The 55,712-nt window shown below is 68.8% G+C and carries 53 protein-coding genes (1 of these 53 running past the window's edge); 23 read left to right on the top strand and 30 right to left on the bottom strand.

Annotated elements, in window-relative coordinates:
* The 11 genes from ABEA67_RS19450 to ftsH all read right to left on the bottom strand — a co-directional run.
* On the bottom strand, nt 1-89 hold an 89-nt coding region (locus tag ABEA67_RS19450), incomplete at its 3' end, for an IS1/IS1595 family N-terminal zinc-binding domain-containing protein (RefSeq protein WP_425557179.1).
* Between the two features lie 115 nt (nt 90-204).
* Nucleotides 205-2,055, bottom strand: a complete 1,851-nt coding sequence (locus tag ABEA67_RS09335; RefSeq protein WP_345464295.1) for an ABC transporter ATP-binding protein — start codon at nt 2,053-2,055, stop codon at nt 205-207.
* A 137-nt stretch (nt 2,056-2,192) separates the two neighbouring features.
* On the bottom strand, nt 2,193-3,131 hold the full coding sequence (locus tag ABEA67_RS09340; protein ID WP_345464298.1) for a c-type cytochrome: 939 nt from the start codon (nt 3,129-3,131) through the stop codon (nt 2,193-2,195).
* Between the two features lie 128 nt (nt 3,132-3,259).
* The gene (locus ABEA67_RS09345) at nt 3,260-3,637 is read right to left on the bottom strand and encodes an MGMT family protein (RefSeq protein ID WP_345464301.1); all 378 of its coding nucleotides are present in this window, start codon (nt 3,635-3,637) and stop codon (nt 3,260-3,262) included.
* On the bottom strand, nt 3,627-4,112 hold the full coding sequence (locus ABEA67_RS09350; protein WP_345464304.1) for a DinB family protein: 486 nt from the start codon (nt 4,110-4,112) through the stop codon (nt 3,627-3,629). The genes ABEA67_RS09345 and ABEA67_RS09350 overlap by 11 nt, the downstream gene beginning before the upstream one ends.
* Entirely contained in the window at nt 4,109-4,987 is an 879-nt protein-coding gene (locus tag ABEA67_RS09355) for a menaquinone biosynthetic enzyme MqnA/MqnD family protein (RefSeq protein WP_345464307.1), read from the bottom strand. Before ABEA67_RS09355 ends, ABEA67_RS09350 begins: the two co-directional genes overlap by 4 nt.
* Before the next feature lie 118 nt (nt 4,988-5,105).
* Entirely contained in the window at nt 5,106-5,456 is a 351-nt protein-coding gene (locus ABEA67_RS09360; protein WP_345464310.1) for a nuclear transport factor 2 family protein, read from the bottom strand.
* A gap of 1 nt (nt 5,457) precedes the next feature.
* Nucleotides 5,458-6,588, bottom strand: coding sequence for an aminofutalosine synthase MqnE (gene mqnE / locus ABEA67_RS09365; protein ID WP_345464313.1), 1,131 nt, complete (start codon nt 6,586-6,588; stop codon nt 5,458-5,460).
* 55 nt (nt 6,589-6,643) lie between these two features.
* On the bottom strand, nt 6,644-6,949 hold the full coding sequence (locus tag ABEA67_RS09370; protein ID WP_345464316.1) for a hypothetical protein: 306 nt from the start codon (nt 6,947-6,949) through the stop codon (nt 6,644-6,646).
* A 3-nt stretch (nt 6,950-6,952) separates the two neighbouring features.
* Nucleotides 6,953-8,569: a carboxylesterase/lipase family protein gene (locus ABEA67_RS09375; RefSeq protein ID WP_345464319.1), complete on the bottom strand. Its 1,617-nt coding sequence runs from the start codon at nt 8,567-8,569 to the stop codon at nt 6,953-6,955.
* Nucleotides 8,570-8,836: 267 nt separating this feature from the next.
* The gene (gene ftsH / locus ABEA67_RS09380) at nt 8,837-10,702 is read right to left on the bottom strand and encodes an ATP-dependent zinc metalloprotease FtsH (RefSeq protein ID WP_345464322.1); all 1,866 of its coding nucleotides are present in this window, start codon (nt 10,700-10,702) and stop codon (nt 8,837-8,839) included.
* Between the two features lie 438 nt (nt 10,703-11,140).
* On the opposite strand from ftsH, the gene dnaK reads away from it, so the two are divergent.
* The 3 genes from dnaK to ABEA67_RS09395 all read left to right on the top strand — a co-directional run bounded on the left by dnaK (nt 11,141) and on the right by ABEA67_RS09395 (nt 14,784).
* Entirely contained in the window at nt 11,141-13,024 is a 1,884-nt protein-coding gene (dnaK, locus tag ABEA67_RS09385) for a molecular chaperone DnaK (RefSeq protein ID WP_345464325.1), read from the top strand.
* A 129-nt stretch (nt 13,025-13,153) separates the two neighbouring features.
* Nucleotides 13,154-13,789 (top strand): nucleotide exchange factor GrpE, encoded by a 636-nt coding sequence (locus tag ABEA67_RS09390; protein WP_345464327.1) that lies wholly within the window; start codon nt 13,154-13,156, stop codon nt 13,787-13,789.
* Nucleotides 13,790-13,860: 71 nt separating this feature from the next.
* Nucleotides 13,861-14,784, top strand: a complete 924-nt coding sequence (locus ABEA67_RS09395) for a DnaJ C-terminal domain-containing protein (protein ID WP_345464329.1) — start codon at nt 13,861-13,863, stop codon at nt 14,782-14,784.
* A gap of 177 nt (nt 14,785-14,961) precedes the next feature.
* Here the strand turns inward: ABEA67_RS09395 and ABEA67_RS09400 are convergent, their stop codons facing one another.
* The 4 genes from ABEA67_RS09400 to fba form a co-directional block, all read right to left on the bottom strand.
* Nucleotides 14,962-15,381 carry a CBS domain-containing protein gene (locus tag ABEA67_RS09400; protein ID WP_345464332.1) on the bottom strand — a complete coding sequence of 140 codons (420 nt, stop codon included), beginning with the start codon at nt 15,379-15,381 and terminating at the stop codon, nt 14,962-14,964.
* Nucleotides 15,382-15,635: 254 nt separating this feature from the next.
* A complete protein-coding gene (locus ABEA67_RS09405) occupies nt 15,636-18,191 on the bottom strand; it encodes a S8 family peptidase (RefSeq protein WP_345464335.1) in 2,556 nt (851 codons plus the stop codon).
* Nucleotides 18,192-18,309: 118 nt separating this feature from the next.
* The gene (locus ABEA67_RS09410; RefSeq protein WP_345464338.1) at nt 18,310-19,038 is read right to left on the bottom strand and encodes a hypothetical protein; all 729 of its coding nucleotides are present in this window, start codon (nt 19,036-19,038) and stop codon (nt 18,310-18,312) included.
* A gap of 146 nt (nt 19,039-19,184) precedes the next feature.
* A complete protein-coding gene (gene fba / locus ABEA67_RS09415; RefSeq protein ID WP_345464341.1) occupies nt 19,185-20,102 on the bottom strand; it encodes a class II fructose-1,6-bisphosphate aldolase in 918 nt (305 codons plus the stop codon).
* A gap of 294 nt (nt 20,103-20,396) precedes the next feature.
* Between fba and ABEA67_RS09420 the strand changes: the two genes are divergently transcribed.
* From ABEA67_RS09420 to ABEA67_RS09440, 5 genes are all read left to right on the top strand, one after another.
* The gene (locus tag ABEA67_RS09420) at nt 20,397-21,635 is read left to right on the top strand and encodes an aminotransferase-like domain-containing protein (RefSeq protein ID WP_345464344.1); all 1,239 of its coding nucleotides are present in this window, start codon (nt 20,397-20,399) and stop codon (nt 21,633-21,635) included.
* A gap of 97 nt (nt 21,636-21,732) precedes the next feature.
* Nucleotides 21,733-22,545 (top strand): glutamate racemase, encoded by an 813-nt coding sequence (murI, locus tag ABEA67_RS09425; protein ID WP_345464347.1) that lies wholly within the window; start codon nt 21,733-21,735, stop codon nt 22,543-22,545.
* On the top strand, nt 22,542-23,255 hold the full coding sequence (gene rph / locus ABEA67_RS09430) for a ribonuclease PH (RefSeq protein ID WP_345464349.1): 714 nt from the start codon (nt 22,542-22,544) through the stop codon (nt 23,253-23,255). Before murI ends, rph begins: the two co-directional genes overlap by 4 nt.
* A 56-nt stretch (nt 23,256-23,311) precedes the next feature.
* Nucleotides 23,312-23,671 carry a DoxX family protein gene (locus ABEA67_RS09435; protein ID WP_345464352.1) on the top strand — a complete coding sequence of 120 codons (360 nt, stop codon included), beginning with the start codon at nt 23,312-23,314 and terminating at the stop codon, nt 23,669-23,671.
* A gap of 128 nt (nt 23,672-23,799) precedes the next feature.
* Nucleotides 23,800-24,006: a hypothetical protein gene (locus tag ABEA67_RS09440; RefSeq protein ID WP_345464355.1), complete on the top strand. Its 207-nt coding sequence runs from the start codon at nt 23,800-23,802 to the stop codon at nt 24,004-24,006.
* Between the two features lie 76 nt (nt 24,007-24,082).
* Here ABEA67_RS09440 and ABEA67_RS09445 read toward each other — a convergent pair whose 3' ends face one another.
* From ABEA67_RS09445 to ABEA67_RS09470, 6 genes are all read right to left on the bottom strand, one after another.
* Complete coding sequence (locus ABEA67_RS09445) at nt 24,083-25,006, bottom strand: class I SAM-dependent methyltransferase (protein ID WP_345464358.1); 924 nt, start codon at nt 25,004-25,006, stop codon at nt 24,083-24,085.
* 43 nt (nt 25,007-25,049) lie between these two features.
* The gene (gene trmB, locus ABEA67_RS09450; protein ID WP_345464361.1) at nt 25,050-26,060 is read right to left on the bottom strand and encodes a tRNA (guanine(46)-N(7))-methyltransferase TrmB; all 1,011 of its coding nucleotides are present in this window, start codon (nt 26,058-26,060) and stop codon (nt 25,050-25,052) included.
* On the bottom strand, nt 26,057-26,794 hold the full coding sequence (locus ABEA67_RS09455) for an FAD-dependent oxidoreductase (RefSeq protein WP_345464364.1): 738 nt from the start codon (nt 26,792-26,794) through the stop codon (nt 26,057-26,059). Before ABEA67_RS09455 ends, trmB begins: the two co-directional genes overlap by 4 nt.
* A gap of 12 nt (nt 26,795-26,806) precedes the next feature.
* Nucleotides 26,807-28,777 (bottom strand): HD domain-containing phosphohydrolase, encoded by a 1,971-nt coding sequence (locus tag ABEA67_RS09460; RefSeq protein WP_345464367.1) that lies wholly within the window; start codon nt 28,775-28,777, stop codon nt 26,807-26,809.
* Between the two features lie 282 nt (nt 28,778-29,059).
* Nucleotides 29,060-30,049 carry a ComEC/Rec2 family competence protein gene (locus ABEA67_RS09465; RefSeq protein ID WP_345464370.1) on the bottom strand — a complete coding sequence of 330 codons (990 nt, stop codon included), beginning with the start codon at nt 30,047-30,049 and terminating at the stop codon, nt 29,060-29,062.
* Nucleotides 30,046-30,342, bottom strand: coding sequence for a DUF3006 domain-containing protein (locus ABEA67_RS09470; protein WP_345464373.1), 297 nt, complete (start codon nt 30,340-30,342; stop codon nt 30,046-30,048). The genes ABEA67_RS09465 and ABEA67_RS09470 overlap by 4 nt, the downstream gene beginning before the upstream one ends.
* Nucleotides 30,343-30,406: 64 nt before the next feature.
* Here ABEA67_RS09470 and ABEA67_RS09475 point away from each other — a divergent pair, with 64 nt between their 5' ends.
* Nucleotides 30,407-30,979: a GNAT family N-acetyltransferase gene (locus ABEA67_RS09475; protein ID WP_345464376.1), complete on the top strand. Its 573-nt coding sequence runs from the start codon at nt 30,407-30,409 to the stop codon at nt 30,977-30,979.
* Here ABEA67_RS09475 and ABEA67_RS09480 read toward each other — a convergent pair.
* The gene (locus tag ABEA67_RS09480) at nt 30,942-31,346 is read right to left on the bottom strand and encodes a response regulator (RefSeq protein WP_345464378.1); all 405 of its coding nucleotides are present in this window, start codon (nt 31,344-31,346) and stop codon (nt 30,942-30,944) included. The two genes, ABEA67_RS09475 and ABEA67_RS09480, sit on opposite strands and share 38 nt — an antisense overlap.
* Nucleotides 31,343-34,756, bottom strand: coding sequence for an ATP-binding response regulator (locus ABEA67_RS09485; protein ID WP_345464381.1), 3,414 nt, complete (start codon nt 34,754-34,756; stop codon nt 31,343-31,345). Before ABEA67_RS09485 ends, ABEA67_RS09480 begins: the two co-directional genes overlap by 4 nt.
* 249 nt (nt 34,757-35,005) lie before the next feature.
* On the opposite strand from ABEA67_RS09485, the gene ABEA67_RS09490 reads away from it, so the two are divergent.
* Nucleotides 35,006-36,400 carry a TldD/PmbA family protein gene (locus ABEA67_RS09490; RefSeq protein WP_345464384.1) on the top strand — a complete coding sequence of 465 codons (1,395 nt, stop codon included), beginning with the start codon at nt 35,006-35,008 and terminating at the stop codon, nt 36,398-36,400.
* A gap of 100 nt (nt 36,401-36,500) precedes the next feature.
* The gene (locus tag ABEA67_RS09495) at nt 36,501-37,859 is read left to right on the top strand and encodes a TldD/PmbA family protein (protein WP_345464387.1); all 1,359 of its coding nucleotides are present in this window, start codon (nt 36,501-36,503) and stop codon (nt 37,857-37,859) included.
* A 69-nt stretch (nt 37,860-37,928) separates the two neighbouring features.
* On the opposite strand, the gene ABEA67_RS09500 is transcribed toward ABEA67_RS09495, so the two are convergent.
* Together ABEA67_RS09500 and ABEA67_RS09505 are read right to left on the bottom strand one after the other, a co-directional pair.
* Nucleotides 37,929-38,699 carry a DsbA family oxidoreductase gene (locus ABEA67_RS09500; RefSeq protein ID WP_345464389.1) on the bottom strand — a complete coding sequence of 257 codons (771 nt, stop codon included), beginning with the start codon at nt 38,697-38,699 and terminating at the stop codon, nt 37,929-37,931.
* Nucleotides 38,700-38,758: 59 nt separating this feature from the next.
* Nucleotides 38,759-39,256, bottom strand: coding sequence for a hypothetical protein (locus ABEA67_RS09505; protein ID WP_345464392.1), 498 nt, complete (start codon nt 39,254-39,256; stop codon nt 38,759-38,761).
* A gap of 35 nt (nt 39,257-39,291) precedes the next feature.
* Here ABEA67_RS09505 and msrB point away from each other — a divergent pair, with 35 nt between their 5' ends.
* Nucleotides 39,292-39,765 (top strand): peptide-methionine (R)-S-oxide reductase MsrB, encoded by a 474-nt coding sequence (msrB, locus tag ABEA67_RS09510; RefSeq protein ID WP_345464395.1) that lies wholly within the window; start codon nt 39,292-39,294, stop codon nt 39,763-39,765.
* A gap of 49 nt (nt 39,766-39,814) precedes the next feature.
* Here msrB and ABEA67_RS09515 read toward each other — a convergent pair whose 3' ends face one another.
* A complete protein-coding gene (locus ABEA67_RS09515) occupies nt 39,815-40,045 on the bottom strand; it encodes a hypothetical protein (RefSeq protein ID WP_345464398.1) in 231 nt (76 codons plus the stop codon).
* Between the two features lie 121 nt (nt 40,046-40,166).
* Between ABEA67_RS09515 and ABEA67_RS09520 the strand changes: the two genes are divergently transcribed.
* The gene (locus ABEA67_RS09520; RefSeq protein WP_345464401.1) at nt 40,167-40,871 is read left to right on the top strand and encodes an alpha/beta hydrolase; all 705 of its coding nucleotides are present in this window, start codon (nt 40,167-40,169) and stop codon (nt 40,869-40,871) included.
* Nucleotides 40,872-41,117: 246 nt separating this feature from the next.
* Nucleotides 41,118-42,179, top strand: coding sequence for a hypothetical protein (locus ABEA67_RS09525; protein ID WP_345464404.1), 1,062 nt, complete (start codon nt 41,118-41,120; stop codon nt 42,177-42,179).
* Between the two features lie 272 nt (nt 42,180-42,451).
* On the opposite strand, the gene ABEA67_RS09530 is transcribed toward ABEA67_RS09525, so the two are convergent.
* The 4 genes from ABEA67_RS09530 to ABEA67_RS09545 form a co-directional block, all read right to left on the bottom strand.
* Nucleotides 42,452-43,225: a hypothetical protein gene (locus ABEA67_RS09530; protein WP_345464407.1), complete on the bottom strand. Its 774-nt coding sequence runs from the start codon at nt 43,223-43,225 to the stop codon at nt 42,452-42,454.
* Complete coding sequence (locus tag ABEA67_RS09535) at nt 43,226-44,413, bottom strand: zinc ribbon domain-containing protein (protein ID WP_345464410.1); 1,188 nt, start codon at nt 44,411-44,413, stop codon at nt 43,226-43,228. It lies immediately after the preceding gene.
* A 71-nt stretch (nt 44,414-44,484) separates the two neighbouring features.
* Entirely contained in the window at nt 44,485-47,556 is a 3,072-nt protein-coding gene (gene carB, locus ABEA67_RS09540) for a carbamoyl-phosphate synthase large subunit (protein WP_345464412.1), read from the bottom strand.
* Between the two features lie 143 nt (nt 47,557-47,699).
* A complete protein-coding gene (locus ABEA67_RS09545; RefSeq protein ID WP_345464415.1) occupies nt 47,700-48,311 on the bottom strand; it encodes a LysE/ArgO family amino acid transporter in 612 nt (203 codons plus the stop codon).
* 145 nt (nt 48,312-48,456) lie between these two features.
* Here ABEA67_RS09545 and ABEA67_RS09550 point away from each other — a divergent pair, with 145 nt between their 5' ends.
* From ABEA67_RS09550 to ABEA67_RS09590, 9 genes are all read left to right on the top strand, one after another.
* A complete protein-coding gene (locus tag ABEA67_RS09550; RefSeq protein ID WP_345464418.1) occupies nt 48,457-49,593 on the top strand; it encodes a pyridoxal phosphate-dependent aminotransferase in 1,137 nt (378 codons plus the stop codon).
* A gap of 75 nt (nt 49,594-49,668) precedes the next feature.
* Nucleotides 49,669-50,127 carry a hypothetical protein gene (locus ABEA67_RS09555; RefSeq protein ID WP_345464421.1) on the top strand — a complete coding sequence of 153 codons (459 nt, stop codon included), beginning with the start codon at nt 49,669-49,671 and terminating at the stop codon, nt 50,125-50,127.
* A gap of 256 nt (nt 50,128-50,383) precedes the next feature.
* Nucleotides 50,384-51,658, top strand: a complete 1,275-nt coding sequence (locus ABEA67_RS09560; RefSeq protein ID WP_345464424.1) for an argininosuccinate synthase — start codon at nt 50,384-50,386, stop codon at nt 51,656-51,658.
* A 2-nt stretch (nt 51,659-51,660) separates the two neighbouring features.
* Nucleotides 51,661-52,155 (top strand): GNAT family N-acetyltransferase, encoded by a 495-nt coding sequence (locus ABEA67_RS09565; protein ID WP_345464428.1) that lies wholly within the window; start codon nt 51,661-51,663, stop codon nt 52,153-52,155.
* Nucleotides 52,152-52,676, top strand: coding sequence for a GNAT family N-acetyltransferase (locus ABEA67_RS09570; RefSeq protein ID WP_345464431.1), 525 nt, complete (start codon nt 52,152-52,154; stop codon nt 52,674-52,676). The genes ABEA67_RS09565 and ABEA67_RS09570 overlap by 4 nt, the downstream gene beginning before the upstream one ends.
* Before the next feature lie 33 nt (nt 52,677-52,709).
* A complete protein-coding gene (gene argH / locus ABEA67_RS09575; RefSeq protein WP_345464434.1) occupies nt 52,710-54,119 on the top strand; it encodes an argininosuccinate lyase in 1,410 nt (469 codons plus the stop codon).
* Nucleotides 54,116-54,631, top strand: a complete 516-nt coding sequence (locus tag ABEA67_RS09580) for an HIT family protein (protein WP_345464437.1) — start codon at nt 54,116-54,118, stop codon at nt 54,629-54,631. Before argH ends, ABEA67_RS09580 begins: the two co-directional genes overlap by 4 nt.
* A 27-nt stretch (nt 54,632-54,658) precedes the next feature.
* Nucleotides 54,659-55,165, top strand: coding sequence for a GNAT family N-acetyltransferase (locus tag ABEA67_RS09585; protein WP_345464440.1), 507 nt, complete (start codon nt 54,659-54,661; stop codon nt 55,163-55,165).
* A gap of 113 nt (nt 55,166-55,278) precedes the next feature.
* Nucleotides 55,279-55,712, top strand: the 5' portion of a protein-coding gene (locus ABEA67_RS09590; RefSeq protein WP_345464443.1) for a GNAT family N-acetyltransferase. 37 nt of this gene lie beyond the right edge of the window; the window shows 434 of its 471 coding nt (coding positions 1-434); the start codon lies at nt 55,279-55,281; its stop codon lies beyond the right edge, outside the window.

Below are 55,712 nucleotides of genomic sequence, written 5' to 3' on the forward strand. Positions count from 1 at the left end.
CGGCACAAGTAGCGTTGCTTGCCGGTGTGGGCGTGACCGTTTTTGACGGTGTAGACGCCACCGCACGCTGGGCAGTCAGGACCGTTCATGCTTCATTGAACTCCCGTCATGCCCTGAACGCCACTACCACACGGCCGCATGATTTGACTTCGGCTGCATACCACGCTATAGTTTTTGACATCACCGCCCGGAGAGGCGGCTTTTTTATTGCCCAACCTCGACCGCCTCCCACGTCCCGCACGCCGCTTCCCCCTCCACGTACTGCCCGGCCTGCAAGCGCCACAGCTCGGCGTACTCGCCGCCCTGCGCCAGCAGTTCGAGGTGGGTGCCGTCCTCGATCAGGCGGCCCGACTTCATCACCAGGATGCGGTCGGCCATCAGGACGCTGCCCAGGCGGTGGGTGATCAGCAGGGTGGTGCGGCCCCGCGCGAGGGCGGCGAAGGCGGCAAAGACCTCTGTTTCGCTGCGGGGGTCCAGGGCGGCGGTGGGTTCGTCCAGAATCAGCACGCGGGCGTCACGGTACAGGGCGCGGGCGGTGGCGAGCTTCTGCCACTGGCCGCCCGAGAGGTCCACGCCGCCGAAGGCCTGCCCGATGCGGGTGTTCAGGCCATCCTCCAGGCGGGGAAGGATGCCCTCCAGACCGCTGGTGCGGACGGCCTGGGCCAACTTGGCGTCGTCCTCGGGGCGGCCCAGCAGGACGTTCTCGCGCAGGGTCCACTCGAAGCGGGCGAAGTCCTGAAAGACGGCGGCAATCTGCGCGCGCCAGGCCGTGAGGTCGAGGTCGCGCAGGTCGGTCGCCTCGCCCGGCCCGCCGACGAGGATGCGCCCGGCGGTGGGGTCGTAGAACCGCAGCAGCAGCTTGACCAGCGTGGTCTTGCCCGCGCCGTTCTCGCCCACGATGGCGACGACCTGGCCTTCGGGGATGTGGAGCGAAACGCCTTCCAGCACGGGCTTGCCCTCGGCGTAGCCGAAGCTCACGTCTTCCAGGGTCAGGTCCAGCCGCTTCGGCAGGGGCCGGGGCGCTTCGGGCAGGGCCACGTTCGGGCGGGCGTCCAGAAAGGCGAAGTACTTCTGGAACCAGCGCAGGTGCTGGGTGCCCATGCCCAGAAACTCGGTGATGCTGCCCAGGCCCTCGCGTACCTGGGCCAGCGCGCCCGTGACCAGCACCACCGTGCCCGCCGTCAGTTCGCCCTGTCCCGCCCGCGCCACCGCGTGGGCGAAAAGGCCCGCCGTGACGGCCAGCGCGAGAAGCTGCGCTGGCAGCACGCCCAGCACCTGCTTGTTGCGCAGGCCGCGCATGACCCGCTGGTAGTCCAGCGCCTTTTGCACGTAGCGGCCCGTCAGGTAGGGCATCAGGTCGTAGAGGCGCACCTCCTTGGCGTACTCGTGGCGCATGGACACACGCTGGTCGTAGGCGAGTTCGCGGGCCTCCTGGGTGCGCTGGATGGTCATGCTCCAGCCCAGTTCGTAGAGCTGCATCTGCTTGCGGGCCAGCGGCAACATGCCCAGCACCACCACCAGCGGCACCCACCAGCCCACCGACACCAGCGCCCCCGCCACCCCCAGCACACCCACCACCCCACGCAGCAGGCCCAGCAGCGTGGCCGTGAGGTTGAGGGGCCGGTTGCGGGCACCCATCTGGAGCGTCTCCACGTCGTCGTGAAAGCGGGGGTCCTCCACCACGTCCAGGCCCGGCAGCGCCTGCATCTTCCGCATCAGGCTGGTGACGGTCTGCACGGTGAAATGGTCGGTGGCGTAGCCCTGGAGGAGGGTACTGGCGACCGCGGTCAGTTGTGCCACCAGCGCCGTGCCTGCCCAGGCCAGCGCCAGCAGCGTGAGGTTCGCCTCGCCGCCCGCGGCCACCCGTGTGATGCCGTCCACCGTCCACTTGCCCAGCAGGATGGTCGCGGCGGGCGTGAGGCCCTGCACCACCACCATCAGCCCCATCAGGGAGACGATGCCGGGAGCGCTGCGGACCAGGGCGGGCAGCGCGCGCATCAGCACCGCGAGCAGTTCGCGGGTGGGCACCGGGTCAGTGTTGGGCGGTTTTCTCACCCGCCGAGTGTAGGCGGCGGCCTGGGGCAGCAACCGTGCCGCGGCCGGCTCGTTGCCGGGCGTGGGCTGTGGCACAATAGGGACACAAGGAAGAACGCCGCCCCGGTCTATTGGGGCGGCGTTCTCTGTGGGCGGGGTCAGTGCAGCGTTTCGAGGTAGGCGTGGATGTCCGCAATCTGCGCGTCGCTGACCTGCGTGGGGCTGAAGCGCGGCATCACGGCCGAGAGTTCGCGGCCCTGGGGCGTGTGGCCCTCGCGCAGGGTGGTGATGAACTGGGCGACCGTCCAGCCCTTGGGGCCGTCGGCCGTGACCAGGCTGGGGCCGATGCCGCCCTCCGCGTTCGCGCCGTGGCAGCCCGCGCAGTTGCTGGCAAAGACGGTCTGCCCGTTCTGGGCCTGGCCCCCCACCGCGCCCGCGCCTCCGGCTGCGCCACCTGTCGCGCTCCCGGCCGCCGCATTGTCTCCACCAGCCGCGTTGCCCCCCTCAGTGACGGAGGCCGCGCCGCCGCTCTGGTCCGCGCCGCCCGCCGTTCCCGCCGAGGCTGTTCCGCCAGCCGCGTTCCCGTTGTCCATTCCGGTCGCCGCAGTGCCCCCCTCGTTGCCGGAGGCCGCGCCGCCCGCCATTCCCGCAGAGGCCGTTCCGTCAGCCGCGTTCCCGTTGGCCGTTCCGTTCGTCGTGCCACCTTCACTGGTGGGCGTTGCCGTACCCGCAGGCGTTGTTCCCGGCTGTTGGGACGTGACCTCGGTGCCGGTCGTGCCGTTGCTGGTCATGGTTTCCGCGGTGCCCTGGACGGGGGCGGGGGCCTGGGTGTTCTCCACCGTGCCGCCGCCACCCTGGGTCTTGTTCCCGCCTTCTGCCGCGGCGGTGGTGTCTGTATTCCCGGCTGTATTGGCGGTGCCCGTGCTGGCCGGACCCGCCTTCGCCGCGGGGGCGCTCGCCTCTTTTGCCCCGCTCAGCACACGCGGCATGACGATCAGCAGCGCGAGGCCCAGAATCAGGCCGAGCGTCACCCCCAGCATCCACGACGCCACGTCGCATGCCACCCATCTGTTCTGTCTCGTTCGCTTCACCGACATGCCGCCAGCATACGCCGCCGCGCGGGGTTCCTCTGTCCCCGACTTCCTTTAGAACATCTGCCGGAAGGGTGAGCTGGGAGAAAGCCGCCAGCGGCCAGAAGGCTCCAGGCGCGTGCGGCGGGGCGGCCTCACAGCAGCGGTTCCGGTGGTGCGTCCTCCTCCTCCTCGGGCCACCATTGCAGCCGGGCGAGGTCGCAGCGGCCGGAAGCGTCGAAGGTCACGCCCTCGGCCTCCAGCAGCCGCTCCTGCATGTCCCCGAAGCCGAGCTTGTAGGTGCTGACGCGGCCCTGGGCGTTGATGACGCGCTGCCAGGGAAGCTGGGCGTCCCCCGACTGCGCGCCCCCCGCCAGGCTGCCCAGCACGAACCCGGCCAGCCGCGCGCCGCCCGGTCCGGGTCGCCCCGCCAGCAGCGCCAGTTGCCCGTAGGTCATCACCCGGCCCGGCGGAATGCGGGCGACCAGGGCCAGCACCCGCTCGCGGAAGGTCCCGTCCGCCTCATTCCCCACGCAGCGGCCCCCACAGGGCATCCTCGTCGGGAAGGGGGAAGCTGCCGCACTTCAGCGCCAGCAGCACCTGCCCGCGGTGGTGCGCGTCGTGCGTGAGCATGTGCAGCAGGAACTGGGCGGTGCTGGGGTGGGAGAGCTGGCCGGTGCCCTCCGCGTTCGTGGCTGTGTGCAGGGCAGCCGCCCACACCTCGCGCAGCACCGCTGCCGCCCGCGCGGGGTCTTCCTGGGCGGTGAAGGTGCTCCAGAGGTGGCCCTCGTACAGCACGGGCAGGGGAGAGGCGGCCCCCTCGTCCAGTTGCGAGAGCCATTCCTGCGTCACGCCCGCCATGTGCGCGAGGTGCTGCGCCACCGTCATCCCGCCGCCCGGCGTGACGGCTCGCATCATCTCCGGCGTCAGGTGGGCGCACAGGGCATCGTTGACGCGGCTGTTGGCCTCTATCGCGGTGCTGAGTGCCGCGCTCATCTCCGGGTTCATGGGTTCAGCGTACCCGCGGAAGCGGACAGGACGTGTCGCCTTTCGCCCCCCGGCCCAAAGCGCAGCGGCGCGTGGCCCGGCACCGCCAGCGCGGCGAACTCGTGCAGGCCCAGGCGGTCAGGGGCTTCGAGGTGATAGCGGAAGTTCCAGAGGTAATGCTGGACCACCCGCGCGGGCAGCCCCAGCTTCTGCGCGTGCCGGGCCGCCACCTGCGCCAGGTGCCCCAGCCCCCCCCGCCGCGCCTCGCGCATCGCCTGCACCAGTTCGGGGGGCGGCGGGTTGTCTTTGCGGTAGGCCCACACGGCAAAGGTGAAGGGGTGCCCGGTCAGCCGGAACCACTCCTCGGCCAGGTCGGTCACGGTGATGCCCCGGCCCTGGTGCGGCAGCATGGTCATGGTGGTCTCCGGGGTCAGCGGCCCCACCACGCCGTACCACTCACGCAGGGCGCTGTCCCCGATTCGCAGCACGCCGTCGTAGCCGCGGGCCAGCAGGTCCTCCGCCTCGCCCTCGGCCACTTCGAGGGTGGGCGCGAGGCCCCGCTCACGCAGCAGCACCTCCAGCAGCGCCACGCTCATCGCGCTCTGGCGGGTCAGGGCCACCCGCCGCAACTGCTCCAGCGGCACGGTGTGAAAGAGGTTCACCGAATACACCGGCCCCAGCACCGCCACGCTGAAATCCGGCAGCGCCTCCAGCCGGTCCGCGTGCCGGATGAACTCCACCGCGCTGATGTTGGCGATGTCCACCTCGCCCGCGAGAAGGGCGGCATTCATCTGCGTCGGCACCCCGGTGATGGCCGTCACACCGTCCGGCAGCGTCAGCGGGTCGAGGATGGGGGCGACGTTGGTGTAGTGAATCCAGCCGGCGCGGTAGGTCATGGGTGGCGCTCCGCGCGGTCAGTGGTCAGTGGGAAGTGGTGAGTGGGAAAAGCGTGGCAGAAGCGGAGAGCAGACGCCACGGCCTCCACTGACCACTGACCACTCCCCACTGACCCCCTCACGCCACCACCTGCACGCTCACCGCGCGCCACTCGCCCGCCCGCCTGGCGTACACGCGCAGGAAGCTCTGGACCCGCTCGCCGTCGGCGTACAGCGTGCCGCGTGTCACGGCCGTTTCGCCGTACACGCGGGCGGCGTGGCGCTCGAACATCAGGGCCGCGGGGGGGTTGTGGCGCATGCCTTCGAGCAGGTCGGCCTTGAAGACCACCTGTCCGCCCGGAAAAAAGGCCATCCAGTCGTCAGCCAGCACCCCGGCCATCAGCCCCGGGTCCCGGCGGTGATAGGCGGCGTTCCAGTGGTCGTCGAGGGCCAGCACGGCGTCGAGGTCGGTCGGGGAAGCGTCCGCCACACTAGTCCGCCGCCTCCACACCCGCGGCGGGGAAGACTTCCAGCTCGTGGTAGTAGGCGTCGCGCAGCACGGGCACGCGCCCGGCCTGCTGAATCATCCTCACCATGCCCGCCTGCGAGAGCGCCATCGGGGAGGTCGCCCCCGCCGCGTGCGCGATGTGTTCCTCCTGAATGGTGCCGTCGATGTCGGATACGCCCCAATCCAGGCTCACCTGCGTGACTTCGGAGCCGATCATCACCCAGTAGCCCTTGATGTGCGGGAAGTTGTCGAGGTAGATGCGCGCCACCGCGAGGTTGCGCAGGTCGTCCAGGCCGGTCGTGAAGTCGGTCTTGCCGAGGTTCTGCGCCAGGGTGTTGCCCAGCGGCTGGAAGGCGAGGGGGATGAAGGCGTGGAAGCCGCCCGTCTCGTCCTGCAATTCCCGGAGGCGGTGCATGTGGTCGAGCCGTTCTTCCAGCGTCTCGATGTGGCCATAGAGCATGGTCGCGTTCGTGTGCATCCCCAGCGAGTGCGCCTCGCGGTGAATCTGAAGCCACTTCTCGGCCTTCACCTTGTTTTTCGCCACCTGCCGCCGCACCCGGTCCGCGAAGATTTCCGCGCCGCCCCCTGGCATCGCCGCGAGGCCCGCCGCCTGAAGCTCGCGCAGCACCTCCAGCGTGGGGCGTTTGCCGATGCGCGCGAGGTGCTCGATTTCTGCCGCGGTAAAGGCCTTGACCTGGAGGTCGGGGAAGGTCGCCCGCAGCTCCCGCACCATCTCGGGGTAGTAGGCCCACGGGTGGTTGGGGTGGTGCCCGCTGCTCATGTGCAGTTCGGTAATGCCGGGCACGTAGCGCCGCCGCACCTCCCCCACCACCTCCTGCGGCGAGTAGTCCCAGGCGCGGTCCTCGCCCTTGTGGGCGGCAAAGGCGCAGAAGGTGCAGCCCACGTAGCAGATGTTGGTGAACTCCAGCCGCATCGAGTGGACGAAGTACACCCTGTCCCCGTGCAGCCGCTCCTTGGTCCGGTTCGCCAGGCGCATCAGGGCGTTCAGGTCGCGGGTGTGGTACAGCCGCATTCCCTCGTCGAAGGAGAGCCGCCCGCCCGCTTCCACCTTCTCCACGATAGGGGCGAGGCTCTGGTCACGCAGCCACTTCATACGGGGAGGATACGCCCCGAGGGGGGAGGGAGTGTGTCCCGAACGGGGGAGAGCTTCAGCGCCTGCCGAACAGCCGCCGCAGCAGCAGTTGCACGCCGGTCCAGATCAGCCCGAAAGCCAGCACCGTCAGCGGCTGGCCCACGCCGTACACTGCCACGCCGACCAGCAGGCCGGTCAGCAGCACAGCGGGGAGCCGTACCGCCCCGGCCCGCGTACCCGCATTCCGTAGCAGCAGCGCCAGGCCCACCAGTCCCGCGCCGATCACCCCGAGGTCGCGCGGGTCGTGGCGGGGGGTCCAGGCCAGCCCCAGCAGCACGGCCGCGCCCAGCAGAGCCACGGCGAGGGGCACCAGCCGCTGCACGGCTCAGCGGTCCCAGAGGTCGCAGCGATGTTCCTGGCGGAAAGCGGTGCTCTCGGTCACGCTGCCGGGCTGGAAGGTCAGGACGTTGCCGCGCGTGGGGTCCAGGGGCCGCCAGATGGGCAGGTCCGTGCCGTTGGGGCTGCCCGTGCGGGCGAAGTTGGTCCAGTAGGCGCGCATCGTGCGGGCGAGGTCGGCCTGCGCGGGCGTGAACTGTGCGGGGTCGGCCAGGCCCGTCAGGGGCGTGCCGAACACGCTGATAAGCTCGGAGGCGTGGTATGCGCCGTAGTTCGGAACGCTGGCGGTGGGTTTGAGCTTGGTCGGGGCGTTCCGGTCGCGGAACTCGTAGGCGTAGACGGGCGTCACGCGGGCCAGGGTGCGGGCCATGTCGTTGACCGGGCAGGCGAACAGGCCGTCGGTGACGATGGCGGCGGCCGTCAGGCCTACTGTCGGATAGTCGCGGGTGGCGTAGTTGGCGAGGATGCGCGGTGCGTTCCAGCGTTCCAGCAGGGCCACCAGCGCCCAGTACTGCCACGCCGGGATGTCCCGAGCGCCCCCGATAGAGGCGGTAAACAGTGTCCCCTCGTCCAGGTTGCTGCCGATCATGAGGGGCACGTGGTTGATCTGCCCGCTCCGGAAGGCCTCCTGCGGCGAGCGGGGCAGCACGTCATCCCCGTAGACGGGTGGCAGGGCGACCGAGCCGGGGGCACGGCGGCCGGGAACAGGCGTCCTGAGGAGCTGCTCGGCAGGCACGGCCCGCAGGCAGGCGGCGCTCCCGTCCGGGCAGCCCAGGTCACGGGCGTAGGCCGCCCCGGTCCTCAGCGCGTCCGCGAGGGCCCCCGTGTTGATATTCGGCGTGCAGGGACCGCTCTGGAGAATCGCCTTATCAAACAGGCCCGCCGCGCCCGGCGAGGCGAGCTGGTCGCAGATGCTCATGCCGCCCGCCGACTCCCCGAACACGGTGACGTTCTGGGGGTCCCCCCCGAAGGCCGCGGCATTGGCCCGGACCCAGCGCAGCGCCGCCTGCTGGTCGAGCAGGCCGTAGTTCCCGTCGGTGCGGCCCTCCAGCAGCCCCGGTGCGGCCAGGAAGCCCAGCGCCCCCAGGCGGTAGTTGAGGGTCACCACCACCACGCCGCGCTCGCGGGCCAGCAGCCGCCCGTCGTAGTCGCTGCCCGCCCCGCTGCGGAAGGAGCCGCCGTGGATCCAGACCATCACGGGGGCGCGGTTGGCGTTCGCGGGGGCGGACACGTTCAGAAAGAGGCAGTCCTCCGACCCGCGGAGTCCGCCTGCGCTGCCGTCCAGCGCGCCGCGCGGCTGCACACACACGCTCCCCGGCTGCGAGGCGTCGCGCTCGCCCACCCACAGCGGGGCCGGTTGCGGTGCCCGCCAGCGCCGCTCGCCCACCGGGGCCGCCGCGTAGGGAATCCCCTGCCACACCCGCACGCCGTTCGCCTCGCGCCCCACCAGCGTCCCCTGGGCCACCTGGGTGCGGACGGGGACGCCAGGAGCCGCGGCGGGCACCGCCTGGGTGGTGGGCGGCAGGGCGGGGGCCGGAGCGGTGGTGTCCTGGGCAGCAGCCACAGAGAGCAGGGCGGCAGTCAGCAGGCTGAGCGTGCGGGTCATGCCGCCAGCGTAGGCGATGGGCCAGCGTAGAAGATGGGGAGGGATTCAGCGGGAGTTAGGGCGGCGCTCCGTCGGCTCAAAAAAGCTCGGCAACCGGTGCTAGCACCGACCTGGAGCATTTGACGTCAAAAGAACCCCTCTCCCCTTGCTTCGCAAAGCCCTCTTTGCTCCGCAGCTCTACGAGTCCCGCAAGGGGAGAGGGTCAAAAAAGTGGCGGCCAGCCCCGGTCGCCCCGGCTGGCCGCTGGAAGCTGGTCACTGGCCGCTCTCAAGCCGGCGTCGGCGAGAGGCCCGGCTGCGGCGCGGGGCCGTCGTCGTCCGGCGAGGGCGCGGCGGGGCCTTCCAGCGTACCGCCCGCCAGCACGGTCTGCACGTCCTCGCCGCTGAGCGACTCGCGCACCATCAGCGCGTCGGTAAGGCGGTGCAGCACGTGGGCATGTTCGGTGAGCAGGGCCACCGCCCGCTCGTACTGTCCGTTGAGGATGCGGGCGAGTTCGGCGTCGATGCGCTCGGCGGTGTGGTCGCTGTAGGCCCCCTGCTGCGGGCCGTAGCCCAGGTAGCTGCTGCTTTCCTGCGCCAGCGCGAGCTGCCCCACGTCGCTCATGCCCCATTCCGTCACCATGCGGCGGGCCAGCCCGGTCGCCTGCTGGAAGTCGTTCGCGGCCCCGGTCGTGACTTGCCCGGTCGCCACCTCCTCGGCGGCGTGCCCGGCCAGCGCCACGCAGATGCGGTCGAGCAGGGCCGCGCGCGTGTGGTGCATCCGGTCTTCCGGCGTGTACAGCGCCGACCCCAGCGAGCGCCCCCGCGGCACGATGGTCAGCTTGTGCGCCTTGTCCGCATGGGGCAGAAGCTGAGCGGCGAGGGCATGGCCGACCTCGTGGTAGGCCGTCACCTTGCGGTCCGCTTCCCGCACCACCAGCGAGCGGCGTTCCGGTCCCATCAGCACCCGGTCGCGCGCCTCCTCCACATCCCGCATCACGATTCTGGACCGGCCCGCACGCGCTGCCCCCAGCGCCGCCTCGTTCAGCAGGTTCTCCAAGTCCGCCCCCACCATTCCCGCGGTCCTTCTGGCGATGATGCCCAGGTCCACCGAGGGGTCCAGGGGCTTCTTGCGGGCATGGATGCGCAGAATCATCTCACGCCCCCGCACGTCGGGGGCGTCCACCACCACCTGGCGGTCGAAGCGCCCGGGACGCAGCAATGCGGCGTCGAGGACATCGGGGCGGTTGGTGGCGGCGAGGATGATGACCTCCTGGCCGCTGGAGAAGCCGTCCATCTCGACGAGGAGCTGGTTGAGGGTCTGCTCGCGTTCGTCGTTGCCGCCCTGGAGGTTGACGCCGCGTTTGCGGCCGACGGCGTCGATTTCGTCGATGAAGACGATGCAGGGCGCGCTTTTGCGCGCCTGCTCGAACAGGTCGCGGACGCGGGCGGCCCCGACGCCGACGAACATCTCGACGAAGTCGGAGCCGGAGATGGAGAAGTAGGGGACGCGGGCCTCGCCCGCGACGGCCTTGGCGAGCAGGGTCTTGCCGGAGCCGGGGGGGCCGACCAGCAGGACACCGTGGGGGATGCGGGCACCGAGCTGGTGGTAGCGCTCGGGGTGGCGCAGGAAGTCGACGACTTCCTGCAAATCCTGCTTGGCCTCGTCGCAGCCGGCGACGTCCTGGAAGGTCAGCTTCACCTGCCCCTCGCTGATGACCGCCGCCTTCGACTTCCCGAAACTGCTCGCGGCGTCGGTGCCGCCCCCGCCCCGGTTGCGAAACAGCAGCAGCAGCAGGCCCACGATCAGCAGCGTGGTCAGCAGCCCGCTGAACAGCGCCAGGGGACTCAGGCGGTTGGCGGGGGCATAGGTCACGCTGACCCCGGCGGCCTGAAGACGGTTCAGGGCCACCACCGGGTCGCTCACCAGGGTGCGGGTGCGGTAGTGCCCGCCGCTTTTCAGCAGGCCGTCGAGCAGCACCGTGTTGCTCTGGTACTGCACGTTGGCGCTCTGTATCTGCCCGGTCCGCAGCGCCGAGACAAATTCGGTCACGGACAGGTCGCCCGTCTGCGACCGGGGGCTGACGGCATTGATCAGCAGCAGCACCACCACCGCGCCGGCGGCCAGGCCCCACCCCCAGGCGGCCCGTTTCATGCGTCGGCTCCCCGGTCCCGGCCTCTCCCCACCGCTTCCCGCACCACTGGCGTCATGCCCCAGTGTATGTCCGCCGCAGCGGGAAACTCTGGAACCCTGGTAGCCATGTCATCCGGATTCCGGATGAGCAGTTATTCCATAACTGTTCATCCCGACCGGACTCGTAGAGCTGCGCAGCAGAGGGAGAAGGAAAAGGGATGACGGATAGAAGTGGAGGCACTGGAGCGAAGCGGACTTGCAAAGCTCCGCAGGAGAGGGGCCGTAACGGATTATCCGGAATCCATGTCAGGGCCTTTGCGGCCACCTTGACCCAGTCTTAAACTTGAGTATAGGGCACTCAACTCTATTGACAGTTCCCAACTGTGGCCTTATGATGGGGTCAGTTTCAGAACTGTTCCCCATGTGGGCGCAGCATCCCCCCTACCCAAGGAGTCAAACATGCCGAAAGCCGTCGGAATCGACCTCGGAACCACCAACAGCGTGATCGCCGCCATGGAAGGTGGCCGTCCCGAAGTGATCGTCAACGCGGAGGGCGCGCGCACCACGCCCAGCGTCGTTGCCTACAAGGGCGACGAGCGTCTGGTGGGCCAGATTGCCCGCCGCCAGGCCGCGCTGAACCCGCAGGCCACCCTCTTCGAGGTCAAGCGCTTTATCGGCCGCCGCTGGGACGAGGTGAAGGAAGAAGCGAACCGCGCTCCCTTCAAGGTGAAGGAAGGCCCCGGCGGGTCCGTCCGCATCGAGGTGAACGGCAAGGACCTCGCCCCCGAGCAGGTCAGCGCCGAGGTGCTGCGCAAGCTGGTCAGCGACGCCAGCGCCAAGCTGGGCCAGAAGATCACCGACGCCGTGATCACCGTGCCCGCCTACTTCGACAACTCGCAGCGCGAGGCCACCAAGCTGGCCGGTGAAATCGCGGGCCTGAACGTGCTGCGCGTGATCAACGAACCCACCGCCGCCGCGCTGGCCTACGGCCTGGAGCGCAAGGGCAACGAGACGGTGCTGGTCTTCGACCTGGGTGGCGGCACCTTCGACGTGACCATCCTGGAGCTGGGTGAGGGCGTCTTCGAGGTGAAGTCCACCGCCGGCGACACCCACCTGGGCGGCGCGGACTTCGACCAGCGCATCGTGAACTGGCTGGCCGAGGAGTTCCAGAAGGAACACAACTTCGACCTGCGCAAGGACCCGCAGGCCCTCCAGCGTCTGATCGAGGCCGCCGAGAAGGCCAAGATCGAGCTGAGCAACGCCTCCGAGACCACCATCAGCCTGCCCTTCATCACCTTCGACCCCGAGACGCGCACCCCGCTGCACCTGGAGCGCACCCTGACCCGCGCCAAGTTCGAGGAACTGACCGCCGATCTGCTGCGCCGCGTGCGCCAGCCTGTCGAACGTGCGATGAGTGATGCCAAGGTGAGCGCCAGCGACATCAACGAGGTCATTCTGGTCGGCGGCTCCACCCGCATGCCCGCCGTCAAGCGCATCGTCAAGGAGATCACCGGCAAGGAGCCGAACGAGTCGGTCAACCCCGACGAGGCCGTGGCGCTGGGGGCTGCCGTGCAGGCGGGCATCATCCAGGGCGACGCCAACCTGGGCGATATCGTGCTGGTGGACGTGACGCCGCTGACGCTGGGCGTGGAGGTCAAGGGCGGCATGGTCGCGCCGATGATCACCCGCAACACCACTGTCCCCGCCAAGAAGACCGAGATCTACACCACCGCCGAGAACAACCAGCCCGGCGTGGAGATCGTGGTCCTGCAAGGCGAGCGCCCCATGGCCACCGACAACAAGTCCCTGGGCCGCTTCAAGCTCGAAGGCATCCCGCCGATGCCCGCCGGCCGCCCGCAGATCGAAGTTACCTTCGACATCGACGCCAACGGCATCCTGCACGTGACCGCCAAGGAAAAGACCAGCGGCAAGGAAGCCAGCATCAAGATCGAGAACACCACCACCCTCGACAAGAGCGACGTGGAGCGCATGGTCAAGGAAGCCGAGCAGAACGCCGAGGCCGACAAGCAGCGCCGCGAGCGGGTCGAGAAGCGCAACAACCTCGATAGCCTCCGCGTGCAGGCCCTGGGCCAGATCGAGGAAAGCGCGAATGCGCCCCAGGACGCCAAGGACCGCCTGAAAGCCGCCGCCGACGCCGCCGAGGAAGCCGTGCGCAGCGACAACGACACCCAGATCGCCGACGCCCAGAAGCGGCTGGAGGAAGAACTCCGCACCTTCATGACCGCCGCGCAACAGGGCGGCCAGGAGGGGCAGGGCGGACAGCCCCAGGCCAACAAGCAGGACGACGACGTGATTGACGCGGACTTCAAGCCCGCCGAGTAACGTCCACTCCGGCAACCAGACGTGACGAGGGGAGAGGACGGCTTTCAGGCCCCCTCTCCTCCTTTCTTTCAAGCCACTGTTCTTTTAAGCCACTATCCTCAACAGATGTTCCGAAGGCGAGGTCCCCCCATGACGCAAGACGATCAGAAGAAGAACCAGAACGAGCAGGCCACCCAGGACAGCCACGACGCCCGCGGCGAGCAGACGACCCCGGCCAGCGCCGATGGGCAGGACGCGGACGACGCCGACTTCCAGATGCCGGAGGGTTTCCCCGGCATGGACGAGAACATGTTCGGCCAGGTCCAGGAGATGATGGCGCGGCTGGAACGCGCGGGTGAGCTGGAGCAGGAAAATGCCGACCTGAAGGGCAAGCTGGGCCGCCTCGCCTCCGACTTCGAGAACTACCGCCGCCGCACCCAGGAGGACGTGGAAGCCGCCCAGAATCAGGGCGTCGCCAAGGCCGCCGAGCGTCTGATGCCCGTGTACGACGACCTCGACCGCGCGTTGGGCATGGGCAGCAGCGATCCGGCCAAGCTGCTTCCGGGCGTGCAGGCCGTGCAGAGCAAGGTGCTGGGGATTTTCTCGGGGCTGGGCCTGGAAGCCACCGGCCAGGAGGGCGAACACTTCGACCCCCGCTGGCACGAGGCGATCCAGGTGGTGCCCGGTGACCAGGACGACGTAATTGTGCAGGTCTACCAGCTCGGCTTTCGCATGGGCGACCGCCTGGTGCGGCCCGCACGCGTGGTGGTGAGCAGGAAGCAGTAAGAGCAGCCAGCCGCCAGCGACCAGCATTCCCTTTTCGCTGGCCGCTGGCGGCTGGAAGCTGGAGGCTATCTATGGCATACAAAGATTATTACGACGTCCTGGGCGTCTCCCGCAGCGCCTCCGACGCCGACATCAAGAGCGCGTACCGCAAGCTCGCCAAGCAGTACCACCCCGACAAGAACCAGGGCGACGAGAGCGCGGCCGACAGGTTCAAGGAAATCGGGGAGGCCTACGCGGTGCTCTCCGACCCCGAAAAGCGCCAACTGTACGACCAGTACGGCCATGCGGGGCAGGTGCCTCCCGGTGCCTATCCCGGTGGGGCGGGCGGCGGCTTTCAGGGCGGGGACTTCTCGGGCTTCGACCCCTCGCAGTTCAGTGACTTCTTCCAGGGCCTTTTCGGCATGGGCGGACGTCGGGGCGGGGCCAGCGGCTTCGCGGGGGCGGGCGGCGCGCAGGTCAGCCTGGAGGACCTGCTGGGCGGCGGCATCGGCGGCGCGCAGGGGCGGCGCTTCGTGCAGAACGTGGAGGGCGAACTCCAGGTGACCTTGCAGGAGGCCTTCAGCGGCTCCGACGAGGTGATCAACGTGGACGGCAAACGCCTGACCCTACGCGTTCCGGCGGGCACCCGCGACGGAGCACGCCTGCGTGTGGCCGGGCAGGGGCCGGGCGGCGGCGACGTGCTGCTCACCATCCGCGTGCTGGAGGACCCCCGCTTCGAACTGGACGGCGACGACCTGATCACGGCGGTGGACGTGCCCGCCCCGGTCGGGGCGCTGGGCGGCAGCGTGACCGTGCAGACCCTGGGTGGCAGCGGCAACCTGACCATTCCGCCCGGCAGCAGCGGGGGCCGCCGCATGCGCCTGCGCGGGCAGGGCTGGCCCAAAAAGGACGGCACCCGCGGCGACCTCTATGTGCGCCTGAACCTGACGGTCCCCAAGACCCTCAGCGATGAGGAAAAGGAACTGTACGGCAGGCTGCGCGACCTGCAGAAGTGACGCAGGACAGCAAGAAGCCCACCGGGGTAACTTCCGGTGGGCTTTTTTGCTGCCCCGCTTGAGAGCAGTTGTCGTCAAGTAGCTTCTGACCCTCTCCCCTTGCGGGACTCGTAGAGCTGCGGAGCAGAGAGGGCCTTGCGAAGCAAGGGGAGAGGGGTTCTTTTTACGTCAACCGCCCTAGATGTTGGTGGGCTGGCTGATCCCCTGAAGCGCCTTTTCGTCCGCCTCTCCACCGGTCCTCACCGCCAGGTCGCCCAGGCTGACCATGCCGACCACGCGGCCCTCCTCGGTGACGGGCAGGCGGCGCAACTGGCGCTGGGCCATCTCGCGGGCGGCGTCCTCCACGCTGGTGTCGGCGGCCATCGTGAACACGTCGCCGGTGGTGTAGTCGGTGACGGGCGTGCCGAAGTCGTGGCCGTAGGCAACCGCCCGGATCACGATGTCGCGGTCGGTGATGATGCCGGTGGGCCGGTCGTTTTCCATGACCAGCACGGAGCCGATGTCCTGCTCCAGCATCAGCGTGGCGACTTCCTTGAGGGTCGCCATCGGGTCCACGGTCACGGGGCCAGGGGTCATGATGTCTCGCAGGGTAGGCATGGCCGTACCCTAGCCCCACCGCTCCCCGGCCTCCATAGGAAGCAGCTAAAGACAGATAGAGACAGGGGAAGGTGCTAGATGCGCACCTTCCCCTGTCCCCTGAAAGCTGATGGCTGAAGGCCGATCGCTGATACGGGATTGCTCTGATTCCCGGACATCTGGGAAAGCGCCAGATGTCCGTCCATCGCCGCAACCCCGTCCTTTTTGCTGCTCGCTCCGCTCGGTTGATTCCAAGGAATCAACGCAATTTGGTATTACCTCATCAGCCAGTCGAAGCTCGTCTTCATCAGCAGGTTGCGGCTGCCCGGCGTCAGGCCCTCCATCCCGAAGCCCATGTTGACGGTGCGGTACTTGCCCGCGTCGTTGATCACGATGGCCCCGGCATTCTCGGCCGCGTTCTGGGCCGTCACGCGGGGGCGCTGCGTCTGCGTCTGCCCGCTGAACACCTGGTTCAGGATGGAGCCGATCACGCTGGCGGCCAGGCGCTCGACCAGACCGCGCGGGTCCTGCACCTTCTGCTGGGCGCGGCCCTTGTTGCGGTCCACCTTGATGCTCTGGGCGGTGATGGTGCCCGCGTTGGCGTTGGCGCTGCCCCAGGAGGCGACCACCTGCGAGCCGTTCAGGTCGGCGAGCACGTCGGGGTAGTACTGGTTCCCGGCGCTGCCCTGGGCGTTGAGGGTAAAGGCCGTGTTGCCGAAGGCCCCGCTCGTCACGAACTTGGGCGTGCCGCTGCTGTCGGCCACGAAGCGGGTCTTCAGGACGCTCTGGTAGAAGTCGCCCGTGCCGAGGTCGTAGCCGATGTCCTGCCCGGTCACCAGCAGGCGGCCCCCGCCCGAGAGGTACTGGCGCAGCGTGTTCTGGTCGGCCGCCGTGAGGGTGTTCTGGTACTGCTCACCGCTCGCCCAGACCACGATGTCGGCCTTCTGCATCTCGCCCAGCGGCACCGCGCCCATCGTCTGCGTGTTCCAGACAAAGGCCCCGCCGCTGGCCGCGTTGGCCTTGATGGCGTCCCGCAGCGCGCCCGTCACGTCCGCGCCCTGGCCCATGTCGTCGTCCACCAGCAAGACGGTGGGTTTCTTGCCGCTGGCGGGCGGTTGCGGGGCCGGGGTGGGTGCGGGCGTTGGGGCCGGGGCGGGTGTCCCCGCCGTGTTCTTGACGAAGCAGCCCTTCCGCACGCCGCTGGCCGGGTCGTTGCCTCCCCATTCCTGCACGGTGCAGGCCACGTTGGGCGAGGCGTCGTTGGTGCCGAAGACATACTTGCCCGCCGTCCCGAAGGCCATCTGCTTGTTGGCGACGTTGGTGCAGGTGCCGCCTTCCACCGCGCACAGCGTGTACCCGGCCGGGCCGGTGGGCTGGGCAGGCGCGGGCTGCGGGGTGGGCTGGGGCTGGGGCGTCGGCTGAGGCTGAGGGACCGGTGTCGGGGCAGGCGTGGGCGCGGGGGTAGGAGCTGGGGTCGGCGTGGGTGCTGGCGTCGGTGCGGGCTGGCCGCCCCCCGTCGTCACCCCCAGCTTGCCCAGCGCGCCGGGCACGCTGATCAGGCCGTAGCCCACGTTGTTGTTCTTGCTGCCGGCGTTGCTGGCGCTGGTAAAGAGGGCGTTCTTGATCGCGTCCACGCTCGTGCCCGGCTTGGCGCTGAGCAGCAGGGCCACCGCGCCCGCCGCGATGGGGCTGGCCTGACTGCTGCCGCTGAGCGCGCCGTACCCCCCATTCGGGAAGGTGCTGGTGATGGCGACACCCGGCGCGGCGATGTCCGGCTTGACGAACACGCCGTTGATCTTGCCCTGCCACGCGACCGGCCCGCGGCTGCTGAAGCTGGCGACCTGCCCGTTCTGATCCACCGCGCCCACGCCGATGGCGTCGGGAAGGTTGCCGGGGCTACCAGTGGTCGCGCTGCCGGGGCCGAAGTTGCCGATGGCGAAGACCGGCACCACGCCCGCCTTGATCATGTTCTGCACCGGCACGATGAACTCGTCGTAGGTGCCGGGGATGCCCAGGCTCATGTTCACCACGTCGGCCCCGTCGTCGGTGTCGGCGTTGTTGTCGGGGTCCAGCACGTACTGCATCCCGGCGATCACCTGCGCGAAGGTGCCCTCGTTGTTGGGCAGCACCAGCGCGCTGATGAGTTTGGCCTGGGGGGCCACGCCCACGTCGCTGCCCACCAGCAGGCCCGCCGTGTGGGTGCCGTGCTGCACGGTGTCGTGCGGCTGGCTCTGTACCCGGTCACCCTCGGCATTGAACTCGGCAAAGGCCGCCAGCTTCCCCGCGAGTTCGCGGTGGTTGGGGTCGATGCCGGTGTCCAGGTGCCCGATGCGGACATTCTGGCCCCGGAAGCCCGCGGCCCAGGCCTGCGGTGCCCCGACCTTCTGGAGGTGCCAGGGGGTGCCGGCGGGGGCGGAGGCGGCGCTCAGGGCCACGGCGCGGGGAACCTGCACCTTGAAGTTCTCGAAGATGGACTCCACGAAGGGCAGCGTTGCCAGCACGCGCGCCTGCACCGGGGTCATGGGCAGGTAGATGCTCTGGTCGAGCCACAGCTGGGTGGCCCGGCCCGAGTTGATCGCCTGGTTGATGAACCCGGCGGCGGGGCCGAGCTGCGCGATGCGCGCCGTGAGCTGCTGGCGGGCCGTCTTGAACAGGGCACGCCCGCGCGCGTCGTTGGCGAACTTGAAGCGTACGATTACGCCGACCGTGCTCTGGTCGCCGCGTTTGGCGCGCTCCAGCAGGGTCGGGGACAGCACCTGCGCGCCCGCCGTGGTAGCGCTCCCCAGCGTGAGGGCCGCACCCAGGAGCAAGATGGCCTTTGTTTTCTTCATGCCCCGCAGCCTAGCGGCCCGTCCGTGACGCCCTCTGAAGGGGACGTGAGGAAGCCTTGAGGTGAGATCAGGGCGTCGTCAGGCTGCCGGGGGCGGGCAGGGGGAGGAGCGGGGCCGCTCAGCGGGTGTAGCTGAAGATGAGGTTGCCCTCGCTGGTGGTGCCGCGCAACATGCTGAAGCGGTAGCAGGTCAGGATCACCTGATTGCCGGGGAGTTGCAGCAGTTGAAGCTGCACCTTGACCCCGTTTTGCGTCACCGGGCTGTTGCCCCTCACGTTCCACTCGAAGCCGCTGCGAATGTCGATGCTGCGGTCGAAGGCGGTGCTGGGCACGACCGCGTGCGGTTTGCCGCCGAAGCCCTCCGGCGTGCGCAGTTCGCCGCTGCCCAGGTCCAGCACCAGCCCGCGCAGGACGCCGTTCAGCCCCGGTCCGTCCCCGAACTTCAGCAGGTTGCCGTCGCGGACCACGTTCAGCCGCAGCGTCTTGCCGGTGGGCGCGAGCACCGGCTGGAACACCACGTAGCGCCGGAACTCCTCCTGGGTGATGTTCAGCCGCTCGTCGTACTCCAGCGGCTCGCCCCGCGCGGCGCTGAGCATGAGTTGCCGCAGGGCATCACGGCTGCCGCCCGCCTTGGTCACCAATTGCTGCAACTCCACGAAGGCGAGGCTGGAGCGCTTTTCCAGCACCTGCACCGTCTGGCCCGCCAGCGGCACCAGGGCCGAGAGTTTGCCCTGCCAGCCTGCCGGCAGGCTCCCGACCCCCGTGGTCGTGGTCGCGGTGGACGTGTCCAGCACCGCCGATCCGCCGAAGGCGAGCAGGGTCAGGAGGGGAGCGCGCAGGGCCTTCATGCCGAGCGTGAGCATACGTCCGGTGGGTGAGAATTCCCCGCCGGGCACCTGACGCTGCCTGAGAAAAGCATCAGGTGCCCGTCATCTGCTGGCGGGCACCTGTCTGTCGGGAGGGGGCGGGGGTCTGGGAAAGGCTCAGACCTGGCTCAAGCCTTGCCGACGCTGCCCAGCACACGCAGCTTGTGCTCGATCACCTGGCTCATCAGGTCACGGGCGGGGCCGAAGATCTTGCGGGGGTCGAATTCCTTGGGGGTCTTTTGCAGGACCTCGCGCACGGCGGTGGTCATGGCGAGGCGCAGATCGGTGTCCACGTTCACCTTGGCGATGCCGAACTGTGCGGCCTGCTGGAGATCCTCGTCGGCGATGCCCGCCGCGTCCCCGATCTCGCCGCCCGCGTCGCGGAAGCGCTGCACGATCTCGGCGGGCACGCCGCTGGAGCCGTGGGCGACCAGCGGGATGGGCAGCAGTTCGCTGATGCGCTTGATGCGGGCGTGGTCGATAAAGGGGCGGCCCTTGCCCTTGTACGCGCCGTGGCTGGTGCCGATGGCGATGGCGAGGTAATCGGTGCCGGTCTGCTCGACAAACTGCACCGCTTCTTCCGGGTCGGTCAGGAAGGCGTCCTTTTCATCAACCACGACGTGTTCCTCGATGCCGCCCAGGCGACCGAGTTCGGCCTCCACGCTGATGCCCATCGCGTGCGCGGCCTCGACCACCCGGCGCGTCTCGTGGACGTTTTCCTCGAAGGGGTGGTGCGAGGCGTCGATCATGACGGAGGTAAAGCCCATCTTGATGGCCCGCAGCGCCGACTCGTAGGAGGATCCGTGGTCGAGGTGCAGCGCGACCGGCACGCTGGCGCGCTGGGCCAGGTCGATCACGATGTCGGCCAGATCCTGCCCGCCGTACTTGATGGCCCCCTCGCTCATCTGCACCATCACGGGCGAGCGCAGCCGCTCGGCGGTGTGGATGATCGCCTGGGTGATCTCCATGTTGTTGGTGTTGAACGAGCCGACGGCGTACTTGCCCGCGCGGGCGGGAATCAGGATGTCGTTACCGGTGACGAGCATGGGTGAAGCCTCCTTGAGGTCTGGAACGGGAGTGGGTCTGAGAGGGTGCGGGTCGGATGTTGCCCCGGTCACTTTACCCGGCGCGGGCCGTCCCCGGCTATCCTGAAACGGCCTCCGATGGAATCGTTGACACAGTGATTCCATCAGAGCAGCGCGAGTAGGAGGGAAACGGGTTCCGGGCGTGGAGGTGGCAAACCGGCGCTTTTCCGATTTGTCAACGGAACAGACGGAATCCGTATAAGCTGCCCCCGACGCAGGGAACAGGACGCCGGGAAGCGGGGGTAGGATGGGGTCATGACCAGCCGCTCTGCCCCCCTCCCGCCGCCCGCGCACCTGCCCCCCGTGGACCTCACGGCGCGGCTGGCGGGCCGGGCACGGCGCATGACCGCCAGCGCCATCCGCGAGATTCTCAAGATCACCCAGCAGCCCGACGTGATCTCGTTTGCGGGGGGCCTGCCCGCCCCTGAACTGTTTCCCCTGGAGGACGTGCGCCGCGCGGCCGACGCCGTGCTGACGCGCTACGGCCCCGCCGCCCTGCAATACTCCACCACCGAGGGGCACCTGCCGCTGCGCGAGTGGATCGCGGCCCGTGACGGCATCCGCCCCGCCAATGTGCAGATCGTGACTGGCAGCCAGCAGGGGCTGGACCTGCTGGGCAAGATCCTGATCGACGAGGGCGACGTGGTGCTGGTGGAAGCCCCCACCTACCTGGGCGCGCTGCAATCCTTCCAGCCCTACGGCCCGCGCTACGTGGAACTGCCCACCGACGAGCACGGCATTGACACGGACGCGCTGGAGGAGGTGTTGCGGGCCACCCCCGCCAAGCTGCTCTACGCCATCCCCAACTTCCAGAACCCCACCGGGCGCACCCTGAGCCTGGAACGCCGCCGCCGCCTGCTGGAGCTGACCGCGCAGTACGGCGTGCTGGTGATCGAGGACGACCCCTACGGCCAGCTGCGCTTTACCGGGGAGGAACTGCCCAGCCTGTACCAGCTCGGCCTGGAGCTGGCGGGCGGCCCGGAGCAGAGCCACGTCATCTACTCCAGCTCCTTTTCCAAGACGCTGGTGCCGGGCCTGCGCGACGCCTGGGTGCAGGCCGCGCAGCCCATCATCGAGAAGCTGATCCAGGCCAAGCAGGGCGCGGACCTGCACACGCCTACCCTGAACCAGATGATCATCACCGAGCTGGTCGGGGACGTGCTGCCCCGCCAGATCGAGACGGTGAAAAAGGCCTACGGCGAGCGGGCGCAGGATATGGTCGCCCGCCTGCGCGAGCACTTCCCGGCTGGCGTGAGCTTCACCACCCCGGAAGGCGGCATGTTCCTGTGGGTGACGGTGCCGGAGAGCATCGACACCGTGCCCCTGCTCGCGCAGGCGGTGGCCCGCAAGGTGGCCTTCGTGCCCGGCAGCCCCTTCTACGCGCTGGGCGGCGGCCACAACACCATGCGCCTGAGCTACTCCAGCGCGACCCCGGAGCAGATCGACACCGGCATCCGGGCGCTGGGCGAGACGATCCGGGGGGCGCTGGGGTAGGGGAGACGAGGGGAGGCAGTACGCCGTGCGCGGTACGCGGTGAAAAGATTTTTCCTGCGTACCGCGCACCGCTTCCCGCGCACTATCATCGCCCCCGATGACCCCTGATGCTCCCCTGGGCGTGTTCGACTCCGGCGTGGGCGGCCTGAGCGTGCTGGCGGAGTTGCGCCGGGCGATGCCGCAGGAGAACTTCCTGTACCTGGCCGACACGGCGCATGTGCCCATCGGGGCGCGGCCCGACAGCGAAATCCGTGACCTGACCGCGCGGGCGGTGGCGGCGCTGCACGCGCGCGGGGCGGCGGGCGTGGTGGTGGCCTGCAACACGGCCAGCGCCTTCAGCCTGACCCACCTGCGCGAGCGGTATCCCGACATGCCCATCATCGGGCTGGTGCCCGCCGTCAAGCCCGCCGTGGTCGCCACCCGCTCGGGTGTGGTGGGCGTGCTGGCGACCCCCGGAACCCTGCGCGGCACGCTGCTGCGCGACGTGATCCGCCAGTGGGCCGACCCCGCCGGGGTGCGCGTGCTGACCGCCGTGAGTGCCGAACTGGTGCCGCTGGTGGAGGCCGGGCAGGCGGAGGGCGAGCGGGCGCGGGCGGTGCTGCGCGAGACGCTGACGCCGCTGGCCCAGGCCGGGGCCGATCAACTGGTGCTGGGCTGCACGCACTATCCCTTTCTGGCGGCGAGCATCCGTGCCGAGTTCGGGGACACCTTCACGCTGGTGGACAGCGGGGCGGCGGTCGCGCGGCACACCCGCAACGTGCTGGAGCGGGCGGGCCTGCTACGGGCAGAAGGTGGGGCAGGCGAGGTGACCTACCTGGTCACGGGGGACCCGGAGGCCTCCCGCCCCGTCATCGCCACGTTGACGGGCAAAGGCGGGCAGAATGTCACGGTGCAGCAGGTGACCACATGACCTTCCCCCCCCGAACGGGCCGCGACGCCCTGACCCCCCGGCCCCTCAGCGTGCGGCGCGGCGTGAACCCCCACGCGCCCGGCAGCGCCCACCTGAAACTGGGCCGCACCGAGATTCTGGCGACCGTGAGCGTGGAGGACAAACCCGCCCCCCACATGCGCGGCAAGAAGGAGGGCTGGCTGACCGCCGAGTACGCCATGCTGCCCCGCGCCACCACCGACCGGCAGGCGCGCGAACGCAACCTCCAGAACGGTCGCCGCCACGAGATTCAGCGCCTGCTGGGCCGGGCGCTGCGGGCCTGCATCGACCTGCGGCCCTTTCGCAACCAGACGCTCTACGTGGACTGCGACGTGCTGGTCGCGGACGGCGGCACCCGCGTCGCCAGCATCCTGGCCGGGTACGCGGCCCTGCACGACTTTGCCGACCGGCTGATTCACGCGGGCAAACTCAGCGAGTGGCCCCTCGTCCACGCGGTCGGGGCCGTCAGCGTCGGGCTGGTGGGGGGCGAGCTGCGCGTGGACCTCGACTACGCCGAGGACAAGGTAGCCCGCGCCGACCTGAACGTGGTCGCCACCGAGGCGGGCCTGCTGATCGAGGTCCAGGGCGGGGCCGAGGAAGGCCCCATCACCCCCGCCGAGTACGTCAACCTGCTGACAACGGGTGTGGCGGCGGTGGGCACGCTGCTGGGCGACTTGCAGCGGCAGTTGTGAGGACGGCAGGGGTGAGGAGCGGTGCGGTACACTTCCCCCACCCCAAGGAGGCAGGCATGAGCGTGACGGGATTTATCGGACGGGTACTCCTCTCCAGCATCTTTATCAAAAGCGGCCTCGACCACCTCGAAAACCCCGATCCCATCGTGCGGGCGGCCAAGGGCGCGGAGATTCCCGAACCCGAGCTGGCTGTCAAGGCCAACAGCGCCGTCATGGTCGGTGCGGGCGCGCTGCTGGCCCTGGGCATCGCGCCGCGCCTGGCGAGCACCGCCCTGGCTGTCAGCCTGGTGCCCACCACGGTGATCGGCCACCCGTTCTGGGACAAGCAGGGGCAGGAGCGCCAACACCAGCAGATTCACTTCATGAAGAACCTCGCGCTGTTCGGGGCGCTGCTGGCGATTGGCAGCCGGAAATAGCGCTGCGTCATGGGCGGTGAACACAGGTCCCCCGGTGGGGCCTTTTTGCTGACCTGCCGTCCCGGGAGGTTAACGGCAGATGGGGAAGGTCCACTCCCCCGCCTCACGCGCGGCCGGGAAGATGAGGCATGACCGATTCCAAGCGCGAGGACAACACCGAACACATGGAGCAGCCCGACCTCGACCAGAACACGGTGATAGAGGAAGGCATGCAGGGCGCGACCGGCGACGTGGACGCCAACGGCCTGGAAAAGAACTTCGATCGGCAGGAGAAGCTGGACGAACTGCGCGAGAACCTTCAGGACGTGGGCGGCACCGGCCAGAGCAACGGCTAAACCCCTGTGGGGCCGCGCTGCCGGGGAGGCCGGGCAGCGCGGCCCTTGTCGTGTGTCACGCCACGCGCTCGGCTGTTTAGAGTTCCAGGCCGACCGGGGTGGGCGACCCCGCCGGAATCGCCGTCACCAGCACCTCGTATTTGCCGGTCACGAACACCTTGAAGCCGTGCTTCTGGAGGCCGCGCCGGGCCGCCGCCACATCGGCGGTCAGCAGGCTGAGGTCCGGGCGGGCGAAGTTGAGCAGCCGCGCGCCGTAGCTCAGGAAGCCGTCGCGGTAGCGGGCGTTCGGAAAGCCCAGAATCAGGCCCCCCGTGGCGGTCAGGTGTTCGCGCCGCAGGGCCGCGAGCAGCACGTCCTGCCGGATGCGGGGGCTTTGCAGCAGGCTGAGCGCCAGCACGAGGTCGAAGCGGCCCAGTTCGGGGGCGGGCAGGGTGGTCACGTCCAGCGCGAGAAAGGTCGCCTGCGGGTGACGGGCGCGGGCCGCCGCCAGGGCTGCCGCGTCCACATCCAGCCCCACCACCTCGAAGGCCCGGCCCGGAAAGGCCAGCGCGAGGGCCTCCAGCTCCCGGCCCGCGTTCACGCCCAGCGCCAGCACGCGCCCGCCCGGTGCGGGGTTCACCCGCCGCAGCGCCTCCACCAGCGTGAACAGGAACACCGGGTCCTCCAGCTTGTCCACCCGCGCCCAGTCGCCTTCCGGGCCATACCCGTTCGCGTCGGGCGCGGGTACCCCCCCATAGGCGCGCAGCCGCACAGTCACGCGCCCCCCCTCCGCCGGCTGCGGCGTCAGCAGGTGCGCCCCCAGCAGGTCCGCGAGGTCCGCCCAGGTCTGCCAGGGGCGGTGCCGACCCTGCGCGGTGGCTTCCCCGGCATAGAGGCCCAGACCCAGGTCTGGGTCCGGCACGGTCAAAGCCACCTCACCCGCCTCCGCGAGCGCGGCCCGCACGGCAGGAAGAATGACGCTGAGGGGTTCGTGGCTGAAGTGCAGCGAGGCCGGTGGCATATGGCGTTTGAAGGCAGGCTGACGGCTGAAAGCTGACCGCTCCTCAGTACCCCCGGTGACGCACCGCCGCCCCCTGCGCCTCCAGCCACCCCGTCACCACGCCGACCGCCGCCTTCACGCCCGGCGTGATGATGGGGCCGCCGAAGCGGGCAAGGCGGACGAGGTGCGAGCCGTCCTCCCGCCCGGTGATGCCGATCAGCACCTCCTGCGTGAGTTCGCCCTCCACGACGTGCGCCAGCACCACCCAGGCGTCCCGCCCCAGGGTGCGGTACAGGTCCAGCAGGACCACCGTCCACCCCGCCGGGTCCTCGCGGGTCTGTCCGCCGCGCCCGGTGTGCTTCTGAAAGGTGCTGGGGTCGAAGGTCGCGGGCAGGGTCAGGATGGCGTGCGGCACGGCGGGGGAGTCCTCCAGATCAGGGTAACGGGTGTCAGGGTACCGGGTGATGGGGCCGTGGGGCACGGGGGGCCGGGTGGTGGGCACGAAGCGGGCGTGGTTGGCCCCCAGGCCCAGGTCGCGCCACTTCCGGGCGTATTTGGTTTCCAGGGCGGCGGGCGGGGCGTCCGTGAGTTCTGCGGCCATCACGCCGCTGGCCGCCGCCTCCTGGCAGGCGAACTCGAAATACTCGTCGTGGTCGGTGGTGAGCAGCACGGCCCCGCCCGGCTTGAGGCGGCTGGCGGCCAGGCGGAAAAAGGGCGCGCGCAGCAGGCGGTGTTCGGTGTGCCCCGCCTTGGGCCAGGGGTCGGGAAAGTTCACCACGATGGCGTCGAGCGCGCCCTCCGGCACCACCTCGCGGATCAGGGGCGTGGCGGGCAGCTTGGTGAGCACGGCATTGGTCAGGCCCGCCGCCCGCAGCCTTCGAGCGGCCTTGAGCAGCGAGACGCCGCTGATCTCCACGCCCAGGTAATTGGGAGGCTCGGGAAAGGTCGCCGCGAAGTGCGGCCAGAAGCGCCCGTCCCCGAAGCCCACCTCCAGCACCCAGGGCCGCTCCGGGGTGTCCGGGTACAGGCGCGCGGCGCGGTCGGGGAAATGGAAGTCCGAGAGACGGTAAATCACGCGCCCACCAGTTCGTCCGCCAGGCGTGCGGCGTCCGTCAGCACCGAGGCGTAGGTGTGCTCGCCCGGGGTGCAGCGGCCCAGCGCGTACACCCGCCCGAAGCGTGTGAGGCGAAAGCCGTCCAGCTCGGCGGGCGCGGGCGTCAGGAAGCGCACGTCGTAGGGAGGGGCACCCTCCACCCCGGCGGCGGTCTGCTCGCCGCCGATCAGCCACACGCCCGAGCGGGCCAGGTCGTCGGCCAGGAAGTCGTAGGCGACCTCCGAAAGCCGCCCGGCCTCCTCCAGCGTGTCGCCTATCAGCAGGCGGCCCTTCAGGAAGGCCCCGACCGCCAGCACGGCGGCGCGGGCGTGGAGCGGCGGTCCCTCCCAGGTGGCGAGCGTCACCTGCTCCTCCGTCTCGCCCAGTTCGGTCACGGTGCTTTGCAGCAGGTGGATGCCCGCCGTCGCCTCGATCTCGGCCTTGAGATGGCGGTGAAAGGTCCAGCCGTCGGTGTCGGGCGCGAGGCGGGCGGCGACCTGCCCGAAGATGCTGCCGGGCGGAAAGCCCGCCCCCGCCACGCCGGGCTGGTACAGGTTCCCGAGGTGGTCGAGGGCCTGGGACACCAGCAGCACGTCGCGCCCGGCCCGCGCGAGCCGCCAGGCCAGCTCGGTGCCCGCGAGGCCCGCGCCGACCACGGCCACGTCATAGAGGTGCCCCGGCTGCGGCTGGCTGCGGGGTCGAGTGGGTCCGAACATCAGAGGCGAAGTTTAGCAGGAGGGCGGGGAGCCGCAGGGTGGCCGACCAGGTTCCCCGTCCCCCTCCTCCTCCTCTTCCTGGAGCAGGGCTTCCAGGGCGGCCACGACCGCCGGGTCGAACTGCGCGTCCGCCTGTGCCCGGATTTCCTGGAGCGCCTCCGCCCGCGTCCAGGCCGGTTTGTAGGGCCGCTCGCTGGTGAGGGCGTCCAGCACGTCCGCGACGGCCACGATGCGCCCGCTCAGGGGAATGGCCTCCCCGGCCAGCCCCAGCGGATACCCCCGGCCGTCCCAGCGCTCGTGGTGGGTCAGCGCGATCTCGCAGGCCGCCGAGACCAGCCGGGACGAGTCGCCCGCCAGCAGGCTGGCTCCCAGCTCCGTGTGGGCCTGGACCAGCCGGAACTCCTCGGGGGTCAGGCGGCCAGGCTTCAGGAGAACGGCGTCGGGCACGCCGATCTTGCCCACGTCGTGCAGGGGCGCGGCCCGCTCGATCAGCCGGACCTCGTCCTCGGCCAGGCCCAGCCGCCGGGCCAGGCCCGCGGCCGTCCGGGCCACCCGCCGCACATGCTCCCCGGTGTTGTCGTCGCGCAGTTCCGCCGCGCGGGCCAGACGCTCGAGCACTTCCAGTTGCGCCTGCTCGACCTCCTGGGTGCGCTGCCGGACCAGGGCGGCCAGCACCTCGTTCTGCTGGTGGATGGTGGCCTCCGCCAGCTTGCGCTCGGTGATGTCCAGCACGGTCCCGATCAGGCCCTGAATCTGCCCCTGGCTGTCGCGGTACACGCTCTTGTTCGACAGGAACGTGCGGTAGCTGCCGTCGGGCAGCAGGTCGGTGACCTCGTAGCTGGCCGTCTCGCCGGTGGTGAGCACGTGCGTGTCGCGCCGGTGCGCCGCCTCGGCCGTCACGGCCGGAAAGAGCGCCCGGTCGTCCCGGCCCAGGATGTCCCCGACCGGGCGGCCGATGCGCGCGGCCCCGGCGGCGTTGATCATCACGTAGCGGCCCTGGGGGTCCTTGACGAAGATGGATTCCGGCACGCCGTCCACCACCGCCTGGAGGAGGTTGCGGCCGGTGATCAGGGCCTCGCGGGCCGCCCTCTGTTCCGTCACGTCACGCAGCGAGGCCGTGAACAGCTCCTCGCCCTCCAGCAGGAGCGGGGTGAGCGACAGCTCGCAGGGAAACTCCTGCCCGCTGCGCCGCCGCAGCCGCACCTCCAACCGCCGTCCCGGCACGGGTCCCTCCCCGCCGAGGAAGTGCCGCGCGATGCCTCCCGCGTAGGTGGTGCCGTGCAGGCGCTCCGGAAGAAGCAGCCTGATGATGTCGCGGCCCAGCACCTCCTCCCGCGCATAGCCGAAAAGCTGCTCGGCGGCCAGGTTCCACTCCTCGGCCAGCCCGTGCCGGTTCAGGATGACGGCGGCGTCGAGGGACCCGGTCAGGAAGGCACTCCGGAGGCTCTCGCTGCGGCGGCGCTCGTTCAGGGCAAGCCGCAGTTCCAGTTCCGCGACCACCCCGGCGGCCAGATCGCGCAGCGTGTCGCACTCCTCCGGCGAGAGCGGCGCGCGGGGCACCGTGTCCATCACGCACAGGGTGCCGAGCACCTCCCCCTCGGGCGACAGGAGGGGCGCACCCGCATAGAAGCGCAGGTGGGAGGTGCCCGTCACCAGCACGCTGTGGGCAAAGCGGGGGTCGCGGGTGGCATCGGGCACCACCAGTACGTCAGGCCCGGCCACGGTGTACGAGCAGAACGACATGTCACGGCCCACCTCGCGCAGGTCGAGGCCCACACACGCCTTGAACCAGTGCCGGTGGGCATCGGTGAGGGAAATCAGCGCGATGGGCACGTGAAACAGACGGGCGGCCAACCGGGCGACGCGGTCGAAGGCGGCCTCGGGCGGTGTGTCCAGGACCGCGTACCGCCGCAGCGCCCGCAACCGTCTGACCTCTCGGGCGTCGGCCCCGGCAACCGGTGAGGAGGCGTGAAGAGCAGCCATACGTGCGGCAGGCTACCCCCGCCCCTCTTGCCGCCGCCTGACAGACGAGGCGCAACAGACGGGGCACAGTGGCGCTGCTGCCACCGAGAGCATTTGACGTAAAAAGAACCCCTCTCCCCTTGCTTCGCAAGGCCCTCTCCCGCAAGGGGAGAGGGTCAAAAAATGACGCCATCTTGACGACAACTGCTTTAGTACATGGTCAACCGAAAAAACTGGGGGCGAACGTACAGGCTGTGGCCCTCATTATTCAGAAATCACCCCATTTGACCGCTTGTCGGTGTACTAGCGGTCGGTCGTCACCGTGTATGTCCCGTCCGCGTTGCCGGTAAAGGTCACGGTGCCCTGCCGGTCGGTGCGGTAGATGCGGACGCCGTTTTGCTTGTAGAGGTCCAGCGCCTTCCGGGTGGGGTGGCCGTAGTTGTTCTCGCCCACGCTGATCACCACGTTTTCCGGGCGCACGGCGGCCAGCCAGGCCTGGTGGTCGCCGTTGGCCGCGCCGTGGTGGATGCTCTTGTAGGCCTGGAAGGGGCCGCGAATCTCGGGGCGGTTCCCGGCCAGCCAGCCGTCCGTCTCGGGCGTCTCGCTGTCGCCGGTCAGCAGGGCGCGGAAATCGCCGAACTCGATGCGCAGGCCCACGCTGTTGTCGTTCTGGTCGTCCCCCATGCCGGGGGGCGGGGCAATGACCCGGACCTTCACGCTGCCCAGGTTGAGCACCTGGTTGTTCGCCTTCTGGAAGGTGGTTCCGGCGTCCTTCAGTGCCGTGACCAGCCGGTCCCAGGTCTGGGTGGTTCCCGCCAGGCCATTGTTGATGAAGAGCCTGGGCTTGGCCTGCTGCGCGGCGGGCACCAGACCGGCGATATGGTCGGCGTCGGCGTGGCTGGCGACCATCAGGTCGAGCCGGTCCACCCCGTAGGTCTGGAGGTAGTCCTGCATCTTCGAGGTGCTGCGGCCCCCGTCGTACAGCAGCGTCTTGCCCTCCGGGCTGCGGACCAGCACGGCGTCGCCCTGCCCCACGTCCAGAAAGCGCAGGGTGATCTGCCCGGCGGGCTGCTCGGTCTTCTCGCCGCCCTTCTTGTCCCCCCCCCCGAACAGCCCGCCCCCCGCACAGGCCGCCAGGCCGGTGGTCAGCGCCAGCACCAGCAGCCCCAGCAGGTCGGAGGGGGTGGGGCCGCGTCCCGGCTTGCCGTGCGGCCTGGCGTTGCCGCGCGCCGCGGCGCGTGCCGGAGTCTTGCGGGGGGAGGCCTGGCGGTTGGAAGGCTTCTTCTGGCTCACAGTTCGATCTCCTCGCCGTCATGCGGGGCCGCGTTCAGGGCGTCCAGGCGGCGCTGGGCCTGCTCGCGGCGGGCCAGCGTCTCGGCGGGCAGCCGCCAGACCCGCACCCCGTCGGGGCCTTCCTGCACCGCCAGCACGTCGCCCTCGCGCACACCCTCGGGCAGGGCGTGCAGCGGCAGGTCGAAGGTGCGGCCGTCTTCCCGTTCCACCCGCGCCACGCGGCCCCGCGGGCCGTCCTCGATCCCGTCCACCGTCCAGCGTTCCCGCCGTGCCTGCTGCTCGCCTTCCTTCACGTCCCCAGCGTAGCGCGTTCCGGTGATTCTGTTCTCATGCCACACCGCCATGCCACACTGCGCCATGCGGCACAACCTCACCCTGACAGACGGCGACCTGACCCTGCGGCCCCTGACCGCCGCCGATATTCCCGCCCTGTGCGCGCTGGCCCAGACCTGCGCGGACGAGCTGCGGCTGATGGGCACGGCCCCCGACCAGGCGGCGTACTACCAGGCCGCGCTGGACGCCCCCGACCAGCTGCCCTTCGTGGTGGAGGTGGGCGGCGAGGTGGCAGGCAGCACGCGCTACGGCGACATTCGCGCCCCGCACAGCGGCCTGGAAATCGGGTGGACCTGGCTGCACCCGCGCTGGCACGGCTCGGGCGTCAACCGCCGCATGAAACGGCTGCTGCTGGCGCACGCCTTCGGGCCGCTGGGGATGGAGCGCGTGCAGCTCAAGACCGACCTTCTCAATGCGCGCAGTCAGCGGGCCATCGAGGGGCTGGGCGCGGTGCGCGAGGGCGTGCTGCGGCGGCACATGCGCCGGCCCGACGGCACCCTGCGCGATACGGTCATGTACTCGGTGACGCGGGAGGACTGGCCGGAGGTGGAGCGCCGCCTCAGCCGGGCGGCAGATGCTCCTCCAGCAGCCCGGTGACGGCCCGGCAGAACTCGCTGAACTTCACGGGCTTGAGCAGGTAGGCGGCGGCCCCCAGATCGAGCGCGCGCTGGCGGTCGCCCGCGTCGCCGGAGCTGGTAAAGATCACGGTGGGCACCGTGAGGCCCTCCGCCCGCAGCGCCGCCAGCACCTCCAGCCCGCCCAGGCGCGGCATGTTGAGGTCGAGGATCAGCAGCCGGGGCGGCCCGCCGCGCAGGAAGGCCAGGGCCTCCACGCCGTCGCGCACGAAGTGCAGGCGGTGCGGCAGCCCGCAGTCCTCCACCGCGGCCAGCACCAGCTCGATGTCGGCCGGGTTGTCCTCGGCAATCAGGACTTCGGCCCGCAGGCCCCCGGCCTCCCCGTTCAAGCGGGCACCGCGCGCAGGGTGAAGTGAAAGGTGCTGCCCTCGCCCGGCGTGCTCTGCACCCACATCTGCCCGCCGTGCTGGACCACGATCTTCTGGCAGATGGCGAGACCCAGACCGCTGCCCTCGTAGCGGTCGCGGCCATACAGGCGCTGGAACATCTCGAAGATGCGCCCGAAGTACGCTTCCTCGATGCCGATGCCGTTGTCGCTGACGGTGAAGTGCTGCATCTCGCCCTCGCGGACGGCCGCGATGGTCACGCGGGGGGGCACGTCCTCGCGGCGGAACTTCACGGCGTTGGCGATCAGGTTCTGGAAAAGCTGCACCAGCCGCGAGGGGTCGCCCTGCACCGCGGGCAGGTCCGCGGCGAGCACCTGCGCGCCCGTCTCCCGCAGGGTCACGTCCAGCCGCTCCAGCGCCTCCTGCACGGGCACATTCACGTCCAGCGGCTGGAGGGGCGGATGGGTCGTGTTCAGGCGCGAGAACACCAGCAGATCGTCCACCAGCGTCTTCATCCGCAGCGCGCCCAGCTCCACCGTGTGCAGGTACTGCTGCCCACGCTCGTCGAGCACGTCCCCATAGCGGCGGCCCAGCAGGCCCGCGAACGATCCGACCGTGCGGATGGGTTCTTGCAGGTCGTGCGAGGCGATGTACGCGAAGCGCTCCAGCTCGGCGTTGCTGCGCTGCAACTCCTCGTTGGCGCGGCGCAGGGCCACCTCGGCCCGCTTGCGCGCGGTCACGTCCCGCACGAAGCCGACCATGTGCTGCACCTCGCCTTCCTCGCCGCGGGTGAAGTAGCCGTCGTCCTCCACGTCCAGCACCGTGCCGTCCTTGCGGACCACCCGGAAGCCGAGCCGGAAGGCCTCGCCCGTCGCCAGCACCCGCTCGATCTCGGCCGCAAAGGCGGCGCGGTCCTCGGGGTGAATCAGCCGCTGGGTCCAGTCTTCCAGGCGGCCCTCCAACTCGTCCGCGCGGTAGCCGGTGATGTGCTCGACCGCGCCCGCGTACAGCAGGCCGTCCGTGGCCGGGTCCCAGTCGAAGATCAGCGCCCCGGCCCCCCGCACCGCCACCTCGTAGCGGTCGCGCCACTGCATCACCTCACGGGCACGCTCGGCCACCCGCGCCTCCAGCTCGGCAGAGTAGGCCTGCTCGCGCGCCAGCGCCCCCCGCCGCATCTTCGACAGGGCCAGGTTCGCGCCCACCTTCGCCAGCAGCTCGCGGGCGCTGAAGGGCTTGACCAGGTAGTCGTCCGCGCCCGCTTCCAGCCCCTGCACCCGCGCCTCCTCGCCCGCGCGGGCCGAGAGCATGATCACCGGCAGTTCGCGCGTGCGGGGGTCTTCCCGCAGCGCCCGCAGCAGGCCGAAGCCGCCCAGCCGGGGCATCATCACGTCGGTGATCACGAGGTCGGGGAGGCTCTCCCGGATGGCCTCCAGCGCCGCCTGCCCGTCGGGCACCACCCGCACGTCATGGCCCGGCGCGAGCAGGCGGGCGATGTAGTCGCGCAGGTCGGCGTTGTCGTCCACCAGCAGCACCTGGCCGCGCTCGCCGGGCTGGGGGAGGCTGTCCGGTTTCGCCCGCACCGGGCTGTCCGCCTGCCCTGGCAGCCAGCGCAGCGCCTCCTCGACGTAGGGCAGGGCACCCACGGCGGTGGAGGACAGGGGGCGCTCGGCCCCGATACGCTCCTGGGCCAGGTGCGCCCGCCCCAGCGGCAGCCGCACGGTGAAGGTGGTCCCCTCGCCCGGCGCGCTCTGGGCCTCCACCCGCCCGCCGTGCAGCTCCACGATTTCCCTGACCAGCGCCAGCCCGATGCCGGTGCCCTCGAAGGAGCGGCCCTGCTGACCCTCCACGCGGTGGAAGCGCTCGAAGAGCCGGGGCACCTCCGCCGCCGGGATGCCCACGCCGCTGTCGCGCACCCGCAGCACGGCCTCGCGGCCCTCGGCGTCCAGCGTCACGGCAACCTCGCCGGACAGCGTGAACTTGAAGGCGTTGGAAAGGAGGTTGAGCACCACCTTCTCCCACAGTTCCGGGTCCACGTAGACGGGTTCGGGCAGGGGCGACACCTCGACCGCGTAGCGCAGCCCCGCGCGGTCCATCGCCGAGCGGAAGCTGCTCGCCAGGTCCGCCGTGACCGTGGCGAGGTCGGTGGGCACGTAGCTGGCCTGGGCGCGCCCGGCCTCCAGGCGCGAGAAGTCCAGCAGGGTATTGACCAGCCGCAGCAGGCGCAGGCTGTTGCGGTGCGCCATGTCCAGCACGTCCCGCTGCGCCCCTGTCAGCGGCCCCGCGTCCCCGGTCAGCAGGTCTTCGAGCGGCCCCAGCATCAGCGTCAGCGGCGTGCGGAGTTCGTGGCTGGCGTTGGCGAAAAAGGCCGTCTTGGCGCGGTCGAGTTCCGCGAGCGCCTCGGCCCGCCGCCGTTCCTCCTCGTAGGCGTTGGCGTTGGCGAGGGCCGCCGCGACCTGCCCCACGAACAGGCCCAGGAAGCCGCGGTAGTCCTCGTCCAGCGGGCGGTAGGGGTTCAGGGCCGCGACGACCACCCCCGCCGCGCGCGCCTGCCCGGTCTGCGCCAGCGGCAGCACCAGCGCCTGCGTGGGCGGGCGGTCCCAGGGGCCACCCGGCAGGCCGGGCCGGGCCGCGAGGTCGATCACGCGGGGGGTCAGGTCGCCCAGGACCTCGGGGAACGGCCAGGGCGCAGCCCCGACCGTGTCCGCCAGCTCGCGGGAGAGGCCCGCCGCCTCGGCCAGCCGCAGGGTGCCGTCCTCTCCCGGCAGGTACACCAGCGCGAAGGGCAGGTCGTGGGCGTCGGCCTCCAGACAGGCGCGGGTGGCGGCCAGCACCTCGTCCGGCGTGCGGGCCGCGCCGGTCCGGGCGGCCAGGTCGCGCAGCACGCGGAGCCGCCGCTCGCCCACCACCCGCTCGCTTTCCTCGGTGACCACGCACAGCATCCCGGTCACGTGGCCGCTGTCCCCGGCCAGCGGGCTGTAGGAGAAGGTGTGGTACGTCTCCTCCGGGTAGCCGCTGCGTTCCAGGAACAGTTGCAGCCCCTGGTCCCAGGTGGCCTCGCCGGTGTTCAGCACATGCTCGATGCGCGGCCAGATGTCCTTCCAGATCTCGGCCCAGACCTGATCCGACGGGCTGCCCAGCGCCCAGGCGTCCTTCACGCCCAGCGTGGGGCGGTAGGCGTCGTTGTAGAAGAAGGTGAGGCCGTCTCCCCACAGCATCCACATCGCAAAGCGCGAGGTGAGCATGATGCGGACGGTGGTTTTGAGGCTCTGGGGCCAGGTGTCCGGCGAGCCGAGCGGCGTCCTGGACCAGTCGAAGGCCCGCATCCGCGCGCTCATCTCGCCCGTTCCGGCAAAAATCTCGCGTGCGGCGTCCTGATCGGCAGTGGCTTGCTCGGAGGGAGGGGGCTGCGACATTCCCGGCCAGGATAGCGGTTCCGGCGCGGCCTCCCCCAGGCGGGGGCAGGCCAGCGGCAGCCGCGCCCCTCTGCGAAATGGCCTACCCCCCCTGCCCGCCGCCCTCTTTCTCCGCCTGCCCCCTTTCCTTTGAAAGCACTCTGCGCCACAGTAAGGGCACCGTTTTTCCCCAGCCCCGGCCCATGCGGGGTGGCGGCACCCCTCCCCAGGGCTTCTCGCCCGCCGGGATGGCCGCAGAAAGGCCCATCCATGCTGAATGAAACGCTGGCCGCCGAGGTCCTGTCCCTTGCCCGCACGGGCGGGGCCGACTTCGCGGAACTGTTTGCCGAGGACACCGTGTCCACCACGCTGCGGCTGCACCAGGGCGAGGTCAAGGACGCCGGGGGCGGCAACCTGTTCGGGGCGGGGCTGCGGCTGCTGTACGGCACCCGCGTGGTCTATGCCTACACCAACGACGTGACCCCGCAGGGCCTGCGCGACCTGGCCGGCCAGGTGGCCCGCGCCCGCGGCGGGGCGGGCGAGGTGGGCCGCGAGGGGACGGGCGGCCTGGATTTCCGCCGCCTTGAAGCCCGGCCCCTGTACGTGGCCCGCGAGCATCCCCGCCAGACGGGGGTGCGCGAGAAGCTGGCCCTGATGAGGCGGGCGCACGGCGGCGCGGCGGGGGCCGGCTTCGTGAAGACGGTGGACGTGAACTACCTCGACCGGATGCAGCGTGTCCTGATCGCCAACTCCGAGGGGGTGTGGGCGGAAGACGAGCGGGTCTGGACCCGGATGACCGTCAGCGCCATCGCCCAGGACGGCACGCTGCGCGAGACGGGCTATTACGGGCCGGGCGCGGGGCAGGGCCTGGAGTTCTTCGAGACGGTGCCGCCCGAGCAGATAGGCGCGGAGGCGGCACGTATCGCCAACGCCATGCTGCACGCCGGGTACGCGCCCGCGGGCAAACTCCCGGTGGTGATCGGCAACGAGTTCGGCGGCGTCATCTTCCACGAGGCCTGCGGGCACATCCTGGAAACGACCGCCGTCGAGAAGAGCGCCAGCGTCTTTGCCGACCGGATGGGTGAGCGGATTGCCCACGAATCCGTCACCGCCATCGACGACGGCACCCTCCCCGGCTCCTGGGGCATGGTGACCGTGGACGACGAGGGCATGCCCGGCGAGCGCACCGTGCTGATCGAGCAGGGCGTGCTGAAGTCCTTCATGGTGGACCGGGTGGGCGAACTCAAGACCGGCCACAAACGCACCGGCAGCGGCAGGCGTCAGAACTACACCTACGCGCCCGCCAGCCGGATGCGCTCAACCTTTATCGACAACGGCCGGGAGACGCCGCAGAGCCTGATTTCGGGCGTGGCGCACGGCATCTATGCCCGCAAGATGGGCGGCGGCAGCGTGACCCCCGGCACCGGCGACTACAACTTCGCGGTGCAGGAGGCGTACATGATCCGCAATGGCGAGATTGCCGAACCGCTGCGGGGAGCCTCGCTGGTGGGCAACGGCGCGCAGGACCTCCTGAACATCGTGGGGGTGGCGGGCGACCTCTCGCTGGGGCAGGGCATGTGCGGCAGCGTGTCCGGCTCCCTGCCGACCGACGTGGGCCAGCCGCACATCCTGATTTCCGAGATCACCGTGGGGGGCCGCGCATGAGGAGGGGTCAAGGGGTCGAGAAGTCCAGAGGTCGGGGGAAGGTTGGCCTTTCCAGCCCCCGCAACCCGCCGCCCGCCACCCACGTCCCGGAGGTCCAGACATGACCGCACAGAGTGAACCGCAACTCAGCCTCGCGGAGGCCCAGGCCTACCTGCTGGAGCGTGCCCGCACGCAGGGCGTGACGCTGGAGGTGTACGGCGAACGGGGCACCGCGACCAGCGTCAAGGCCTATGGCGGCGAGGTGAGCGAGTTCAAGCTGTCCACCCGGCAGGGCGTGGGCCTGCGGGCGCTGGTGCGGGGGGCGTGGGGCTACAGCTTCACCGAGAACCTCTCCCGGCCGGCGCTGGACCGCGCGCTGGACAGTGCCGTCGAGAACGCCGAGCTGGTCCAGCCGGAACCGGCGGCGGCCCTGCACGACTGGCCGCCGCCCCCCGCCCTCGACCTGTACGGCGAGGGCCTCAGCGGCGTGACGGTGGAGCAGAAGGTGCAGGTGGCGCTCAACCTCGACCGGGTGGCGCGCGAGGCCGACCCCCGCGTGGTAAGCGTGCCCTACGGCGGCTACCAGGACGGCGACCTCCAGCGCCTCGTCGGGAACAGCGCGGGGCTGGGGCGCGAGGAACGGCAACTCTACGCCATGCAGTACGCCTACCCGCTGGTGTCGGAGGCCGGGCAGAACAAGATGCAGGGCGACTGGCAGTTTACCCGCGAGTTCACCGAACTCGACCCCACCCGCACCGCCCTCTCGGCCGTGGAAAAGGCGGCGGCCCTGCTGGGCGCGAAACCGGCCCCCAGCGGCACCTTCCCGGCCGTCATCACTGGCGAGTGCCTCGCGCAACTGCTGATGCTCTTCAGCCCGATGTTCAGCGGCAAGATGGTGGAGGAGGGCAAGAGTCCGCTGGCGGGCCGCCTGGGAGAACAGGTCGCCTCCCCCCTGGTCACGCTGGTGGACGACCCCACCCTGCCGCGCGGCCTGAACTCGCGGGCCTTTGACGCCGAGGGCTGCCCCAGCGTGCCCCTCACCCTGATCGCGGCCGGCACCCTGACCGCCTTCCTGCACAACGCCGCCACCGCCGCCCGCGCCGGGACTGGCAGCACCGGGCACGCCGACCGCCACGGCATCCAGGGCACGGTCGGCGTCGGCCCCAGCAACCTCTTCATGCAGGCCGGGCAGACGGACGGCCCTGCCCTCGCGCCGGGCCTGACCGGGCTGCGCCTCACCGATGTGTCGGGCGGCCACGCGGGCGCGAACCCCATCACCGGCGACTTCAGTCTGGAAGCCCAGGGCTTCTGGCTGGAAGAGGGCGAGGTCGCGCACCCCCTCGAAGTCTTCACCGTCGCCGGGAACATCCTGGACCTGCTCGCCGGCATCGAGGCCGCCGGCAGCGAGGTCCACTGGACGGACTACGGCGCGGGTGCCCCCGACGTGCGGGTGAACGCCCTGGCGGTCGGCGGGGCGTAGGCCAGAAGAGGAGAACGCCGCCCCACTGGAAGTGCAGTGGGGCGGCGTCGTTGTGGCCGGAAGGGGACTTCAGCCCCGCGTGTCCGCCGTGTCCGGCTGGGGCACCGCGCACTGCCCGTCCTCGCAGCCTTCCGCCGGGGTGGCCCCGCCCAGCAGGGTCAGGGGGGCGGGGTGCGTTTCATTCCAGACCTGCTCCAGTGCCCCGCGCAGCACCTCGGCGGGCTGCGCCCCGCTCACGCCGTACTTGCCGCCCAGCACGAAGAAGGGCACGCCGCTGATGCCGAGGGCCTGCGCCTGCGCCTCGTCCTGCCGCACGGCCTGGGCGTACCGGCCGCTTTCGAGGGCCGCCCGCACCTCTTCCGCAGCCAGGCCCGCCTCGGTCCCCAGGCGCACCAGCGCCTCCGGGTCGCCCAGCAGCTCACCCTGGGTCAGGTAGGCCGCGAAGAGGCGTTCTTCCACCGCGTCGGCCAGGCCCTGTTCGGCCGCGAGCTGAATCAGCTGGTGCGCCTGGAAGGTGTTGGTGGGTCGCAGGCGCTCGAAGTGGTAGTCCAGGCCCTCCTGCGCGGCCACGCCGGTCATGTGATCCAGCATCTCCTGCGCCTGCTCCGGCGTGCGCCCGTACTTGCGGGCCAGCCCGTCGCGGACGGACAGCGGACCCTGCGCGGGGGCCGAGGGGTCCAGCTCGAAGGCGTGCCACACGACCTCCACCTGCTCACGTTGCGGAAAGGTAGCGAGCGCCTGCTCGAACCGCCGCTTGCCGATGTAGCACCACGGGCAGGCGATGTCCGACCAGATGTCCACGCGCAGCCGCTCCGGGGAGGAAGGAGTGAAGAGGGTCATTCGTTTATTCTAAACTACTTTGGAAAGTAAAGCAAGGTGGACGGTCTGTAGAATGGCGGTCAGGAAGGCGGTCCCTCATGGCAGGCCAGGGGGAAGGCGGGCACACTCAGCCGCATGCCGGCCGGCGAGAGGGTAACGGTCACGGCCGCGGGTGTCTGCCCGGCCGGCCAGCGAAAGGCACGGTCATGCCTGCCGCCCTCCGCCACCGCGAACAGCACGGTGCGCCTCCGCGAGGACAGAGTAAAGCTCCGCATCTGCCCCGGCCCCAGCGTTCCGGCCGGCGCGTCCGACCCGTTCGGGAACTGGTCCAGCAGCCCCACGAAAGCCCCCGCCTGCCCGCCCCGCACGCTCAGCCGCAGGGGGCGCAAGGCTCCCGCCGAGGCCGGAGCCGGTGCGCCCAGCCAAGCGGGCCGTTCAGGAAAGAGGCGGGGCAGGCCGAAGGGACACCAGGAGGCCCCTGTGCTTCCTCCCACACCGCTTCCTCCCGCGCCACCTGCCTGCACCGTCCCGACGGTCAGGAGCAGCCCAACCGCCAGCGCCAGCTTCAGCGTTCGCATACCTTCAGTTTAGGAAGCGGGCCTACACTCGCCGTATGACCACCGATTCCAGCAGAGGCAGCTTCGTCAAGCCCAGCGACGCCGAACTGCGCCAGAAGCTGACGCCCGAGCAGTACCGCGTGACCCAGCACGAGGGCACCGAACGCGCCTTTACCGGCGAGTACTGGGATCACGACCAGTCCGGCATCTACGTGGACGTGGTGTCCGGCGAACCGCTGTTCAGCTCCCGCGACAAGTACGACGCGGGCTGCGGCTGGCCCAGCTTCACCCGGCCCATTCCGGACGTGACCCTCACCGAGAACACCGACTACAAGATCGGCTACGCCCGTACGGAGGTCCGTTCCGGTCAGGCCGACTCGCACCTCGGCCACGTCTTCCCCGACGGCCCGCAGGAGCAGGGCGGCCTGCGCTACTGCATCAACTCGGCGGCGCTGCGCTTTGTCCCGCTGGAGCGGCTGGAGGAAGAAGGGTACAGCGAGTACCGGGGGCTGTTCGAGGGGCAGAAGTAAAGAGAAGAGGGCCGCACCAGTCCGCGTGCGGCCCTCTCCGTTTTGACGTTCAGCGCCCCGGCGTGTGCTGATCGTCGGGGATCGGGGGGGGAGACACCTGGTCGTCACCGTCCGGGATGGCTGCGCCCGTTTCCTCGTTGCCAGGGGTGCCTGTCTGTCCTGCCCCGCCCGCGCCGGTGATACCCGTCTCCTGCCAGCGCTCCTGCTGCTTGATGTAGCCCTCCTGCATCTGCTCGGCCTCGTTGCCGGTGTCGCTGCCATTGTTGCGGTTGTCGGTCATGCTCCGAGGGTAGGGGAGAGCCGCGGGGGGGAGGTGTGCGGCCTGTCAAGCCGGCCTTTATCCGGCCCCGGCCCATCGCCTGGCCCCGACGCCGGAGAATGGGGAAACGAGGGGTGCAGCCATGACAGGAAGACGCACAGAAGGAAGGGGAGGTCGCCTGACCGCGCGGCCCCGCCCCCTGGGGCCACCGGGGCAGATGCCGGGCGAGCGCGGCCTGCGACACCTCGAGTTCGGCGGGCGGCGGGACGGCCTGCTGTACGTGCCAGATACGGAGCTGACCCACCCCCTGCCCCTGGTCGTGATGCTGCACGGAGCGGGTGGCAACGCACAGCACGGGCTGGCTCCCCTGCTGCCCCATGCCGACGCGCATGGCCTGCTGCTCCTCGCGCCCGAGTCGCGCTCCTCCACCTGGGACGTGATTCACGGCGACTACGGTCCCGACGTGGCCTTTATCGAGCAGGCCCTCGCCCTCGTCTTCGAGCGGTATCCGGTGGACCCGGCCCGCATCGTGTTGGAAGGCTTTTCCGACGGGGCCTCCTACGCGCTCTCGCTGGGGGTGGGCAACGGTGACCTCTTCACGCACCTGCTGGCCTTCTCGCCCGGCTTCCTGGTTCCCGCCGGGCAGGTCGGCGCACCCCGCATCTTCATCTCGCACGGCGAGGGCGACCGCGTGCTGCCCATCGACCGCTGTAGCCGCGTCATCGTGCCCCGGCTGCGGCAGGCCGGGTACGACGTGACGTACCTGGAGTTTGCTGGGCCGCATATGGTGCCGGAGAACATCGTGGAAGCGGCACTGGGCTGGCTGGAGGAAAACCCAGGCGAGTAACAGGCTACCGGCAGACTGCCATGCCGTTCCGCTCGCTGGGCAGAGCTGCAACTTGGGCGTGGCCCTGAACAGCCCACCAACCTTCTGGCCCACAGCAGCCAAACCATGTGAGAAGTGAAAGAAGTACCCCGTAAAGGCTGGCAGGAGTAACCGAACCTTCACATGCTGGGTGCCTACCCTGAGCCTGAGGAAAAGCTCCATGCTCCTCGGTTCTGCGAGATGCATTCACACTCGGGAGGTTGACGCATGACGACTCTGGCACGCCGCACCCTGCTCACCGCTGCCCTGTTCCTCAGCCTGGGACCGGCCCTGGCCCAGACGGGTCAGACAGGGACGCCATCTCTGCCCGCGCAGACCACCCTCACGCTGCCCTCGGGCGACCTGACGCTGCCCTACCTGCCAGGGGCCACGCCCATCCGGAGTTTCAGGACGCTTACCGGTGTCGGGGTCATCTACCGCGGTTCCGTGGCCGACGCCCTTCAGGGGTACGCCCAGGCGCTGACCGCCGGGGGCTTCACCGCCAGTGACGCCTCCGCCCCCAGTGCTGGCACAACCGGGGCCACTGGGACGGCCACCACTGGTACGACGGACACGAGTACAACAGCCACCGGAACGGCAGGAACCACCGGCACGAGTACCGCTGCGACCGGGACGACGGGCACCACCGGCACCGCTCCGGGCACGGGCACGACCGACACGAGCACCAGTGGAACGGCAGCGGCAGGTACAGGTACGACCGGCACCGGGAGCACGGATACGAGCGCCGCAGGGACCACCACCGGCGGCACGGGAACCGGTACGACGGATACGAGTACCGCCGCGACCGGAACCAGTGGCACGACGGGCACCACCGGAACGACCGGCACGACCGGCACTGCGACGGGAACCGGGACCACCGGCACAGGCACCAGCGGGACAACGGGTACTGGAACGACGGGAACGGGAACCGGCAGCACGGATACGAGCACGACGGGTACAGCGGCCAGCGACACAACCGGAACCGGGACGACGGGTACAGGAAGCACCGACACGAGCACTGCCGCGACCGGAACGACGGGTACGATCGGGACCACTGGAACCGCAGGGACCACCACGACCAGCACCACGGGCGCTTCCAGCACGATCGGGACCGCAGGCACGGCAGGTATGTCCAGCAGCGCGACAGGCACCGGCCTGACGCAAGGGCAGGCCCTGACCTTCGAGCGGAACGGTCAGCGCGTTGAGGTGCGGGTCTGGGAAACCAACGGCTTTACCGTCGTCCTGCTCTCGCGGGTGGGCAGCGGGGCCATGACCGGTTCGGGCAGCTAACTTTCAGGACTCATTTCAACTAGGTGCGGGGGTAGACGGCAGAGGCGGTCCGCCCCCGCTGTTGTAGCGTTTGCTAGACAGTTCAGTTCATGACCTTCAGCCTGAGGCCAGGGTAGTTCCACACCCCACCCTCGCCACGCAGTGCCCGCCTTTCAGCTTCTGCTGCGGCAGGGGCGGGAGAGTAGGAAAACATCTGCTCTTCACCCCTCCTAGCCCACCCCACCGTCTGTCGCTGCGGTCTGTACTAGGGCGTGGAGAAAAGATCTAGGACTTTAAAACGACTTAAGCTCTATACTTCTCTCAACTTCAGCTATGCCCTTTGAAGTTAGCAGAGATTGGTTTCCTTGGCGGTGTGTTAGCGCGTCTCTTGACAATGGCTCAAGAAAGTCCGTTCTAAATCTAGTTGCATTGGAATAACCAGTCCATTTTTTTAAGTCCTTATCGTCAACCCATTGAGGATACTTCGCGTACAGTAACAGAAGGGTTTTATCTCTGTAGCTCAGATCGGTTCTGAGAATTTTTGGAAACCCACCGATTTCCTCTATAATTGGTATATGCTGATAGTTAATGCTTGCAATTAGATTAGACGACTCGGAAATTGATAAATTAGAATAAGATCTTATCATTTCACTAAAAATCCAAGTAGCTAACTCCATAACCAATAGAGAGTCCTGAAAGTTAGGATCAATGTTATTAGCTAGATGCGCGACGTTTCTTTTATTGCGTACGCCCATTAATATTCGACATGCTTTGGTTGTGAAGAATCTGAAGAATTCTTCTTGGGTGCCATCGCTTTCAAAGGCATTAATAACGGAGTTTGTGGTAGTTAAATGTGTTCCTAAAGGGGTGTAGGTGCCTGTGCGTAGGTGTTCGAATATCCTTACTAAAACTTCTCCAAATCTTCCGCCCGCAAGTTCTGTGGGTGAAAAGTGCCCAAGCCTAAAAGACCTTTTGATACTTATGTATTCGTCAATCAAAGCCTCTGATAGAATCTGAGGCACAGCAGGTTTGAGGGAATTAACCACTTTTTCCCTAGAAATATCCATCTATATCTGGATATCCTTCTCCCGAAGAATCTTTTGAACGAACTGCTCTCCCTCGGGAAGTAAAGATACAGTGCCGTCAGATTTTTGATGGATATGATTGGCTTTAGAGCGCTTCAGAGCTTCACTGTACCTCTTAAACTCACTACTGTAGCCACGCGTTGCGCTTAAAAGTCCGTACAAAACACGTATGTTAACATCTGGCATACCCTCAAAAGTTCTAAGAAGGTAAAGAGCGATTGCTGATAAGTCGTTATGGCTGAATTCGCGAGAATTAAGTTGAGATATCACTGGATATTTATCTAATAACTCACGCACCTTCTGCTTCTCTGCTTCGCCAAAGGCCGCGCCTCCCGCACGCTTTCGGGCCGGCGGCTTTTTGCTTGGTGTCATTGACGCGCCTACTACAAGAGGGTCTTGAAGCTCCTTGTCAACGGAGTCAAGAAATGAGTGAGCTTTGTCCTTAGGCTTCAATAAGCTTCCCGCCTCAACAAAGTAATCATTTTTGACTTGCTTTATATACGTTTTAAAGTTATTTTTGTCATAGAAACCACTCTTTTCTGCTGCTTGAATAATCGTTTCATCACTGGGCATTTCTTGAAACGCTACCTGATGGTCTAAAATATAAAAGAATATGAACCTCCTTTGTTGCTCACTCTGCCTTTTGCCTTTAAAATCATCTATAGTTGTGAATAACTTATTATCATCATCCAGTTCAAAACATAGAAGCGAAGGTGAGTTAATCCCAAGAATTGGCTGTTTCTGTCCTTCGTTTACTTCTGATGAGACAGACTCTATGTAGGAATGCGCTTCTAGAACCTTGGTAGTTGGTGGTGCCGTTTGAAATACTCGGCGCGGGTTGTTGTGTGAGGGCCTGCCTTGTGACGCCATTCCACCCAGAAGGCCGGAAAATGCAGGAGCAACACTTTGTAGGGCTGAATTGGAGAAGCTAATTCTAATTCTTCTCTTAGATCTACCAGTCTTTTCGTTGTTCTCCTCATCTAACTCGTAGGTGTTATTCTGTTGTCTATCTGTTTTGGGGGAAGGGAGATCGATACCGCAGGAAAGACACATATCAACATTGCTCTCAAGCGTCTCCTTACATTCGAGGCATCTTATCTGACTTCGACAATTTCGACAAAAGTTATTTTTGTCTTGATTTTCTGTCCCACAGTAGATGCACTCAAGCATGTTCCCCCCTGTACAACGTATTTCACCATGAATAGCACGAGAGGAAGGGGGTAGCAAGAAGGTTTGCAGGTTTACCCCACCCACTCCTGCAAACTCCTGACCCCCAACTCTTCCCCCTGCGCCGCCGCTATCGCCTTCGCCGTCCACTCCGCGCCTTCGTGGGTGCTGACGATGGGCTTGCCGCGTTCCAGGGCCAGGCGGAGGAGGGGCGAGCCGGTCACGTCGATGAGGAGGTCGGGAAGCTGGTCGCGGTTCTGCTCGCGGATGACCTTCAGGCCTGCGCCTTCCAGAGTGGCTGCCACCTCGTCCAGCCCGTCACCGAGGAGGAGCGCCGTGCCTTCGCGCGGCAGGTTGCTCTTGGCCCCAATCTGCGCGCGGAAGAAGGCCAGATACGGGTCGGCGTCGATGCCCATGCTCTCGCCCGTGCTTTTCATCTCCGGGCCGAGGATGGGGGAGACCCCCTTGAACTTCAGGAAGGGCAGGTGGACTTCCTTGACCGAGTACATCCCCGGCGTGGGCGTCTCGGTGAAGCCGATTTGCGCCAGTGTCTGCCCCACGGCGATGCGCGCGGCGCTCTTGGCGAGCGGATGGTTCACCGCCTTGCTGACAAAGGGCACCGTGCGGCTGGCGCGCGGGTTCGCTTCGAGGATGTACGCCACGCCGTCCTTCACGGCCCACTGCACGTTCATCAGACCCTTCACGCCCAGTTCCAGCGCGAGGCGTTCCGTGTCGGCCTTCACCCGCTCCAGCAGTTCGGGCGAGAGGCTCACCGGGGGCAGGATGCACGCGCTGTCACCCGAGTGGACCCCGGCGGCCTCCACGTGTTCCATGATGCCCGCCACCACGGCGGTCTCCCCGTCGCAGAGCGTGTCCACGTCCAGCTCCAGCGCCCGTTCCAGAAACTGGTCGAGCAAGATGCTGGGCTGCCCTTCCACGGCGGCATACACCTCGTCCAGGTAGGTGGTCAGTTCCTCCATGCTCCGCACCGTCCGCATCGCGCGGCCCCCCAGCACGTAGGAGGGGCGGGCCATCAGGGGGAAGCCCAGTTCGGCGGCGAGGCGCACGGCCTGCTCAGGCGTTTCGGCCACTTTCCCCTTCGGCTGGGGCAGGCCCAGGCGCTCGCACAGGGCGTTGAAGGAGGCGCGGTCCTCCGCCTCGTGAATCGTCTCGGGAGAGGTGCCGATGATGGGCGCGCCCGCATCCGCCAGCCGCTTCGCCAGCTTCAGCGGCGTCTGCCCGCCCAGTTGCACGATGACGCCCACCGGCTTCTCGTGCTCGACGATGTTCATCACGTCCTCGAACGTCAGCGGCTCGAAGTACAGGCGGTCGGCGGTGTCGTAGTCGGTGCTGACCGTCTCGGGGTTCGAGTTCACCATGATGGTCTCGTACCCGGCTTCCTGAAGCGCCCAGACGGCATGAACCGTGGCGTAGTCGAACTCCACGCCCTGGCCGATGCGGTTGGGGCCGCTGCCCAGGATGACCACCTTGGGCTTCTCGGTCTCGCTGACCTCGTCCTCCCACTCGTAGGTCGAGTAGTGGTAGGGCGTGTACGCCTCGAACTCGGCGGCGCAGGTGTCCACCGTCTTGTAGACGGGCGTGGCGCGGGCGGCCTTGCGCAGTTCGCGCACTTCCAACTCGCTCAGGCCCACCAGTTCGCCTATGCGCGCGTCACTGAAGCCCAGCCGCTTGACCTCGCGCCAGATTTCGTACTTCCACTCCCCAATCGGGCCGAGTTCGGTGATTTCCTTCTCGGCGTCCACGATTTCCTGAAGCTGGGACAGGAACCAGGGGTCGATGTTCGTCGCCTCGTGCAGCGCCTGCACGCCCTCGCCCCGGCGCAGCAGTTCGATGGTGGCCTCGATGCGGCGGGGGTTACCGTACAGCAGGCCGCGCAGTTCCTCGTCGCTCATCGCCGCAAATGCCCCGCGCACGTCCGACTCGGTGGAGCGCAGCGCCTTTTGCAGGCTTTCCTTGAAGGTGCGGCCAATCGCCATCACCTCGCCCACCGAGCGCATCTGGGTGCCCAGCGCGTCGGGCGTGCCGGGGAACTTCTCGAAGGCGAAGCGCGGAATCTTGGTCACCACGTAGTCGATGCTCGGCTCGAAGGAGGCGGGCGTGGAGCGGGTGATGTCGTTCGTCAGCTCGTCGAGGTGGTAGCCCACCGCGAGCAGCGCGGCAATCTTGGCGATCGGGAAGCCCGTCGCCTTGCTCGCCAGCGCCGAGGAGCGGCTCACGCGCGGGTTCATCTCGATCACGATGACGCGCCCGTTTTCCGGGTTCACCGCAAACTGGATGTTGCTGCCGCCCGTATCCACGCCAATCTCGCGGATAATCGCCAGGCTCTGGTCGCGCAGACGCTGATATTCCACGTCGCTGAGGGTCTGCGCGGGGGCCACGGTGATGGAGTCGCCGGTATGCACGCCCATCGGGTCGAAGTTCTCGATGCTCGTGATGATGACCACCGTGTCGGCGTGGTCGCGCATCACTTCCAGCTCGTATTCCTTCCAGCCCAGGATGCTCTCTTCGAGCAGCACGCTCGTCACCGGGCTGTCGCGCAGGCCGCCCTCGGTGATGGTCAGGAACTCCTCGTAGGTGTGCGCGATGCCGCCGCCCGTGCCGCCGAGGGTAAACGAGGGCCGGATGACGATGGGCAGGCCGATTTCCTTCTGGTACTCGACCGCCTCTTCCATGGAGTGGACCATCTGGCCGCGCGCCGTCTCCACGCCGATCTTCTTCATGGCGGCCTGGAAGGCCTCGCGGTCTTCGCCCTTGTGGATGGCTTCGGCGTTCGCGCCGATCAGTTCCACGCCGAACTCCTTCAGCGTGCCGTTCGCGTTGAGTTCCATCGCCAGGTTCAGCGCGGTCTGGCCGCCCAGGGTGGGCAGCAGGGCGTCGGGACGTTCTTTTTCAATCACGCGGCGCACGAACTCGGGCGTGAGGGGTTCCAGGTACGTGGCGTCGGCGAGGTCGGGGTCGGTCATGATCGTCGCCGGGTTGCTGTTGACCAGCACGACGCGGTACCCCTCCTTTTTCAGCGCCTTGAGGGCCTGCGTGCCCGAATAGTCGAACTCGGCCGCCTGCCCGATCTGGATGGGGCCGCTGCCGAGGATAAGGATCGTCTGGAGGTCGGTACGCTTGGGCATTCCGAGTCCTGAGCCTAGCACGCCGGAGGACAGGGAACGTGACGGCGGTCTGCAAGGTTATGCAGACGAATTGGAAACTGGAGCAGCGGTCCGGTCTGAGCCTGCCCCGCTGATGTTCCCCGGCCGGAGGGGAAGGGAGAGTGTCAGGGCCGCCTCAGCCCCAGCACCAGCCCCGCCGCCACCGCCCACATCGTCAGGCCCACCAGCACGTCCAGCACCTGCCAGGCGCGGGGCGAGCGCATCAGCGGCGCGAGGCGGCCCGCGAGGAGGGCCAGGCCGAAGAACCAGACCCACGAGGCGAGAACTGTTCCCGCCAGAAAGGCGTAGCGGCCGCTTCCGCCCAGGCCCGCGCTGGCCCCGCCCAGCAGCACGACGGTATCGAGCAGCGCGTGCGGGTTCAGGAGGCTGAAGGCCGCCGCGGTGGCGACGATGGCGCGGGGCGTGGTGACGCTTTGCCCCCCGGCCTCCAGTGTGACGGGCCGCCGCGCCGCCTGAAAGGACCGCCACCCGTACCCCAGCAGAAAGGCCGCCCCTGCCAGCGTTCCCAGCGTCGTCAGGGCCGGGTTGCGCGCGAGCAGCGCCCCCACGCCCAGCACGCCGCAGATGATCAGCAGCGTATCCGCCAGCGAGCAGACCAGCGCGGCCAGCCCCGCGTGTCGCCGCGCCAGCCCCTGCCGCAGCACGAAGGCATTCTGCGGCCCGATGGCGACGATGAGCGTGAGGCCCAGCGTCAGGCCGCGCAGGAAGGGAGGCACGCGGGAGAGGATAAGGCGCCTGTGCCCCGCCAACGGCTGGATCGCGCTGGCGCTGCTGGGCGGGTGCGCGGAGGAGAAGGGTCAATCGCCCGCCTGCCTAACCTGCCCTCCCGGACTGGGCTACCGCTGCGGCCAGACTGCCCCCATGCCAGACCTCTTGCCCCGTGCCCGGTCATCCCAGGAGAGTGTGTTCGCCCGCATGAGCCGCCTGGCCGCGCAGCACGGCGCGGTCAACCTGGGGCAGGGCTTCCCGTCGGGCGCTCCCCCCGCCTTTCTGCTGGAGGCGGCGCGGCGGGCGGTCGGCACGGCGGACCAGTACGCGCCCCCGGCCGGTCTGCCCGCGCTGCGGGACGCGCTGGGGGCCGACCTGGGGGTGGACGGCGCGGACATCGTGGTCACGACGGGCGCGACCGAGGCGATGGGCCTCCTCGCGCAGGCGCTCTACGGTCCCGACGACGAGGTGCTGATGCTCGAACCCGTCTTCGACATCTACCTCCCGCAGGCCCGGCTGGCGGGCGCGACGCCGGTCACGGTGCCCCTGCGCCTCACCGCGGAGGGCGGTTGGACCCTGGACCTGGACGAACTGCGCGCCGCCGTCACCCCCCGCACGCGGGCGCTGCTGCTCAACAGCCCGCACAATCCCACCGGGCGGGTCCTGACGCGGGAGGAGCTGGAGGCCGTGGTCACCCTGGCCCGCCAGCATGACCTGTGGCTGATCTCGGACGAGGTGTACGACGAGCTGTATTTCGAGGAGCGGCCCACCAGCCTGCGCGCGCTCGCGCCCGAGCGGACCTTCACAGTGGGCAGCGCGGGCAAGCGGCTGGAGGCGACAGGCTGGCGCGTGGGGTGGGTGGCGTGCCCGCCGGGGCAGGCAGGGCCGGTGGCGGCGCTGCGGCAGCTCGCCTCCTTCTGCGCTCCCACGCCGTTTCAGGTGGCGGTCGCGGCCGCCCTCCCCCTGGCACGGCAGAGCGGCTTCTACGAGGGCCTGCGGGAGGGCTACGCGGCGCGGCTGCACCTGCTGGCGCGCGGGCTGCGTGACCTGGGGGCCGAAGTCTTTCTCCCCGGTGGCACCTACTTCCTGATGGCCCGCCGTCCCGGCTGGGAGGCGGAAGTGCTGGTGGAGCAGGCGGGCGTGGCCGTGATTCCGGGAGAGGCGTTCGCACCGAGTCAGGCACTTCCCCCAGGGTTGCTGCGCCTGGCGTTCTGCAAGTCCGCCGGGGAACTGGAAGAGGCCCTGGCGCGGCTGGAAAGGTTCTGCCGCTCCCCGGCCTCACATGAATGAAACCTTAAAGAGAGACGGGCAAGCCGTAAAGGAACAGTCCTGTTTCCGCTTTCCCCGGTTGTTTATGCTCGCCCCATGAAGAACGCCCTGCTTGGACTCGTGGCCCTGACGGCCGTTTCCTCCGCCTCTGCTGCCTCGGTCGGCGGGTACCTCGGGACCGACGGCGGTCTGTACTACCAGACGGACCTCACGGGCACCTCGGCCATGCGCTACAGCATCAACGCGCTCAACCTGTTCCGCGGCGGCTCTGTCGGCGTGGGTGGCGAGGTGGCCTACCTGAACGACATCAGCGGCCAGAGCCTGGGCGGGCTGGCCCCCTACTACGGCCTGGGCCTGGGCGCGGGCGTGTCGCTGGGCAACAGCACCGGCGTGCAGCTGTACCCCCACGGCCTGCTGGGCCTGCGTTACAACGTGGCTGGTCCCTTCAGCGTCTTTGTCGAGGGGAATGCGGGGGTGCGCGTCGGCATCGGCTCGGGTGGGGGCGTCGGTGTGGGTGCAGGTGCCCGCATCGGTCTGGACTACCGGATTCGCTGAACCCTTTCTTCCGGTCCCGTTCCTTCCCCGGCCCGCGTGGTCGGGGATTTTGCTGGCCCGCCGCCCTTGACCCCGCCCGGCACGCCTGCTACCCTCTGCATAGCTATACGTAAAGAGCGTATATCCATACAGCAATGCCGACCCTGACCTCCCGACGCTGACGCCCTGGCCTTCCTCGATGGAAAGGCCGGGTGCTTCACGCCGGGAGCGGCTGGTTGTGCCGGACCCTCCCCCCAGAAACCGGAGAGAATGCAGCATGGCGAACGAACAGCAGGACATGAACCCTCAGAACCCACAGCCCCAGGACCGGCAGAAGATTGTGCTCGCCTACAGCGGCGGCCTCGATACCTCCATCATCCTGAAGTGGCTCCAGACCGAGCGAAACTACGACGTGGTGGCCTTTACCGCCGACCTCGGCCAGGGCGACGAGGTGGAAGAAGCGCGCGTCAAGGCGCTGAACACCGGGGCAGTCGCCGCCTACGCGCTCGACCTGCGCGAGGAGTTCGTGCGCGACTACGTGTTCCCCATGTTCCGCTCCGCCGCGCTGTATGAGGGCTACTACCTGCTGGGCACCTCCATCGCCCGGCCGCTGATTGCCAAGAAGATGGTCGAGATTGCCGGGAAGGAAGGCGCGGTGGCGGTGTCCCACGGCGCGACCGGCAAGGGCAACGACCAGGTGCGCTTCGAGATGACGGCCTATGCGCTCCAGCCCGACATCGTGACCGTGGCCCCATGGCGTGACTGGGACTTCCAGGGCCGCGCGGACCTCGAAGCGTTTGCCCACGAACACGGCATCCCGGTGCCCACCACCAAGAAGGACCCCTGGTCCACCGACGCGAACCTGCTGCACATCTCCTACGAGGGCGGCATCCTCGAAGACCCCTGGGCCGAGCCGCCCGCCCACATGTTCAAGCTGACCGTCAGCCCCGAGGAAGCCCCTGACCAGCCCGAGTACGTGGAGGTCGAGTTCGAGAACGGTGACCCAGTCGCCATCAACGGCGAGCGCCTCAGTCCCGCCGCCCTGCTGGAAAAGGCCAATGAAATTGGTGGGCGCAACGGCGTGGGCCGCATCGACCTGGTGGAAAACCGCTTCGTGGGCATGAAGTCGCGCGGCGTGTACGAGACGCCCGGCGGCACGCTGCTGTACCACGCCCGCCGCGCCGTCGAGAGCCTGACCCTCGACCGCGAGGTGCTGCACCAGCGCGACGCCCTGGCCCCCAAGTACGCCGAACTGGTCTACAACGGCTTCTGGTTCGCCCCCGAGCGCGAGGCCTTGCAGGTCTACATCGACCATGTGGCGCAGGCCGTCACCGGTACCGCCCGCCTGAAGCTCTACAAGGGCAACTGCACCCTGGTGGGCCGCAAGGCCGAGCGTAGCCTGTACGACAAGGACCTGGTGAGCTTCGAGGCGGGTGGCGACTACAACCAGCACGACGCCGGGGCCTTTATCAAGCTTAATGCCCTGCGGATGCGCGTGCAGGCGCGGGTGGACGCGAAGGCGGGGCGGCAGAAGGAAGTCGAGACGGTCTGACCGTGACGCCGCAAGTGAAGCTGCCCGCCGGATATACCCTCCGCACCGCCCTCCCTGACGACGCTGAAACCATCCAGGCCCAGCGTGATGCGATGTTCGCGGACATGGGCAAGGAGGTGCACAAGGTTGAGGCGGTGAGCGCCACAGCTCTGGGCTGGCATCGCCGCATGTTGCAGGTGGGCCTGTACGAAGGTGTCCTGATGCACGCCGGAGCGGACATTGTGGCGGGGGCAGGCCTCTTGTGGCGCGACTGGCCGCCCAATCCCGATACCGCCGAGCAGACGCGGGCATACCTGCTCAACGTTTACGTTCAGCCGCAGCATCGGGGTCAGGGGCTGGCGTGGGTGCTGGTGCAGACCTTGCTGACCCGGTGCGCCAGTCGGGGTGTGAACATCGTCTCCCTGCACGCCAGCGAAGCCGGACGCCCCATCTACGAAGGGTTAGGCTTTCGTGCCAGTTCCGAAATGGAACTGCTTTTGCCGGAGGGGATCTGTTGACTTCCTCCAGTGGCTTCACCCTCCACCCCGCTGTGCCCGCCGACGCCCCCGCCTTTCACGCCGTGATGATGACGGCGGGCATGGACCCACACAGCAGTTGGAGCCGCACGCGCGTGGAGGACGTGGCCTGGAGCCTGGAGCAGGGGGGAGGCTTTCTGGCCTGGCAGGGTGGGGAGGCGGTCGGTTGCGTGGGCTGGCGGCCCGACGGCCCGGACACGCTGACCCTCAACAAGCTTGCCACCCGCCCGGAAGCGCGCGGCCAGGGCATCGGCGCGGCGCTGGTGCGGGCGGTGGAGGAGGTCGCGGCCCGTGACGGCTACGCCCGCGTGCTGCTGGCCGTCAGCCAGTACAACCTGGAAGTCCTTCCCTTCTACGAACGTCTGGGATACCGGGTGGACCCGGCCGCCGTGTACGCCCACGCCAACCCGAGCAGTCCCCCGCCAGCGGTGCTGGTGAAAGCGGTCAGCTCTCAGCCGTCAGCTTTCAGCAGGGCGGATGCTGAAGCCAAAGCCAAGAGCTGACCGCTGATGGCTGAATGCTCCCCAAAGGACAACATGACCAACACAACCCAACAAAAGAAACTCTGGGGCGGCCGTTTTGCCGAAGCCACCGATGGCCTGGTCGAGCTGTTCAACGCCTCTGTTCCCTTCGACCAGCGCCTCGCGGAGCAGGACATTCGCGGTTCTCTGGCGCACGTGGCAATGCTGGGGCAGGTGGGCATCCTGACGGCGGAGGAGGTCGCGCAGATTCAGGCGGGGCTGCGGGGCATCCTGGCCGACATCCGAGCGGGCGAGTTCGAGTGGCGGCTGGACCGCGAGGACGTTCACATGAACGTGGAAGCCGCCCTGCGCGACCGCATCGGCCCGGTGGCGGGCAAGCTCCACACCGCCCGCAGCCGCAACGACCAGGTGGCCGTAGACTTTCGACTCTTCACCAAGGAGGCCGCGCTTGACCTGGCGCAGCAGACGCGGGCGCTGCGGGCGGTGATGGTGGCGGAAGCGGAAAAGCACCTCACCTCGGACGGGGGCGAGCCAGTTATCCTCCCCGGCTACACGCACCTTCAGGTGGCTCAGCCTATCCTGCTGAGCCACTGGTGCATGGCCTACGCCGCCATGCTGGAGCGCGACGAGGGCCGCTTCCGCGACGCCGCCGAGCGCATGGACGAGTCGCCGCTGGGCAGCTCGGCGCTGGCAGGCACGCCCTGGCCGCTTGACCGGCACGCCACCGCCGAGGCTCTCGGCTTCGCGCGCCCCACCGCCAACAGCCTCGACGGGGTGGGCAGCCGGGATTTCGCGCTGGAGTTCCTCTCCGCCTGCGCCATCCTGGCCGCGCACCTCTCGCGCCTGTCGGAAGAACTGATCCTGTACTCCACCTTCGAGTTCGGCTTCCTGACGCTGCCCGACTCGCACACCACCGGCTCCAGCATCATGCCGCAGAAGAAGAATCCCGACGTGTCCGAACTCGCGCGCGGCAAGGCGGGCCGCGTCTTCGGCAACCTGATGGGCCTGCTGACGGTCGTGAAGGGCACGCCGCTGGCCTACAACAAGGACCTTCAGGAGGACAAGGAGGGCGTATTCGACAGTTACGACACCCTCTCCATCGTGCTGCGGCTCTATGCCGACATGCTGCCGAAGACGGTCTGGCACGCGGCGGCCACGAAGGCGGCGGCGGCGCGGGGCTTTTCCACCGCGACCGACCTCGCGGACTTCCTCGCCCGCGCGGGGGTGCCCTTCCGCGAGGCGCACGAGGTGGTCGGCGGGCTGGTGGGCCTTGCTAGCCGTACCGGGCGGCAACTCTGGGACCTGACCGACGAGGAGGTGCAGGCCGCTCACCCGCTGCTGACTGCGGAAGTCGCCCGCGCCCTCACTGTCGAGGAAAGCGTGAGGGCACGCCGGAGCTACGGCGGCACGGCCCCCGAGCGGGTGCGCGAGCAGGTGGAGGCGGCGAAGGCGGCGCTCTCGTGAAGGTGACGGTGAACCTGGACGGCACTCTCTTGCAGAAGCGGGAGGAGGAATGGCGCTCCTTTCTGGCGCACCCGAACGAGAATCCCCTCGTGCCGGATGCGGCGGGCCGCCTGGGCGGGGAAGGCTGGACCATTCAGAACGACCTCTGCGTCTACAGCCAGCTGCAACCGCAGTACGCCGAGGGTCTGCCTTTCTCCGGCATCATCGTCACCAAGCGCCCCTGCACCACCGTCTTCGACCTCACGCCCGAAGAAGCCGCCGCTACCCACGCCCTGCTTGCCGAGGTGAGGGCGCACCTCGACGCTGTCGTGCGGCCCGACGGGTACACGGTGGGCTGGAACGTCTTCCCGGCGGGCGGGGCGCACATCCCCCACGTTCACCTGCACGTCATTCCGCGCTGGAACACCGATGCCTCGGCGGGGGCCGGCCTGCGTTTCTTCCTGAAGGAGGCCGCGCGGGAGGCGGAGCGACGACGGAGGCCCGAACAGTTCACCCTCCCTGACTCCACCTGACCCTCACCCCTTCCAGGAGGCCCCGACATGACCCTGACCCCAGTGCCTATCAACACCATGCACGTCAAGCTGCGCCAGGCCGCGCCCGCCGACTTTCCCACCATCCTCGACCTGCTGACGCGCTGCGGGCTGCACACCTCCAGCGTGACGCCGCAGGGCAGCACCTACTGGATCGCCGAACTCGACGGCGTGCCGGGCGGCTGCATCGGCCTGGAGCATAGCGAGGGGGCCTCGCTGATCCGCTCGGCGGCCGTGGTGCCCGAGGCCCGCTCGCAGCGCCTGGGCCGCGCGCTGGTGCAGAGCGCCCTGACCCACGCCACGCTGCGCGGCGACCGCACCGTGTACCTGTTCAGCCAGGAAGCGGGGGACTACTGGAAGCGCTTCGGCTTCGTGCCCGCGAGCGCGGAGGAAATCGCCGCCGCGCTGCCCGAGGCTCCGCAGGTGAAAAGCGGGGTGCTGAGGGGCTGGATTGCCGACGAGCAGGCCTGGAAGCGTGAGCTGCCCGTCTTCGGGGAGGGCCGGGGCGGTGCCTGACCTGGTTCTGACCTCCTCCCGCGCCAGCTTGCGCTATGCTGCGCGCACTCAAAATCCAGCCGTGCCGGTTGTCCGTGGGGGCGACGGCACGACCGAACCCGGAGGGCATACCCATGACCGATTCGAACGTTCAGATTCGCCTCGCTGGTCCCCAGGACAAGGACACCGTGACCCGCGTCTTTCACGACGCCGGGCTGGACACCGAGGAAGCGCTGGCCCCCAGCACCACCTACTGGGTGATGGAGCGGGGCGGGCAGCCGGTGGGAGCCATCGGCCTGGAGCATGGGGACGGCGCGTCCCTGCTGCGCGGCGCGGCGATTGTGCCCTCGGCGCGCGGGGGTGGCCTGGGCCGCCGCCTGGTGATGAGTGCTGTGAACTACGCCCAGGGCCGCGGCGACCGCGCCATCTACATGTTCAGCCGTGGCGGCGACTGGGGCAACTTCGGCTTTCAGCAGGTGCCCCTCGCCGTGGTGATGGGCGAACTGCCCGACGCCCCCCAGATTCGCGCCTACCGGACCCGCAGCGAGCGCCCCGGTGGAACCACCTG

It is taken from the genome of Deinococcus carri (assembly GCF_039545055.1).
GTDB lineage: Bacteria > Deinococcota > Deinococci > Deinococcales > Deinococcaceae > Deinococcus > Deinococcus carri.

Coding starts and splice junctions, on each gene's coding strand:
- ABEA67_RS09340 (WP_345464298.1), bottom strand. CDS start 3,131: ATGTCGGTGAAGCGAACGAGACAGAACAGATGGGTGGCATGCGACGTG.
- ABEA67_RS09350 (WP_345464304.1), bottom strand. CDS start 4,112: ATGAACCCGGAGATGAGCGCGGCACTCAGCACCGCGATAGAGGCCAAC.
- ABEA67_RS09355 (WP_345464307.1), bottom strand. CDS start 4,987: ATGACCTACCGCGCCGGCTGGATTCACTACACCAACGTCGCCCCCATC.
- mqnE (WP_345464313.1), bottom strand. CDS start 6,588: ATGAAGTGGCTGCGTGACCAGAGCCTCGCCCCTATCGTGGAGAAGGTG.
- ABEA67_RS09375 (WP_345464319.1), bottom strand. CDS start 8,569: ATGACCCGCACGCTCAGCCTGCTGACTGCCGCCCTGCTCTCTGTGGCT.
- ftsH (WP_345464322.1), bottom strand. CDS start 10,702: ATGAAACGGGCCGCCTGGGGGTGGGGCCTGGCCGCCGGCGCGGTGGTG.
- dnaK (WP_345464325.1), top strand. CDS start 11,141: ATGCCGAAAGCCGTCGGAATCGACCTCGGAACCACCAACAGCGTGATC.
- ABEA67_RS09390 (WP_345464327.1), top strand. CDS start 13,154: ATGACGCAAGACGATCAGAAGAAGAACCAGAACGAGCAGGCCACCCAG.
- ABEA67_RS09395 (WP_345464329.1), top strand. CDS start 13,861: ATGGCATACAAAGATTATTACGACGTCCTGGGCGTCTCCCGCAGCGCC.
- ABEA67_RS09400 (WP_345464332.1), bottom strand. CDS start 15,381: ATGCCTACCCTGCGAGACATCATGACCCCTGGCCCCGTGACCGTGGAC.
- ABEA67_RS09405 (WP_345464335.1), bottom strand. CDS start 18,191: ATGAAGAAAACAAAGGCCATCTTGCTCCTGGGTGCGGCCCTCACGCTG.
- ABEA67_RS09410 (WP_345464338.1), bottom strand. CDS start 19,038: ATGAAGGCCCTGCGCGCTCCCCTCCTGACCCTGCTCGCCTTCGGCGGA.
- fba (WP_345464341.1), bottom strand. CDS start 20,102: ATGCTCGTCACCGGTAACGACATCCTGATTCCCGCCCGCGCGGGCAAG.
- ABEA67_RS09420 (WP_345464344.1), top strand. CDS start 20,397: ATGACCAGCCGCTCTGCCCCCCTCCCGCCGCCCGCGCACCTGCCCCCC.
- murI (WP_345464347.1), top strand. CDS start 21,733: ATGACCCCTGATGCTCCCCTGGGCGTGTTCGACTCCGGCGTGGGCGGC.
- rph (WP_345464349.1), top strand. CDS start 22,542: ATGACCTTCCCCCCCCGAACGGGCCGCGACGCCCTGACCCCCCGGCCC.
- ABEA67_RS09435 (WP_345464352.1), top strand. CDS start 23,312: ATGAGCGTGACGGGATTTATCGGACGGGTACTCCTCTCCAGCATCTTT.
- ABEA67_RS09440 (WP_345464355.1), top strand. CDS start 23,800: ATGACCGATTCCAAGCGCGAGGACAACACCGAACACATGGAGCAGCCC.
- ABEA67_RS09445 (WP_345464358.1), bottom strand. CDS start 25,006: ATGCCACCGGCCTCGCTGCACTTCAGCCACGAACCCCTCAGCGTCATT.
- ABEA67_RS09455 (WP_345464364.1), bottom strand. CDS start 26,794: ATGTTCGGACCCACTCGACCCCGCAGCCAGCCGCAGCCGGGGCACCTC.
- ABEA67_RS09460 (WP_345464367.1), bottom strand. CDS start 28,777: ATGGCTGCTCTTCACGCCTCCTCACCGGTTGCCGGGGCCGACGCCCGA.
- ABEA67_RS09475 (WP_345464376.1), top strand. CDS start 30,407: ATGCGGCACAACCTCACCCTGACAGACGGCGACCTGACCCTGCGGCCC.
- ABEA67_RS09485 (WP_345464381.1), bottom strand. CDS start 34,756: ATGTCGCAGCCCCCTCCCTCCGAGCAAGCCACTGCCGATCAGGACGCC.
- ABEA67_RS09490 (WP_345464384.1), top strand. CDS start 35,006: ATGCTGAATGAAACGCTGGCCGCCGAGGTCCTGTCCCTTGCCCGCACG.
- ABEA67_RS09495 (WP_345464387.1), top strand. CDS start 36,501: ATGACCGCACAGAGTGAACCGCAACTCAGCCTCGCGGAGGCCCAGGCC.
- ABEA67_RS09500 (WP_345464389.1), bottom strand. CDS start 38,699: ATGACCCTCTTCACTCCTTCCTCCCCGGAGCGGCTGCGCGTGGACATC.
- ABEA67_RS09505 (WP_345464392.1), bottom strand. CDS start 39,256: ATGCGAACGCTGAAGCTGGCGCTGGCGGTTGGGCTGCTCCTGACCGTC.
- msrB (WP_345464395.1), top strand. CDS start 39,292: ATGACCACCGATTCCAGCAGAGGCAGCTTCGTCAAGCCCAGCGACGCC.
- ABEA67_RS09515 (WP_345464398.1), bottom strand. CDS start 40,045: ATGACCGACAACCGCAACAATGGCAGCGACACCGGCAACGAGGCCGAG.
- ABEA67_RS09520 (WP_345464401.1), top strand. CDS start 40,167: ATGACAGGAAGACGCACAGAAGGAAGGGGAGGTCGCCTGACCGCGCGG.
- ABEA67_RS09525 (WP_345464404.1), top strand. CDS start 41,118: ATGACGACTCTGGCACGCCGCACCCTGCTCACCGCTGCCCTGTTCCTC.
- ABEA67_RS09530 (WP_345464407.1), bottom strand. CDS start 43,225: ATGGATATTTCTAGGGAAAAAGTGGTTAATTCCCTCAAACCTGCTGTG.
- ABEA67_RS09535 (WP_345464410.1), bottom strand. CDS start 44,413: ATGCTTGAGTGCATCTACTGTGGGACAGAAAATCAAGACAAAAATAAC.
- carB (WP_345464412.1), bottom strand. CDS start 47,556: ATGCCCAAGCGTACCGACCTCCAGACGATCCTTATCCTCGGCAGCGGC.
- ABEA67_RS09550 (WP_345464418.1), top strand. CDS start 48,457: ATGCCAGACCTCTTGCCCCGTGCCCGGTCATCCCAGGAGAGTGTGTTC.
- ABEA67_RS09555 (WP_345464421.1), top strand. CDS start 49,669: ATGAAGAACGCCCTGCTTGGACTCGTGGCCCTGACGGCCGTTTCCTCC.
- ABEA67_RS09560 (WP_345464424.1), top strand. CDS start 50,384: ATGGCGAACGAACAGCAGGACATGAACCCTCAGAACCCACAGCCCCAG.
- argH (WP_345464434.1), top strand. CDS start 52,710: ATGACCAACACAACCCAACAAAAGAAACTCTGGGGCGGCCGTTTTGCC.
- ABEA67_RS09585 (WP_345464440.1), top strand. CDS start 54,659: ATGACCCTGACCCCAGTGCCTATCAACACCATGCACGTCAAGCTGCGC.